This window comes from Bacillus sp. FJAT-42315 (assembly GCF_002797375.1).
Lineage (GTDB): Bacteria > Bacillota > Bacilli > Bacillales > Domibacillaceae > Bacillus_CE.
The window spans coordinates 1,256,503-1,314,173 of record NZ_KZ454941.1 but is presented as its reverse complement, the minus strand read 5'-3'; the positions used below and the strand labels follow the sequence as shown (position 1 = coordinate 1,314,173).

Here is a 57,671-nt window from a genome sequence, read left to right as displayed (position 1 = left end):
GCACCTGATCGCCAAGCGTGTTAGAAATCACTGTTTCTAGTAACGGATAATGTGTACATCCTAATATGACTGTATCAATGGACGTATGCTTTAAAGGCTTTAATGTTTCAGCCACTATTTTTTTCGCCATTGCACTTTTATGCTCACCACTTTCCACGAGTGGCACAAATTTAGGGCAGGCAATGGAGGTGACTTCAACATGGTCGTTAATCGCCTTCAATGCATGTTCATACGCACCACTTTTGACTGTTCCAATCGTCCCGAGCACAGCAATCTGATCATTTTTCGTGTGCTTAATAGCCGACCTTGCTCCAGGACGTATGACGCCAACGACCGGAATATCGAGCTCCTCTTGTATTTCCTCTAGCACAACTGCTGTGGCTGTATTACAGGCAATGACGAGCATTTTAATATCTTTTTCCAGTAAAAAACGGGTCATTTCCCATGTGAAAGCTTTCACTTCCTCAGCCGGCCGTGGACCGTACGGACAGCGAGCCGTATCTCCAGTATAATAAATGGTTTCATTCGGGAGCTGGCGCATCATTTCTTTCACTACGGTCAACCCACCGACGCCCGAATCCATGACTCCAATTGGTCTATTCAACACATTCGCCTCATTCTTCCTTCATTTCTTGATGCATTTTTTGTAAGTTTCGTTTAAGCGATTCCACTTCTTCCTTCGTGAAATCCATTAATATTTGTTTTACATACAGCTGACGCTTCGCAATCACTTCATTAATAATTCGCGACCCTTCACTCAACAGATGGATGCGAACAATTCGTCGATCATGCACATCTCTTACACGCTCAACTAGCTTTGTTTTCTCCATGCGATCAATCAAATCAGTTGTCGTGCTACAAGCTAAGTACATTTTCGTTGATAGATCACCAATCGTCATATCCCCTTCCTCAAACAGCCATTGTAACGCAATAAACTGCGGGGGCGTAATATGGTAATCACTCAAAATTTCGCGACCTTTTTGCTTAATGATCACATTTATATAGCGTAATTCCTTTTCAATTTCCGCAACAAATTCAGATGAACAGTCTAGCTCTTCTGTCATTCCTTTTGCACTCCTCAATCTCTTTTGCATTTAACGTATATTCCTATATTTTCTCTTTTTTTTTGAAAAAATGCAAGAGTTGCCCGACTTCTCTTATAAAGTGAAGCTTCAATCAGCTCCCGCTAATGAAGGATAAACGAAAAAAAGATGGCGTCAACGTTCAACGCCATCTTTCTTCTTAAAGCTTCAGTTCACCCATGCGCAATAATTCAATAATTGCCTGTGAACGGCCTTTAACGCCTAGCTTTTGAATGGAATTAGAGATATGGTTTCTAACAGTTTTTTCGCTAATAAATAATTCTTCCGCGATTTCTTTCGTTGTTTTATCCTGAACTAGTAACGTAAACACTTCTTTTTCTCTTTTCGTTAAAAGTGGTTTTCGAACAAAGCGGTGCTCCCTCACTTGACATTTACCCTCCTCGCCTCCGCCAGCTTCTCAACACAGATAGTACGGCCGTTACGGTATCATATGTTAAAAGGTGAAGATTTGACATTTAAGAGTAAAAATATTTTAATAGGAGCCTACTTTGAAATTTGTGTAAGCTTTTCTTTCATATCTTCTGTTAATAGCGATGGTTTGTGCGTTTCTTTAGAAATTTGAACGACTCTTCCTCTCCCAACAAAACAGATATTTCCGTTCTGATTGACCCCTTTATAATGAAGATCGGCGGAAGATTGACCGATCGTCGCCGCTTTCACGAAAATTTTCAGCTTTTCTCCAAAGAAGACTTGCTGAATGAAATCACATTGTAAGTCTGCAACGACGATGATCGTACGGCTATCTTCTTTCACCCAGTCCTCCATTAATCCGATTTCCTTGAAAAATTCAATGCGCGCTTCTTCAAAATAAACGAATGGAACCGTGTTGTTTAAATGACCAAACATATCGGTTTCCGAAAAGCGAACGCTTACAGGATGAAAAAAGCGAAAATCATGTTCCCATTGACTCCAGTCCTCGATATATGCAATCTTTTTCATTTCCCATCTCCCCCTTTGTTTGTAAAAAAAAGCTGCCTCCTACGAAACAGTATCTAGTATCTAGATCATGTACATTCGTAGGAGGCAAGCTTTTGAAAAAACATTCTTATTACATATTAATCTACTTGATGATCGCTTCCGAAGAAGTTGCGGAATGCTTGAACTGTTGCGTCGCGGTTCAACGCAGCAATGGATGTTGTCAAAGGAATTCCCTTCGGACAAGATTGCACACAGTTTTGAGAGTTCCCGCAGTTTGCAAGACCACCATCTCCCATAATCGCTTGCAAACGTTCATCTTTATTCATTGCACCTGTTGGATGTGCGTTAAATAAGCGAACTTGCGATAACGGTTGAGGACCGATAAAGTTTGATTTGCTATTTACGTTCGGACAAGCTTCTAAACAAACACCACAAGTCATACATTTAGATAATTCGTAAGCCCATTGACGTTTTCTTTCCGGCATACGCGGACCAGCGCCAAGGTCGTACGTTCCATCGATCGGAATCCATGCTTTTACCTTTTTCAAAGAGTCAAACATGCGACTACGATCAACTTGTAAGTCACGGACAACTGGGAATGTACTCATTGGAGCTAAGCGAATTGGCTGCTCTAATTGATCGACTAGTGCTGTACATGATTGTCTCGGCTTGCCGTTAACGACCATGGAACATGCACCACACACTTCTTCAAGACAGTTCATATCCCAAGCAATCGGCGTTGATTGTTGACCTTTTGCATTGACTGGATTTCGACGAATTTCCATTAACGCCGAAATAACGTTCATATTCGGGCGATATGGAATTTCGAACTCTTCATCGTACGGAGCAGAATCCACCGCGTCTTGACGAGTAATGATAAAACGAACGGACTTGTTCTCACTCATCTTTATTTCTCCTCCTTCTTCTTAGTGTAGTCGCGCTTACGAGGAGGGATTAATGAAATATCCACATCTTCGTAATGGAATGCAGGTGCTTCATTATCACCTTTAAATGTTGCCATTGTTGTTTTCAAGAAGTCTTCATCATTACGATCCGGGAAGTCAGGCTTGTAATGCGCTCCACGGCTTTCGTCACGATTTAAAGCACCAATTGTGATGACGCGAGCAAGGTGAAGCATGTTTTTCAACTGACGAGTGAAAGCAGCTCCTTGATTGCTCCATTTCGCTGTATCGTTAATGTTGATGTTTTTCCAACGTTCCATTAACTCAACAATCTTATCATCTGTTTGCTTCAGCTTGTCGTTGTGACGAACAACCGTTACGTTCGCTGTCATCCACTCACCAAGCTCTTTATGAAGGATATAAGCGTTTTCTTTTCCATCAAGAGACATGATTTCGTTCCATTTCGCTTCTTCTTGCTTCGCATAGCGATCGAAAATAGAAGAAGAAATAGCGTCAGATGTTTTCTCAAGACCATTAATGTATTTAACAGCATTCGGTCCAGCTACCATACCGCCATAAATAGCAGAAAGTAGAGAGTTGGCACCTAAGCGGTTCGCACCATGCTGTGAATAATCACATTCACCGGCCGCAAATAAACCAGGAATATTTGTTTGTTGCTCATAATCCACCCATAATCCACCCATAGAGTAGTGAACGGCTGGGAAAATTTTCATTGGCACTTTACGTGGATCGTCACCCATGAATTTCTCATAGATTTCAATGATTCCACCAAGTTTGATGTCTAGTTCATGTGGATCTTTATGAGATAGATCCAAATACACCATGTTTTCACCGTTGATACCTAATTTTTGATTCACACACACATCAAAAATTTCACGTGTCGCAATATCACGCGGTACAAGGTTTCCGTAAGCCGGATATTTTTCTTCAAGGAAGTACCAAGGCTTACCGTCTTTGTATGTCCAAACACGTCCACCTTCTCCACGAGCAGACTCACTCATTAGACGAAGCTTATCATCCCCCGGAATTGCTGTCGGGTGAATTTGGATAAATTCTCCATTCGCATAGTTAACACCTTGTTGATAAACGATAGAAGCGGCAGAACCTGTGTTAATAACCGAGTTCGTTGATTTTCCGAAAATGATACCAGGGCCACCTGTCGCCATAATAACGGCATCACCAGGGAACGTTTGAATGCTCATATCCGTTAAGTTTTGTCCAACGATTCCACGACAAATTCCTTCATCGTCAACGACTGCACCAAGGAATTCCCATCCTTCGTACTTCGTCACAAGACCAGCTACTTCATGACGACGAACTTGCTCATCCAATGCATATAAAAGCTGTTGACCAGTTGTCGCACCCGCAAACGCTGTACGGTGATGTTGTGTACCTCCGAAACGGCGGAAATCAAGAAGTCCTTCCGGCGTACGGTTGAACATAACTCCCATACGATCCAATAAGTGAATGATTCCTGGAGCTGCTTTTGTCATTGCTTCTACCGGTGGTTGGTTAGCAAGAAAGTCTCCTCCATAGATCGTATCATCAAAGTGAACATAAGGTGAATCTCCTTCACCTTTCGTATTAACAGCACCGTTAATACCGCCTTGCGCACAAACAGAGTGAGAACGCTTTACTGGAACTAATGAGAATAGATCGACTTGCGTTCCTTCTTCTGCTGCTTTAATTGTAGCCATTAAACCGGCTAATCCGCCGCCGACTACGATAACTTTTCCTTTACCCATTGAGACTCACTCCCTTTTCTCCAAATTCCGAACTAAGTATCTTTAAATAGATCATAATCTAAATTAAACGAAAGCTAAAATTGCACGAATACCTACAACAGAAAGCGCAACAAATACACCCATTGTAACGTAAGTCATAATTTGCTGAGAGCGTGGAGAAATTGTGATTCCCCAACTTACACAAAATGACCATAAACCATTAGCAAAATGGAATATAGTAGACACAACTCCAACTATGTAGAAACCAAGCATAAATGGATTAGATAAAATACTTTCCATCATTTGATAATTCACATCAGCGCCTAATGCCGCTTGAATTCTTGTCTCCCATACATGCCACGCAACAAACACAAGTGTCACTACACCTGATACACGTTGTAGGAAGAACATTTGATTTCGGAAGAATGAATATCTACCCGCATTGTTCTTTGCTGTAAAGGCAATGTACAAGCCATAAATAGCATGGAATAATAACGGTAGAAAAATGATGAATACTTCCAAGAAATAGCGAAACGGTAACTGCTCCATGAAGTGAGCCGCATTGTTAAACGCTTCCTCACCCTTCGTTGCAAAATGGTTGATTACTAAGTGTTGTACTAAAAACAGTCCTACAGGAATAACACCAAGTAATGAATGCAACCTGCGATAAAAAAACTCTCGATTGTCAGCCACGATTTACCCCCCTTAATTTTGAAGCGTCCGGCAAAATATTTCTACTATTCTGCATAGCCTCCTATTATAACAATTATGTGACAACACCATTTTACTCCCAACGTCACAGAGCGTCAAGAATGCGTATACATCTTTTTATATTCTGAAAAAACTACAAGTTATGAAACATGCTTTTTTCCTCTTTTTTTCACTATTGTAGCATTATGTCGAAAGAACAATTGGAAAGATGAACGTTCCACCTTTTTTCTAGCGATCAAGTTGTATATAATGAATAGCAGAAAGTGGGGATTAAAATTGACAAACCAAACTGATAAACAAGAAACAGACGCTCTTTCCGTCCCTGTCTTCGGTTATGAAATTATTAGAGACGTTTTGCTTACAGATGTATTAGGGAAAGAAACAGCAGACATCCTTTACTGGGCTGGAAAATCGATTGCTCGCAAGTTTCCTTGTGCTACCTTTGATGACCTCGCCTCTTTTTTCATCGAAGCGGGCTGGGGCGAGCTTACACTACTAAAAGAATCAAAAAACGCAAAAATATTCGTTTTGAGCGGTCCCTTTATTGATCGAAGGTTTTCTGTTCAAACCGAACCTTCCTTCACATTAGAAAGTGGATTTTTAGCTGAACAAATTAGCTTACAAGCACAAACGATCGCCGAGTCAATATGTGAAGTTCAAAAGCGCGCTCAAACAGTTCAAGTGACCGTGAAGTGGGAGTAGATAGAGAGTATTACATCGGACTGCTATACATATTTCTTCGTTTTTCACGCTATAAGATAGGCAGCGGGGCATTGCTCCCCGCTGCCCATAATAACTGTCATCTATTTTAATTTTTCAATTATTACTTCTGCTGTCCGCTCCGGAATGCCAATCGCTACAATCTCTTCCTTCGTAGCTGTCTTCAATTTTTTTACAGAACCAAAGGCTTTCAATAGCATTTTCTTTCTTTTTGGTCCAACACCATCAATGTCATCTAAAATCGATTGAAAAGCACTCTTCCCACGTAGCTCACGATGAAACGTAATTGCAAAACGGTGCACTTCATCTTGAATCCGCTGCAATAAATAAAATTCCTGACTATTATGTTGAAGCGGGACGACTTCAAGCGGGTCACCATATAACAACTGAGAAGTACGATGCTTATCATCTTTCGCAAGCCCAGCGACTGGAACATCTAGGTTCAATTCATGTACTAGAACCTCTCTTGCCGCTTCAACCTGCCCTTTTCCTCCATCAATCACCACTAAATCTGGTAATGGGAGACCTTCTTTTAACACCCGAGTGTAACGACGACGAATCACTTCACGCATGGATCCGTAATCATCTGGTCCTTCCACCGTTTTAATCTTAAATTTACGATATTCCTTCTTCATCGGTTTCCCATCGATAAAGACGATCATCGCGGAAACTGGATCTGTCCCTTGAATATTAGAATTATCGAAAGCCTCAATGCGAAGAGGAAGGTGAATATTCATCGCTTCACCGAGTCGTTCCACCGCTTTAATCGTTCGCTCCTCGTCTCGTTCAATTAAAGCAAATTTTTCTTGCAACGCAACGGCTGCATTTTTCTCTGCTAACTTGACGAGCTCTTTCTTTTGACCTTTTTGCGGCTTCAACATCTTCACTTCAATCAATTGTTCTGCTAAAGTCGCATCGATTTCCTCTGGCAACAATATTTCCTTCGGCTTAAAGTGGTTCGGCTGGTCATAAAATTGGTTTAGATACGTTAAAAACTCTTCTTCCGGCTCATCGTAAAACGGAAATAAAGAGACGTCACGTTCAATTAGCTTTCCTTGACGGACAAAAAAGACTTGCACACACATCCAGCCTTTATCAACCGCATAGCCGAACACATCACGATCCATTAAATCGGTCGTGTTGATCTTTTGTTTTTCCATTAATGCATCGATATGGGAGATTTGATCTCGATATTCCTTCGCTCGCTCAAACTCCAGCTTTTCCGCTGCTTCGTGCATTTTTGCTGTTAATTGCTCTTTCACTTGCTGATGCCCGCCCTGTAGAAATCGACTTATTTCCTGGGTAATATGTCGATAGTCTTCCTCCGTCACTTCTTTCACACAAGGAGCTAAGCATTGCCCCATATGATAATAAAGGCAAACTCGATCAGGCAAGTTCGTACACTTTCTTAAAGGATACAATCGGTCTAATAATTTTTTCGTCTCATTAGCTGCCTGTGCATTCGGGTAAGGGCCGAAATATTTCCCTTTATCCTTTTGTACTTTTCGAGTGATGAGTAGTCGTGGATGACGTTCAGCCGTTACTTTAATGAATGGATAGCTTTTGTCATCCTTTAACATAATATTATATTTTGGATCATGCTTTTTAATTAAGTTCAGTTCTAAAATTAATGCTTCTAAATTAGAAGAAGTCATAATGTACTCAAAGTCTTCAATTTCATTGACGAGACGCTGCGTTTTGCCATCATGAGAGCCGGTAAAATAAGAGCGCACACGATTTTTCAACACCTTTGCCTTCCCGACATAAATGACCGTTCCATACCGGTCCTTCATTAAATAACAGCCCGGCTGATCCGGAAGCAACGCTAATTTATGTTTAATAATATCATTCATTTTTTCCACCTCCAGATGGCGTCCACTCATAAAGAATCACTTGATCATACACAGGATCAAACAAATGATTTGATGTAAATTCAGCTTTTTTCGTCAGTTGATTCGTTAATGATTGGCCGGTTTGCTGTTCAAAGCCATGCACAACTTTATCTGTCAAATAAATGTGGCGATTTCTTTGTAATGAAGCATCTGCGATAAAGTGATCGTAGCTAAACAGCCGCTTATGAGGAAAAGAAACTTGGCGATATTCAAATACCCTCGTTTCCTCCCAAGTATACACAATAAATGGTTCCTGTACTTCTTCTAAATAATTCGTAGCTTGAATGACAGCTAACGAATCGTTTGCCTGCTCTTTCAACAACGGTATCGCGATCGTCACTTCAACAACAATAGTGATCGCAACAGCAACCGTGAACCATCTTTTCCAGCTTACTTTCGTTAAAAGTAAGAGTGGCAATAATGAGATTAAGGGCAAACTATGCCGCGGTTTATCGATATTTTGAGCAAAGAGCACCCAAAGAAAATAAGAAAGGAATACGGCAAACCAACTGAACCAAACGATATCACTTTTCTCTTTATTTTTATTGAAGAAAGCAGCTAGCAATGTCCCTCCTAAGACGAGTGTTAACGCAAAATGTTCAACAAAAGTACCACTCCATAACATATTGTAGAACAGTAAATAATGGATTCTTTCAAACAAAGAAGCATCGCTCGCAATCGCTGTGCCTCCCCATTCAGTAAAATGACCATCGGTAAACCCTAAAGCAATATCAATAAATGTTTTCAAGCTACCAACATTACTAATTAATGCGCTCACCCAAGCTAAATTGGCCGCGATCAATAGAACAAGCTGAAAAACAATCCCACGTCCATCGTTTGTTTTTTTCCAATACCATATCCAGTATACAATAATAGCCACAAAGGCAGCCACATAGGAGAGGCGAACCCCAAATAATATCGCTAATAATAGCATGGGCCAAACGCCAGCCTCTCTCGTTCCTCGTTCAAACGCACGCATCAGTGACCAAAGAAACCAGAAAAAGATAGACAGTGCCATCGGTTCAGAAATTGGTTGTTGCATCATAATAAGAGAAAACGGCAAGCAATGAATGACAATAGCTGTCAAAAAAGCTGGCACAGTCGGCAAGGAATGCTTCGCTAACTTAAAAAGCGGATAAAGGCTCGTCAAATAGATCGCTTTATTCCACATCGATATCGCAAACTCAGCATCTTTCACGACCGCATTCACCACTGTAGCCGCTAGTATAAAAAAGGGGTAACCTGGAAAATGAGGTTGCATCGTTAATAAGTCAAAACGAATGACACCAAGGGCAAAATCCACTTGATCCCACGTAGAAGGAATAACAGTTGGCAAGGCAAAGATATATCCCCATAATGCTAACAGTGCAATGATCATGATCTTTACATAAAGAGTACGCATACAAAGCTCCTTTGAAATGAAAGTAGTAGCCTAAACGACAATAAAGACCCGCCTAAAGGCGAGTCTTGCAGAGGGAGATCAACATTATACAGCTTTTCTTTTCTTGAATGACGGTTTACTGATTTTTCCTTGACTAATAAGTCGCATCATAACCAGAACGATAGCAAAGTATCCCCAGTAACCAAGCACTTGCTCAAGCGATGGATTATGACTGTAACCGAACATGGCCGCCATAAACAATCCGACTTGACCACTAATCAGTGTTTCATTTCCCGTATCGCGAAGATAGTGCATTTCATCTTGATAATGCTCTGGCATAATATGAATAATATTGTACACTTCCGCCGGCTTTCCTTCCGCTGTCGTGTAAAGAGAACCCATCTTTCCAAGGTCTTGCAACACGCCAATCCCTTGAACGAGCAAACCTGCGGCAATGAACATAATCAGAATTCCTGTCACATTGAAGAATGTTTTCAGTGAAAACTTCATCGTACCGGAGAAGAACATATAGCCGAGCACGAGAGCCATTAATAAACCAGCTAACGCACCTGAACTTTGAAATACTTTTGTAATATCTCCGCCACTGATCGCTGCGAAGAAAAAGACCGTTTCTACTCCTTCACGAACGACGATTAAGTAGGAGTGAATAATTAAAGCGGACACACTGCCTGCTGTCACCGCTGCACCAATTTTTTTCTGCATATCGCCGTTAACATCTTTAGATTCCTTCTTCATCCAAATGACCATATGCGTTAATAAAAAGACCGAAGCGAATAAAATTCCTACTTTTAAATAAACTTCTGAACCGAAGCTGGCAAACCCCGTGAACACGACTTGGAACACGAGAGCAATTAAAAAGCTGGAAACAATCGCTAAAAATACGCCGACATAAATCCATTTTTTATATTGGTTAGCATCTAACCGCGTTAAATAAGAAAGAATTAAACCAACGATTAAGATCGCTTCTAACGCTTCACGTAGCGTAATTAAAAATGCTTGAAAATCCATGTTGTACTCCCCCTGCGCCTTTTCCTATTGCTTCTTTTGTTTCCGTTTATTCACAACAATCATCACGATTAATAAAACAACGAGGCCGATAGATAGCCAGAACCAAAAGCTCGATGTCCCGCCCTCTTGCATTTGATCAAGAAAGTCTAAGTTGTCTTTCGTTAAGTGACTTTTATCTTGTTCTTCCGACACAATTGGAAAAATCGGCTGGATGGTATCAATAATAAATTGCGTTTGTTTCGTAAATGTCTCTGGATCATTTTGTTGATCACCGATTCCGAACAATCCCGGATTCCCTAATGCTTTCAAAGAATCATCAAATGCTTTATAAATGCTATCAACTGTTGTCTGATCTGTTTGCTCAACCATTTCTGGTTCTAAAACCGCAAACGTTCCACGCGCTTTCGCCAACAGCAATTTCGCTTGACCGTAATCATCAAATTGCTCTTGTGCGAAATGAAGGCGCCGTTCAATATTTAAGCGCATCGCTGCTTGCCAGCTACGGCGCATCAATTCTTTATCTTTACTCTCAATGGCCTTTTCTATATCTGGTACCGTTTTCTTAAAATATAAACTAAAATCCTTCTCATACGTTTGATAAACTTCTTTTACTTTTCCCCAGTCATCATGATCGAGATGAACAGTTAACTCTTTATACGCTTCCGCCATTTTCTCTTCATTTGGATCACCATAAGAATAGGCAGCTGTATTTAGAGGAAAAGCAAAAGAATTAAGTATAAATATAAATATAAAACTTAAAAAAAGAGAACTTTTTTTCATTTCCGTGCCTCCCATCTATTTGATGATAATGATTATCAATTTTATTGTCAATATTTTTTTGTCACAAATATTTAGTTTTTTGTAGCTATATACTTTTTTGTTCGCTCGACTTTTTGTACTGGGCGGCTCATTTCTTTATAAATGGCTGGTAACACATTCATCATATACGATTTAAATTTAATAAATGACTGCCCAGTGGTACGCACTTGATACTCAATTGGTACTTCTTTCATTCGAAACCCTTTGCGAACAATATTCAATGTGACCACTTGCGCATAGTTATAATCATGAATAATTTCTGCTTCTGCCATCACATCATTAGAAAATGCCCGCATCCCCGATTGACCGTCATAAATCCACTGACGTAGCAAGATCGATTGCAACAAAGTAAAACAATAGTTTCCTAAACGGCGATGAATTCTCATTCCATCAATTGTTCCTTTAAATCGAGAGCCCATCGTATAATCTGCTTCTCCACGTAAGATCGGCTCAATCAGCTCTGGAATTTGTCTAGCAGGATATTCACCATCCGCATCAATCATCACACCAATATCCGCTTGCAAACGAAGGCATTCTTGCAAACCACGACGAACAGCGGCACCTAGTCCGCTGTTTTTCTCCATATGCACAATATGATCGGCTCCTGCTGCTTGAGCGACTTCAACCGTCCGATCGGTTGACCCATCATTAATCACCAACACCTCTACAACAATCGAAGGATCAAATTGCCGCGGCACCTCTTGAATGACAGCGGCAATCGCTTCTTCTTCGTTGTAAGCAGGCAAAAATACAACAATTTTCTTTTTAGTCAATGGATTCATTCCTCTTTTCTACAAATGCTTCTTCTAGTACTGGTCCGCGGGCATGGTCTGGTAGCGGAGCACCAAGTATATACGCAAGAGTAGACGCCATTGACACAAGACTGCGTTTTTCTTGCACTTTCTCCCCTTGCTTAATATTTGGCCCATGCATAAAGAATGGCACAAATCGTTCTCCTTCATCTAAATGTCCGTGTCCACCGATGCCGTCTGCTTGACCGTGATCGGCACAAATCATCAAGGTTGTATTGTCCATCTTCCCTTCCGCTTGTAACCACTCAACAAAATCCTTCACCAATGCATCGGCTTCTTCGATTTTCTCAATGTACTCATCATAAAACACGCCGCGACTATGTCCGGTTTGGTCGGTCGCAATCATTTGAACGATAAATAAATCTGGATCTTGCTCCTTCATGATTTTTTTCGCTCGCTTCATAATGTTCGGATCGGCCTCATCATTTTTCATGACAGCTGTGACCGTTTCGACATCATCCCCCATCGAATCAACTAAATGAGCAATACCGAGCAGGCGTCCTTTTTTGCCAACCTTTCTAAGCGAATCAAAAATACTTTCGGTTTTGATGCCAAGTTTGTACACCATATTCGACTGAATGCCATGTTCAAATGGATAAGTGCCAGTAAACATTGAAGAAAAACAAACGACCGTTCGAGCGGGATAGACCGTTTCCATATTCGTATATTCTGTCCCGTTCTCCTTCAAAAAATCAAGGTAAGGGGTGTTTGCTTCATAAAAACGCTCTTTACGCATGCCATCAATGACAATCACAACGACTCGATCGGTTTGATGATCAGGAGCCACTTCTGGCATCGTTGCATATTGTTCATACGGCTTTGGCTTCCAATCAAATAAATAACGGTGAAGAATGAAAGTAAATAGAAATACTCCGGCATAAAACCAGCCAATACTGTTCCAATCGATCGCTACACCTGCGACACTTTGTTCGAAAAACTGCTGCCAAAGCATCAGTAACAGCAAAAATTTCGGTAGTTGCTCCTGAGCATTCCCGCTTGTCGAATCACTGTTTTTCAGTACAAGCTTCCAAAAACGAGTGAAGTTCCAAAGCGTGATGCCGATCCGTAAATGATAATAAATCGTCCCCCAAAAGAAGACCGTAAAGAAAAAATATAAACCTAACGCTAGCGCCAATAGCGAAAAATCAACCGTTCCTCCAATTAGCAAAAAAGCAACGAACGGCATCCATAAATAATTTCTTAAAAAGAGTGGAAAATCATAAATAAAATAAAGAACAAAAAGCGGTAATACGAGCAAAAAACCCAAACCTAACGCTTTCAAATGTTCCACTTGTCCTAAGTCAAAAAAATGATAAATCAGCATCGTACCAATGACAAAGATAGGCGTAAACGGCTTGCCTTCGTTCAGTAAATTCCAGCAGCGGGCCGCAAACTTTTCAAATTTTGATGCACTTTTCATCGGTGAATGTCTCCTTTCTTTTTCATATGCAACACATTTTTAAACGAGAGCGGATGAATGAACGAAACGACAGCCCCCGCTCCAAAGGAAAAAATAAATTTAAGTCCATGTGTAATCAGTGCCACTGTCATACCAAACTCGATCGTGTCACCAATCGTGCGAAAAGCGAGTGACATGACCGTTTCATAGTTCGCAATCCCACCAGGTGTGATCTGAAAGGTTTGACCAACGACTGTGATGCTATTAATCCATATCGCTTCAAAAGAATGAACTGGATGAGCAAGAGCCAAGGCCACCGTCCAAACAAGTGCTGCTTCCATGACCCAACTAAGCAAAACTAGGACAAATATAGGGAGCGTCGATGCTCGCCAAAAGGTCTCTTTAAAAAAATTCCATTGACGGCGAAATAGTTCTTTTTTCCAACGAATGACCGCAACGATGAATAATCCTCCTATGAAAGTGAAGGCGATCACGAGCACTAGCGAAAACTCCGTCGGAAAGGGCTGCCAATAAAGACCAACATAGGCGATTCCGATGAGAATGAAAAAATCAAACCCTCTCATGACCGCAACCGACTGTAACGCTAGAAAATAATCCTGGTCTTCACGCTCTTTACATACGTAAGCCCGAAATAGCTCTCCTGCTTTCACAGGGAGCAAATGATTCACAAATAAACTATATAAAATCCCGATCAATGCCGTTGAAAAGCGAATTCGCCCACGAAGATACCATGTCCATGCCATAGCTTTGATCACAAATGATATGCCGTAGATGCCTAAACCACCAATTAGCAACCACGGATGCTGCCTTACTGTTTGTAAAGAAGACGTCAGCATCGATAAGTCGATGTATTGATACAATAGCCAGAAAAACAAAGCTAAGATCAGGAGAGAAATCCCCCTTTTCATTCCTTTATAAATACACTTTATTTTCATACGCCCACTCAATTGTTCGTTTCATTCCTTCTTCGATCGAAGTAACTGGCTGAAATCCTAGCTCCTCTTTCGCTTTCGAAATATCTGCCCATGTCGAAAACACATCTCCGACTCGATGATCGCCATAATGGATGTTCATTTGTGGAAACTCTTTTTTTAGTAGCTCTAACAGCCGATCCATACTAGTCGGAGATCCCGCACCAATGTTCCAAACGGCATAGTTTTGTGGGTCGTTTAAGCTTAATAGAATGCCATTGACGACATCATCAACATACGTATAATCACGGCCACTTCCTTTGCCATAAATCTCGATCGGCTCACCGTTCATCGCTCGTTTAATAAACTTCGCCACCGCCATATCTGGACGTCCCCAAGGTCCATATACAGTAAAAAAGCGCAGGACAGATACGGAATAAGAGTAAAGATGAGCGTATACATGACAAAATGATTCCGCACTCCATTTCGACGCGGCATACGGAGAGATCACCCGGCCACTAGCCATCTCTTCCTTTAATGGAACACTCGGCTGCTCCCCGTATACGGAAGAGGAAGAAGCGAAAACTACCTTCTTTACTCCTGCTTTCCCGGCTGCTTCAAGCACATTAATCGTTATTTTAATATCATAATCGACATATAATAACGGCTCCTTTAATGAATAAGATACACCCGGTAAAGCCGCCAAATGAATGACCACATCTGGACGTATTTGATCGATCAGCTCCACCGTTGTCTCTCGATCCAGTAAATTATGCTCATAAAAATAAACTGACCCCACTTGATTAACGATCTCTATATGCTTTTTCTTCCGCTCAGGTGAATAATACGGATGGAAATGATCAATGATATGCACTTCTTGTCCCTCTTTGAGTAACTGAGTTGCTGTGTGCATTCCAATAAACCCTGCCCCACCTGTGATTACAATTTTCATCTTTTCTCACTCTTTTCTATTTCAACGTCACACGTCATTGTATCACAGCTTAAAAGAAAACGAGAAAAGCCGCTTTTTTTAAAAAACGGCTTTCTACTTCAATGTCTTATTTAATCTGACTAAGTCCAGACATAACTTCTTCACTCAATGGCTTTGCTTCATCTGTTTTTCCATTAGAAACAGCTTCAAACCATTTTTCTGCTGCTGTATGAAGTTTAGCTGACTGTTCTTCACCTAATTGTTTCTTTAATTGAAGGTTGATCATATTCATGAACATATTGCCTTCTAACGCTTCAATTTTCGCATCTAGTGCTTTGTTCGCAGCTAACGCTTCCGGTACTTTTTCATGATAATTTGTTACTTTGCCAATGATCGCCGTATTAAACAGACTGTTTACTTCTGCTGCTTTAATTGTTTTTGGATCCGTATCAAGCGAGAACAATTCATTTAGTTTGTTCGCAGCTTCTTCATTTCCACCAGATAACGATTCTTTAATTGCTTGCAGGAATCCGTATCCTTCTGCTTGCATAATCTTTAACTCGTCTTCTTTTCCTTCAGCCACAGCTGCTTCGATTTTTTCCGCATATCCATTTGCTGCTAAGTAGTACACTTTATACACCGATTTATCTGTCAATTGCACATACACTTGGAAATCATCTGCATTTCCAGCCGTTAACGCTTCCTCTTGTACTTTCAAGCCATTGCGAATATTTTCAGCAATGCTATCTTTTCCTGTAAGCTCATAATATGAATCGCGTTTTTCAGCTGTTGGAATAAATACGTTTTCAGCTAATTGCTTCATTTCATCAAACATCGCTTTCGCTTCATCAGCTTTATTTTCCGTTAAAGCAGCACTCGCATCTTTTTGTAGACGTTTTTGCTTTTGATAGAAATAAGACTGTGTTAATTTATCCACTAGTTGCATAGAAACAATCGGCTCAAGCTCACCTGTTTTACCCGCTTCAATCGCCGCTTCAATTCCTTGCGCGTATTCTCCATTTATTTCATTAATTGCAGCTTGCAACTGCTCTGTGTAAGCTTTTTCCACATTGGTCCAATCTACTTCGCCGCCTTCTTTTAACTTATCTTTTTCAGCGGAAAATACTTGGTGTGCCTCCATTTGTGCCTTTACAGCTCCTGTTGTTTCAACTGGCGCTTGTTCTTGATCTTTCGCTTCCTCAGCAGGTTTCGTTTCTTCTTGTTTTTTCTCTTCTTTCGGTGCTTCTTCTGTGGATCCACAACCAGCTAGAACTGTCCCCGCTACTAAAAATGAAGCAAATACCGCTTGTAACTCTCTCTTTTTCATCCTTATTCCTCCATGTTCATCCCATCAATTAATTGATAACGTCTTTCAATATAAGCACATTATAGAGAGAATGATTCTCATAGTCAATATAAAAAAGCAATTTATCGTTGGATAAATTGCTTAAAAGCTTCGACATGTTCTCTTGGATATCGTTTTGGCTTTTGTACAAGCCATAAGTCTCTTACTAAATCTAGTTCTTCGATCGTCACTTCACAAAGGCGACCTTCGTTCAACTCTTTCGCTACCGTTAAGCGCGATAAAATACTGACACCTAGCCCCGCTTCCACCGCTCCTTTAATCGCCTGAGTACTGCCAATTTCCATTTGACTAGTGATTTTAGCCAACATCCCGATTGATTGGAGGGCATGCTCAACAATCAGCCTTGTACCAGATAGAGCTTCTCGCCAAATCATTGGTTCGTCTGCTAGCTCGCCTACCGAAATTCGTTTTTTTGCTCCCCACGGATGATCCGGCGCACAAATAAGCACGAGCAGATCGTCCGCAAATTTTTCAACTAAAAATCCGTCTTGCTCAACGAGGCCTTCCACTAAAGCTAAGTCGATTTTATCATCAGCCAAAGCCTCTAAAACGCTTGGTGTATTCGCCACATGTAATGAAAACTGGACGTCAGACATTTGCTTTTTGAACGTACCAAGCAAGCCTGGAAGCAAATATTCACCAATAGTGTATGAAGCACCCACATGAATAAAGGCTTGATTTCCCTTGATTACTTGCTTGACCGCCTCTTTCGACCGATTAAAGTCCTCGACAATCGCTTTAGCAAACGGGTATAGCTTCTCGCCCGCAGCCGTAAGCTTCAATCCGCCTTCTGTGCGATCAAACAATAAAGCGGCATATTCATCCTCTAGCTGGCGCATTTGTTTTGTCACTGCTGGTTGAGAAATATAACTAAGCTTCGCTGCTCGAGTCATATTTCCTTCTTTCACTACAAGACAAAACAATCGTAGGCTTTCAATATTCACCTAATCCCTCCGATCATTAAGAGAAAAAGAGCATCTGTGCCCCTACAACCATAAGCAAAAGGGCTAACATCCGTAAAATGATAGCGCCAGACACTTTGCTCGATAAGCGCACACCAATTTGCGCACCAATGATGACTCCCACTCCTCCCCAAAGTAAAGCTGTCCAATCAATATTACCATAAACCATTTGCAACACTGCACCTACTGCTGAATATAAACAAAGGGAAAAAATCGAAGTTGCTGCTGCTTCATGTGGGGAATAATGAAAGAGATAAATAAGAATCGGTACGAGCAGAAAACCGCCGCCAATCCCTAAAAAAGAGGAAACAATCCCAAGGAAAAAACCTAAAATAATGATTGTCAGCGGATTGTTTTTCATAAAGAAACCTCCTCATTTTGACTAGCATGGCCTTTTCTCGTCTCACGAATATTTTGATAAAGAAGAAATCCTCCTAATACCATTAACGTACTTCCAAACACATCGTTAAATATGTCAGGTGATACGCTAGACGTAAATTTAGCTCCGATAAAAATACCTGGTAACGCTCCTGCCGCTAAAATGAAGCCAAATCGATAGTGAATATGCCCTTGTTTTTTATAACCAATCACCCCTGATATGGCATTTAAACAGACTACCGCTAAACCTGTCCCCGCAGCGGTGGCCGGCGACAAGTGGAACAAAAGCAACAACGCCGGGACAAAAATGAAACCTCCTCCTGCTCCGATCATTACACCATAAGCACCTGACACTATACCGATGAATAACAATCCCATTCCCATCACTTCTACTCCTCTCTTCACTTCACTTCGTTACTTTAACGATAACACGATTTTCCAATAAAAAAATTTTCATATAAGAATACCGTATAACTAGAAGTTATTAAGGGTGTTCAGAAAAAAACGCCCTCTGTCTATGACAGAAGGCGTTTATGTACGTGATTAAGCATGTTTATTAATTAATTCAGCTAATGCTTCTTTCGGTTGGAAACCAATCACTTTATCAACCGGTTGACCATCTTTGAAAAGAATAAGAGTTGGGATGCTCATTACACCAAACTTTCCAGCTGTTTCTTGGTTGTCATCTACATCGATTTTGACAACTTTTGCTTTGCCGTTTAATTCAGCATCTAGCTCTTCAAGTACTGGAGCGATCATTTTACAAGGTCCGCACCAAGGAGCCCAAAAGTCCACGAGTACAAGACCGCTTTCTGTTTCAGTTGAGAATGATTGATCAGTTGCATTTACAATTGCCATTAAAATTACCTCCTAAAATAACGATATACTACCGATAGTATATCACCGATTATCATACGATGCGACTTTTTTGCTTCAAAACTACTTTGCCCAGCGAATTTGATTATATACATAAAAAGCTACTAGCCTATATTAGACTAGCAGCTTTCTGATCATATTAAGACATAGCGACTTTTAATTTTTTAAATTCTTCTGTTAACATTGGTACGACATCGAAAAGGTCTCCAACGATACCATAGTCCGCTACGCTAAAGATACTTGCTTCTGGATCTTTATTGATTGCTACAATTACCTTTGAGTTAGACATTCCGGCTAAATGCTGGATCGCTCCAGAGATTCCACAAGCGATGTACAAGTCAGGTGTAACGACTTTACCTGTTTGACCAATCTGTAAAGAATAATCGCAGTAATCCGCATCACACGCACCACGAGAAGCACCAACTGCTCCACCAAGTACGTCAGCGAGCTCTTTTAATGGCTCAAAGCCCTCTTCGCTTTTCACGCCGCGTCCGCCAGCAATGATTACTTTCGCTTCTGATAAATCGACACCTTCGCTCGTTTTACGAACGACTTCTTGAATAATCGTACGAATATCTTTAATCGTTGCTGAAACCGATGATACATCACCTGAACGAGACTCATCTTTTTCAAGCGGTGTAATATTATTTGGACGAACTGTCGCAAGTACGATTCCTTCGCTCACTGCTTTCTTTTCAAATGCTTTTCCGGAATAAATCGGGCGTGTAAAGACAACTTCTCCGCCTTCTTCTTCCACAGCTGTCGTATCAGAAATCAAGCCTGCTTCTAGCTTCGCCGCGATTTTCGGTGATAAATCTTTCCCTAATGCTGTATGACCAAAGACGATTCCCTCTGGACTTTCTTGATCCACAACAGCTAACAACGCTTGTGAAAAACCGTCAGATGTGTATTGAGCTAGCTTTTCATCCTCTACTGTTACAACGCGGTCCGCACCGTAATGAATCATTTGCTCAGCGTATGAGCTTACAGAATCACCAAGCAATACCCCAACAACTTCTCCGCCTTCTGCTACTTTCTTTCCAGCTGCAATCGCTTCAAAAGATACATTTCTTAACGCTCCGTCACGAACTTCACCTAATACTAATACTTTTTTCCCCATGTTTGTCCCCTCCTGTCAGTTAAATTACTTTCGCTTCTTTATGCAATGCGTTCACAAGTTCCGCTACTTGATCGCTTAAATCGCCTTCTAGTACACGCCCTGCTTCTTTTGTCGGTGGTAAGAAAATATCGATTGTTTTTGTTTTTGCTTCGACATCGTCTTCCTCCAGATCTAAATCATCAAGTTCTAATTCTTCTAAAGGTTTTTTCTTCGCTTTCATAATCCCTGGTAAAGATGGGTAGCGTGGTTCGTTTAATCCTTGTTGTGCCGTCACTAATAATGGCAGCGTTGTTTGGATTTTTTCAGAATCCCCTTCGACATCACGAACGATATTGACTGTTTCACCGTCAATTTCAATGTTTGTAATCGTTGTTACGTAAGGGATGTCTAATAGTTCCGCTACACGAGGACCCACTTGACCACTACCGCCGTCGATCGCTACGTTACCAGCGATGATTAAATCTGCTTCTTTATCTTTTAAATACTCAGCCAAAATTTTCGCTGTCGTAAATTGGTCTCCATCTTCCACATCGTCCTCGATATTAATAAGGACCGCTTTATCAGCCCCCATCGCAAGCGCTGTACGAAGTTGCTTCTCACTTTCTTCTGACCCGACAGAAACGACCGTTACTTCGCCGCCTTTATCGTCGCGGATTTGAATTGCTTCTTCAACGGCATACTCATCGTATGGGTTGATGATAAATTCCGCTCCGTCTTCTTGAATGGCACCGTTAGCCACGGAAATTTTTTCTTCTGTATCAAATGTTCTCTTTAACAATACGTAGATGTTCATATTTTCCCCTCCTGCATTCTTAACTTTCTATCGTTTTGAAAGATTGTGAAAATTTTTCACAAAAAAATTATTTACCTGTAAATTCAGGCTGGCGTTTTTCGATAAATGCTTGAATACCTTCTTTCGCATCTTCAGAAACGAACACCACCCCAAAGGAATCAGCTTCCTTTTGCACGCCTTTATAGTATTCAGCGTGTTTTGAATAGTTTAGTAGCTCAATAGCCGCTTTGATACTAACCGGGCTTTTTTGAGCAATTTTCGCTGCCATTTCTCTTGCTTTTGGTAATAGATCTTCCTCGTCATAAGCGTGGTTGGCAAGGCCCCATTGAACCGCTTCTTTTCCTGAAATCGGTTCACTTGTCAACAACATTTCTGCCGCTTTCGCCATGCCTACATATCGTGGTAGACGTTGCGATCCAGCAAATCCTGGTACAAGACCAAGGGCTAATTCAGGTAACCCAAGCTTCGCCTTTTCCGTTACTAGTCGGATATGACAGCTCATTGCTAGCTCTAAGCCACCGCCAAGTGCCGCCCCATGAATCGCGGCAATCACCGGTTTGGAAAAGGTTTCAATTCTTTCGAATACACGTTGCCCTCTTGCAGCGAGCTGGGCAAATTCTTCTCCTGTCTCGATGGAGGTAAACTCCTTAATATCGGCTCCAGCTGAGAAAAATCTACCTTCTCCCTTCATAAGAAGAACACGAATCTCTTGATCATTCTCCAACTCATCCAACACATGATCGATTTCCTCAATCAATGCACCAGATAAAGCATTAGCCGGTGGACGTTGAATCGTAATCTCAGCCACTCGACCTTCTTTTTGCAAAGATATGTACTCCATTTTCTCACCATCCCTTTATTCGATTCGTTAACGGGCAGAAAATCCATTCAACAACATGTCTCCCACTTCTCTTGCAAGTGCTTTGAGATCATATTTTTGATCATTCACCACCCAAGTGGTAACGGTTTCATCCATCGTGCCGAAAATCATTTGCCGAGCGAGTAAAATATTTAGCGACTCCCTAAACTCACCCGTTTGTACGCCTTCTTTTAAAATGTCATCCATTAACAACAAATAGTCTTTAATGACGGCATTAATTTGCAAGCGCAACTCCTTGATCGACTGTCGAACTTCGAGTTGAGTGACGACGGCTAAATGAGGATCTTCCGACAACATTTTAAAATGGTTTTCTACCAACACTAATAACTTCTCCGCCGCTGTCGATTTTCCTGCTACAGCTTCTTTAATTTTTACGACAAAATCCCCCATTTTTTCACGGAACAGAGAAATTAATATATCATCTTTATTTTTAAAGTATAAATAAATGGTTCCATCCGCTACGCCTGCCTGTTTCGCAATTTTAGACACTTGCGCTTGATGATAACCGTTTTCTGCAATGACAACGACCGCTGCATCAATGATTTGATGGTATTTTGGTTTGTTTTTTTTCACAAGCTGCCCCTCCTAACCGCCAAATGAATGACTATTCATTCATGATTCTATATTATCTTTTTTTTCTGACATAGTCAAGAGGGTCGCTTGCTTACATTAACTTGTTTTTTCTAGTTTCTTTTTTTCTTCGTCTATGAGGGCACGGCGCAAAATTTTTCCGACAGCTGTTTTTGGCAGTTCTTTTCGAAATTCGTAAATTTTCGGCACTTTATAAGGAGCAAGATGATCGCGAGCAAAAGCCTTCATCTCTTCTTCTGTTACTTCGTATCCTTCTTTTAGCACAATATACGCTTTCACCGTTTCGCCACGATATGGATCTGGTACGCCCGCAACAACGGTTTCTTGAATCGCTTCATGCTCGTACAACACTTCTTCCACTTCACGCGGGTAAATATTATATCCGCCGGCAATAATCATATCCTTCTTGCGATCCACGATATAAAAATAGCCTTTCTCATCCATATATCCAATATCCCCCGTTAAAAACCAACCATCTTTAAATGCCATTTCCGTGTCTTCTGGACGATTCCAATAACCTTTCATAATTTGCGGCCCTTTTACTACAATTTCACCCACCTCACGAGGAGGTAAAAATTCTCCCGTTTGCATCGAAAGGATGGCAGCATCTGTATCTGGCCAAGGAACACCTATACTTCCTTTGATCCGCTCGCCGTCCCAAAGGAAATTAGCATGAACGACAGGAGACGTTTCGGACAATCCATATCCTTCGACCAATTTACCACCTGTAATTTTTTCAAATTTCTGCTGTACCTCAACTGGTAACGGAGCCGAGCCGCTCAAACATCCATGGATGGAGGAGAGATTATATTTCGGCAAATCTGGATCATTCAAGAGCGCAATATAAATCGTTGGCGCCCCTGGAAAAAGGGTCGGTTTTTGTTTATCAATCGTTTTCAGCGTCATTTTCGGATCAAATTTAGGCAGCAGCACCATTTTATAGCCTTGCATAATCGATAAGATCATCACCGTTGTCATACCATATACGTGAAAGAAAGGGAGCACGCCAAGGATGACTTCTTCGCCATGCTTGCATTTGTACAACCAAGCATCGCACATCGTTGTATTGGAGATTAAGTTTTTATGAGTGAGCATGACTCCTTTTGGAAATCCTGTCGTCCCACCTGTATATTGAAGCAAAGCAATATCTTCTTCAAAATCGAGCGAAATCTCTATTTCTTCTGCTTTCTCATGGGCCATGATTTTTTTAAATTCATGGTTGATTCCCCATTCTTCGATGTGAACGACGAGACCAGTTTGTTTCTTCTGAATGTAAGGGTAAATGATGTTTTTCGGAAAAGGCAAGTAATCTTTGACAGCGGTTACAATTAAATGTTCAAGATTGGTATTTGCCCATACGCTGCGGACGCGTGGATAGAGAATATCAAGGGTGATGATTACTTTCGAGCCGGAGTCCTTCATTTGGTATTCGATTTCTCTTTCTGTATACAACGGATTCGTTTGAACAACAATTCCCCCGGCATACAATACACCGAAATAGCTAATTACGGCTTGTGGACCATTTGGCAACATAATTGCTACTCGGTCTCCTTTTTCTACGCCTAGCTTTTGTAAATAGCGAGCTAGTTTTAAAGCCGATTCATACACTTCTGTAAATGTCAGCTCTTTCCCTAAAAAATGAATCGCTATTTTATTAGGATAATTTTTCGCAGCCTTTGTTAAGTACTGCTGAACAGGTTGCTCCTTGTACGTCAAAGTTGCTGGTATTTCCTTTGGATATTGCGAAAGCCACCTCTTGTCTGTCATCTCTATCCCTCCCTATTAATTTAGAATATTAAAAATATTCTATTTAATTATAATGTACTTTGATCATCGATGCCAATTATTCTTTTTTTACATTTTATCCTAAAAACTACAAAAGCTCGACTTTTCCCCCCTCATTCAACGAGTCGGATAAGCCAAGCTTTTGTACCATTCATTTCTTGTTATTAAGCTGTTTTTCTTCCTCTGCGCATGACATTTTTTCGATCACGTCTCACCGCTTTATAGATGGAAGGAATGACAATAAGGGTTAATAGAGTGGATGTCGTCAGTCCACCAATGACGGTAATTGCTAGCCCTTTTGAAATCAGTGCTGCTGATACGGATTCTGTGTCGCTAGATAACGCAAGTGGGATAAGCGCACAAATCGTGGCAACAGCGGTCATCACAATCGGACGAAGACGGACTTTTCCTGCTTCTACTAAAGCTTCTGTCACATCCATGCCGTTCTTACGATTCGTTTCGACACGATCGAGTAAAACGACCGCATTAGTCACTACGACACCAATTAACATGAGTAACCCGATCATGGAACTTAATGACAACGGCTGGCCTGTTAATAACAACAAACCAAATGAGCCGATCGGAACAAAGAGAATGGATGTTAAAATCACAATCGGTGTGACGATCCCTTGGAACGTCGCACATAACACGATAAACACTAAGCCGATGGCCATCAGCATCGCTGTGATCATTTTAGAAAACTCTTGATTGATTTCCTCGTTTGCTCCCCCTGTTTTTAATGTCACACCATCTTCAAAAGAGAGCTCTTTCATTTCTTTTTCAATCTTTTGAGTGACTTCTAAAACATTTTGGCCTTTGACAGTCGCTGTTACTTTAGCAAGCGCTTGACCGTCTTCATGTTTAATCTCTACCGGTGTTTTTACTTCTTTCAGCTCGGCTACGTCTTTTAACGCTTTTTCACCGTTCATCGTTACCACTTTTAAGTTTAACAAGTCCTCTTTACTAGCTACTTTTTTGTCATACTCAAGTGTGAGACGATACGTTTCATCCTTTAATTCATAGTCCATTAATTGGACCGGAACTAAACGTTCTTGAATGGCAGCCATCAGCTGAGTTCCATCGACGTTGGCTTTACGCCCTTCATCGTTGATTTCCACTTCCCATTTTGTACGGGCGCCAGTCATTTCATTTTTAATGTTCTTCAACTGATCATTTTCTTTTAAGCGGTCTTCTACTAGTTTAGAAGCTTTCTCTAGTGCAGCAAAATTATCGCCATACAATTCTACATTGACTACGTTACCCGCTGGTCCAGACCCCATCGTAGCTGAATAGTCTTCCACCGTTATTTCGGCGGTTGTCACTTCATTTTCTAAATCTTTCTTCAATGGTTTAAGTAATGCATCAGCCTTATAACCTTCTTTTAACTTTACAATAAAAATAGCCTGATTTTCAGTACTTTGCATCGACATTGGATCAATAGATTGCCCCACTTGGACACTACTGTAATCCACTTCTTTACGACTTTCTAAATAGCTCTCTACCTTTTCAGAAGCTGTGTTTGTGTCATCAATTTCCGATGAGGCTGGGAGCTTCATGCCAACTTTTAAAGATGTTCCGCTTTCAGATGGCATTAAAGAAAAGCCCATCATTGGGACAAGTGCAAAGGAACCGACTAATAGTAATAGTGAAGCAATGATCACGAGCCATTTTCGTCTCAAAGCACCACGCAACGTTTTTTCATAGAAACGAATCGTTTTACCTTCTTCTTCTTTCTTTGGCTTCACCTTTAAAAATATGCTTGAAAGCATCGGAATTAACATGATCGCAACAAAGAATGAAGCGAGAATAGAGAAAACAACGGCTAAAGAAAACGGACGGAATTGTTCACCTGTAAAGCCTGTAACGAACACAATCGGTAAAAAGACGATACAAGTGACAAGCGTAGACGAAGCAATCGCCTTCATCACTTCTTGTGTAGCTTTACGAGCGATTTCTTTTTTCGGAAGTTGCCCCCCTTGCTCTTTCAGCCAGCGGTCAATATTTTCAATGACAACGATACTATCGTCGACGATGCGTCCGATCGCTACCGCTAAACCACCTAGAGTCATGACGTTCAAGCTGTAACCCATTTTTTCAAAAATAAAGATCGTCACAAAGATTGAAACCGGCAAGGAAATGATTGAAATAATCGTTGCTCGGAAACTTCTTAAAAATAGGGCAATAACGATGACTGTAAATAATGCACCAAATAATCCTTCTTTAACGAGTTTAGAAATAGATGTCTCAATTTCGTTTCCGAAATTCATAATGGAAAACACTTCGTAGTTTTCTTGTTTTTGGTATTGGTTAAGCAGTTTGTCAACAGCCTTCGTTATTTCGACGGTATTTCCACCCTTTTCTTTCGTTACATTGATCACAAAAGCCTTGTCACCATTATAACGAGATAGATCTCCGCCTTCTTTCTTCATCTCGATTTCAGCGATCTCTCCAAGTTCCACAGGTGCTGCTGGTGTTCCGAGTGTAGCAAGAGGAGTGATTTTCGTCTTCTTCAGCTCTTCCACCGTACGAATTTGTCGGTTTAAGCTGATAGGAATCGTGTTGCCCTCACTCTCAATCGCTCCTATTGATACATCTTTATTTCTCATATCTAACGCTTCTCTTATAGCTTGTAGCGTTAAACCATTGTCTCGCGCTTTCTTCTCATCCACTTGAATGAACCATTGATTTTCCGATTCACCGCTCACATCAATGCTGGCGATTCCTTCCGTCTTCTTCATTTCGGGAATCAATGTATCGTTGAGAAATATTTGCAACTCATCCGGCTGATCAGATGTTAAAGCAAATTGCATAATCGTGTTCATCATACTGTCTGTCGTTAAAATATTATGCTCTGTATATTCCGGTAGCGATAGTCCATTAATAATTGATTCTAGCTTAGCAGATGATTTATCCAAGTCGGTACCATATGGATATTCGATTTGGAAGGTAATCATTTGACTGGATGTGGTACTTATCACGCTTTTTGCATCGGCATTGGCGTTCAACTGTTCTTCAAACGGCTTCGTGATCCGCTCTTCATTTACTTCCGCCGATGTACCATTTTGGGTCGTCACTTGAACAAATAAAGCTGGGTAAGTGACATCCGGCATAATTTCTTTCGAGATCGTACTCGAGGAAAATATTCCTCCCCCTAAAATTAATAAACATAGTAAAAAAACAGCAATTCCATTTTTTAGACTCCATTTTGTCAACCTAATCATTTGACATGGGCCTCCTCTTCATTTATTGAGCTCACTGTAAAGATAACAGACGAATATGAACTCAATATGAACAATTATTGGAATTATGTAAAATTTTACCCCCTCGTTATCTTTTTTGTTTGAGCGGCAAGCTAACGACGAAGCAACTTCCCTTACCGACCTCACTGTATACATGAACCTCCCCTTGATGCATCGCCACAATCCGCTGCACAATAGATAAGCCAATGCCATTGCTCGCCTTTTCTGTTCTAGACGTATCTGCTCGATAAAACCGCTCAAAAATATGCCGTTGGTCTTCATCGGCTATTCCAGGTCCCGTGTCCTCTATCCCAACTTGCACCCGCTCCCCTTTTCGTCGCAACCATATTCGAATCGTTCCGCCTTGATGATTATATTTAATACTATTTTGCAATAAATTCATCCACACTTGATAAAGCAGATCACGGTCTGCTTCAATTGTTGCTTTTGGCAATTTAATCTCAAGCTCCAACGCTTTTTCCAACCATTGAGGCTCCATTTTCAAAACTAAGCCACGTATTTGTTCATCTAGAGCATAGGAAACCGGATGAAAAGGATGTTGATCAGATTCTAACGAGGCAAGGCTAAGTAGATTGTTGCATAATCTTGATAATCGTTCGCTTTCCTGTTCAATCACTTCACTGAATTCAATTCGATCAATTTCTGATAATCCATCTCGCTTCAATGCTTTAGAAAATCCTCGAATAGAGGTAAGCGGCGTTTGAATTTCATGGGAAACGTCAGAAATAAAGTTGCGGCGCATTTCTTCAAGACGGCTTAAATCTTTCGCCATGGAGTCTATGCTTCTAGCGAGCGTTCCGATTTCATCTTTTCGCTTCGAGTGCAGCTGCACATCAAATTGTCCTTTAGCAAGCTTCTTCGTGGCATTCGTCATTTTCGTCAGCGGCTGAACAATGTAGCGGGAAACAACTAAAATTAACAGTGCTCCAAGAAAAATAGCAACGAACAAGCCAATGTTTAATATTCGATAAAAATCGGTCGTCATTCCTTTATCATCAATATAGACAAATACCGCATATCGCTCTCCTTCAATATCGAAAGGAAGCCCCATCGTCATATAGCCAAAAATATTTTTTTCGCTTTTATACGTCTTCCCCTCTTGAACAGATTGAACCAGATCATTGGAAATCTTTTCTTGATTCCCTTCTTCACTACCAAACACTTGAACATTCCCTGCTTCATCATATAATTGAATGCGTAAATACAGCGATTCTAGCAGTTGACTATATTCCCGCTTTAATAACTGCTTATCAGGAGCCATTTTGTAAATCTGTATAAAGCTTTCTCCTTGCTCTAGCAGCATTTTATCTTGCTCTTTACTATATTTTTCATCCATAAAAAAATTTACTGTGACGACTCCCGCCACCAGGCTAATAATAAAAATTAAAATATAAATAAGCGTAATTCTCGTATATAGTGTTTTCATGACACCACTTCTAAACGGTATCCGAGTCCACGAACTGTTACAATTTTAAAATGTTCATCCATTTGCCTCGTTCGCTCACGAATTCGCTTGATGTGAACGTCAACAGTTCGCTCATCTCCTTCATAATCCATCCCCCAAATTTGCTCGATTAGTTGAGCGCGAGTGAAAATTTTTCCTGGGTAGCTAGCTAAACGAAATAATAACTCAAACTCCTTTTGTGGGAGCACAATCGATTGATCGTTCATTGAAACGCTCAACGCTAATTTATCGAGTAATACACTCCCAAGCTGAAGATGATGAGACCAGCTAATCCGATATCTTCTTAATAAAGCTTTCACTCGCATCACAAGCTCCATCGGATCAAACGGTTTCACGATATAATCATCCGCTCCATTTTGAAAGCCATTTAATTTATCGATTCGTTCTCCTTTGGCAGTGACCATTAAAATCGGTAACTGCGAAAAAGTACGCACTTCCTTACAAACCTCGATCCCATCTATTTTCGGCATCATAATATCTAACACGAGTAATTCCGGCTGAAGCTCAAATAGTTTATGAAGCGCTTCTTGCCCATCGTAAGCTTGAATGACTTCAAACCCTTCAGGCTCTAAGTAAATTTTCAACAACCGTTGAATATTAGGATCATCCTCGGCCACTAAAATCTGCACCATGAGTCTATTCCTCCTACTGTTTTCTTCCATCATACCGCAACAATATGAACTATACATGAACAAATTTCCAATGTTGGAAATGAAAAAACCGCTGTCTTACCATATAGATGATAAGACAGCGGATTCCATTTCCACTCTTCATTTAGTTGACACATAACTTTTCTGCTTTTTCATTAATCGTACAAGCCAGCTAGTAGCAGCAATCATCAATAGGCTAGACGTATATATCGCACTCGGAACAGTCATCATATCGGTTAACACTCCACCAAGCAGAGGACCAATAATCATCGCGAACGCAAACAGCATATTAAAAAAAGCATACGCCGTTCCGTATTCATCCCCATCGCCGCCATTGTCATCGACTACCTCTCCTAATGCCGAAAGAGTCGGAGAAAGAGTAAAGCCAGCTGCTCCTCCAATAGCAATACCAGCAAATACAAGTGCCCACATCGAGGTGCTGATCACAAGAAACGGCAACGATAATGCCATCAAAAATAGACCGATTATCATAATTTTATAGGAATTATATTTGCTAGAGAGCGAACCTGAAATTGGTGAGCATACACTATAGGCAATCGTCATCACACCAAATAACAAGCCAATCGCTTGAGCATCCATGCTCAAATTGTTAGCGGCATATATCGGTAATACAGGCTCTAGCATCGTGATCATTCCTTCACCAATCAAAATGACAGCCGTAATCCATCTCACTTCTCTCACTTTCAACAAGGAAAGAATGCTACTTTGTGATTGAGATGGCGTACGCTTTGGTTCTTTTAGTAAAAATAAAGTCACAAGAAAAATGATCAAATTACACACAATCGTTACAATGAAAGGCAATTGGTAACCACCTAGATTAAACAGCCAACCTCCAACAGGCGCGCCGAGCAATGTCCCCGCCGATACAGCTGATAAAGCAAAACCCATAATTGGTCCTCTGCTTTTCCCCGGAAATAAATCAGCCAGCAAGGCAAAACCAGCCGTCCACGAGGCACCAGCCGCCACACCTTGAATAAAACGAGCAATGATTAACACCCACATATGCTCTGCAACAATAAATAACAGCGTGGAAATAATGAGTGCAAAAATTCCTACTAGCATCGGGATTTTTCGACCAATCTTATCCGATAGTCGCCCTAAAAAAGGGGTGGCGATTAATAATCCGACCGCATATGTACTAAATAAGACTCCCATCATCGTCGAAGTCGGTTGATACGTTTTATCAATATAAGGGGTGATCGGCACAAGCAAGCTATACATGATCATATCGGTAAAAAGTACGGCAATTACAACGAAAAGCCCTGTCTTTTGCAGGTTTGTCCATTCTTTTTTCATTTGAGCCCTCTCCCATTTATCTAGCGATTCATGAAAAAAACTCCCTGTGCATAAGGAAGTTTTTTAATTAAATTAAGCAAGAAAAAATAAATAAATAATGCCGATGGCGAAAAAGCCGCCGCCCACCACGAGTAACACTTTTGCTAAAGTTTCCATCGCTTCACTGCTCCTTTATCATAATAAAGCTGCGCCAATGACATAGGATAGACCGATAGAGATGACCATAGAGATAAACCCAACTGCCCGATTGTCTTTTTCAATCTCCTCATCAATTTTAAAGTGCGGGGTTAAAAACTCAAATATAAAGTAACCGATAAGCAGAAGTGAGAAACCACATACACCCCATCCTACCATCGCAAGCAAAGAATCATTATGCAAAATGGAATGGCGAAAAATATTCGCAATCCCGAATATTTTTCCGCCTGTGGCCATCGCTACAGCCATATTTCCTTTTTTAATTTCTTCCCAATTACGATACTTTGTCACAAGCTCAAACACAGCTAAAAATAAAATTACACAGACAATAACGACACTGATATATCCGGCAAGCTGAACGAAATTATTTTCCCAGAATCGGTTCATCCTCGTAATGTCCCTCCATTATGCATTACTTGAGCTCAACAACGGTTACGCCGCTACCGCCCTCTCCTGCTTCACCAAAACGAGTACGCTTCACAGAGCGGTGATTCTTCAAATATTCTTGTACGCCTTTTCTTAAAGCGCCGGTCCCTTTCCCGTGAATAATGGACACGCGAGAATAGCCTGCAAGCAAAGCATCATCAATATACTTCTCTACCTTTAACAAAGCATCCTCATAACGTTCTCCTCGAAGATCCAGTTCAAGGCTCACATGAAAATCCTTTCCGCGAAGAGTCGCCATCGGCTTCGGCTCGGCTTTTTTCTCAGATTTGATCCATTCTAAGTCCGATTCCTCCACCTTCATTTTCATAATGCCCATTTGGACGTGCCATTCCTTGTCCCCACTCTTTTCAATGAGATGACCTTTTTGACCGAAACTTAATACTTTCACTTCATCTCCTGGTTTGAACGTGCGCTCTGTAGACACCGATTTTTTCTTCTTCGGCTTCGCGGTCTCTGGAATCGCTTCTTCAAGACGGCGCTTCGCTTCAATTAATTCATGCTCTTTAATGCCCGCGCGCTGTTCTAGCTGCATTTTGCGTAAATCTTTCATCACGGCTTCCGCTTCCGCTTTTGCTTGTTCGATGATCGTCGCCGCTTTTTCACGCGCTTTTTCTGCTAATTCTTCTTCATGCGCATAGAAATCTTGCATTTGCTTTTGCATATCTTGATGAAGTTTTTCTGCCGTCTTTAAATAATCACGTGCTTCCTTCTCTTGTTCTTCTGCCTTCTTGCGGCTTTGTTCGAGTGAAGCAATCATTCGGTCGACTTCATTTGTATCTGCGCCAATTAAACTCCGAGCCTGATCAATAATGTCGAGGTTTAGCCCAAGACGCTTCGAGATTTCAAAAGCATTGCTTCGTCCTGGCACTCCAATTAAGAGTCGATACGTCGGACTTAACGTCTCTACATCAAATTCCACGCTCGCATTAATGACTCCTTCTCGATTATAGCCATAAGCCTTTAATTCAGGATAGTGCGTCGTAGCAATCACTCGCGCCCCACGGTGATGGACTTCATCCAAAATCGAAATCGCTAGAGCCGCTCCCTCTTGTGGGTCCGTTCCTGCTCCTAACTCATCAAACAGAACTAAACTTTCATGATCGACTTCTTGTAAAATGTCGACGATGTTCACCATATGAGATGAAAACGTACTTAAGCTTTGTTCAATGGACTGCTCATCGCCAATATCAGCAAATATAGATTGGAAGACAGCTGTTTCGGAACCATCAAGTGCCGGGATGGGTAGTCCTGCTTGCGCCATTAACGTCGTTAGTCCGACTGTTTTTAACGTCACCGTTTTTCCGCCTGTATTCGGTCCAGTGATAACAATCGTGTTGAATTCTTTTCCAAGCTCAATATCACTCGGTACGGCTTCATCAATCGGCAAGAGCGGATGTCTCGCTTTATGTAAGCGAATGTAGCCATCAGGGTTAACATTCGGCTTCGATCCTTTAATCGTCTTTCCATACTTTGCTTTCGTAAACATAAAGTCTAACTCGCCGAGCAAACCTGTTAAATGATAAAGCTCAGACCCGTGCAGTTCGACTTCTGCCGTCAACTCGGTAAAAATCCGTTCGATTTCTAGCGCTTCTTTCAACTTCAACTCCCGGACTTGATTGTTCATTTCCACAACTGATTCCGGCTCAATAAACAACGTCTGGCCGGAAGAGGACTGATCATGAACAATACCACCGTAATGTCCACGATATTCCTGTTTCACCGGAAGCACGTAGCGATCGTTTCGAATCGTAATAATCGCATCTGACAGCATCGTTTGTGCATTTTTCCCTCGGATTAAGCTTTCTAACTTACTACGAACGCGACTTTCATTCGCTCGCAATTGCTGGCGAATATGTCTTAACGTGTCACTCGCAGAGTCTAATACACCGCCATGCTCATCGACCGTATGTTTAATTCGATGCTCAAGTGGAGTTAATACCGGAATCCTTTCTTCTTTTTCTGAAAGGATCGGCAACTGCTCTCCTTCTTCCATCAATCCAATAATGAAATTTTTCATCATTCGACCTGCATAGATCGTGCTGGCGATTTGGACAAACTCCATTCCATTGAGCATGCCGCCAATTTGTGAGCGTTTCACATGCGGACGGATGTTGTAAATACCGCCAAGAGGCGCATGCCCTTTCATCCGCAAAACTTGAGCGGCTTCATCTGTTTCTTCTTGTAAACGAACGACCTCTTCATAAACAAGTGCCGGCATTAACGCCTCCGCTTGCTCTCTTCCTAACGAGGACGCTGCGTGTTCCGCCAATTGCTGCTTAATTTTGTCAAACTCAAGAGTCGCTAATACTTTTTTATTCACGGAAAAAATTTCCTCCCACTTATCTATTTAAAAAAGCTAAGAAATCGGCTGTACTGTACGTGTTGATGACCGTTTCCGGACGAAGCCAGCCTTTACGGCCAGCCTTCACACCGACCTCCATAAAGTTAAGATGCTCAATCGCATGAGCGTCGGTATTAATCATCACTTTCACACCTGCTTCTTGCGCCTGGCGAAGATGCTCAGCGCATAAATCGAGCCGATGCGGGTTCGCATTCAATTCCAGAGCGGTGTTCGTTTCCTTTGCTAATTGAATAAGCATCTCCATATCGACAGCATAGCCATCTCGACGACCGATAATTCTGCCTGTCGGGTGCGCAATCAGATCGACATGCGGATTACTTAACGCCGTTTTTAAACGGTCCATAATGATGTTGCGTGGCTGAGAGAAGCTAGAATGAATCGACGCGATCACAAAATCAAGCTCGCTTAATAGCTCATCTTCATAATCTAACGTTCCATCTGGCAAAATGTCCATTTCAATACCTGATAAAATTTCAATATCATCATATTTGGCATTTAATCGACGAATTTCTTCGTTTTGCTTTAATAGCCGTTCAATCGATAGCCCGTTGGCGACCTTTAAATAACGAGAATGATCGGTGATCGCCATATATTCGTATCCTTTAGCTCGACACGCTTCAACCATTTCTTCAATCGAATTGGCTCCATCTGACCATGTCGTGTGCATATGAAGATCGCCTTTCATTTGTTTCTCATCTAATAGGCTTCCTTCTTCTATGAATCGTTCCACTTCGGTGCCATCTTCTCGAATTTCAGGCGGAATCCACGGCAAGCCAAAGTGATGGTAGAAATCTTCTTCAGATTGAAATGTTTTTATTTCACCTGTTTCATTATTTTCTACCCCATACTCACTTATCTTCTCCCCGCGCTCTTTCGCTAGCTGACGCATGCGGACATTATGGTCTTTTGAGCCGGTGAAATGATGAAGAGTAGAAGCAAACTCCGCTTCTGTCACAATCCGAAAATCAACAGAAACATCCCATTCTCCATCGAGGACGACGGATACTTTCGTCTCTCCACCGGCAATAATTTCTTTAATATTCGGCAGTTCTAATAGTTGCTCCTTCACAGTCGCCGCTTCTTTTGTCGCGATGATAAAATCTAAATCCTTAATCGTTTCTCGTAAACGACGTAAGCTGCCCGCTCGTGAAAATTTCTCTATCTCCCGCATCGACGAGAGCTCTGCTTCAACCGACTCTGCCACCGTTAACATATAAGAAATCGGCAGTCGCTCTGGTCGCTGTCCAACGTTTTCAATCGCAACTAAAATTTTCTCCTCTGTTTTTGCCCCAAACCCAGCCAGGCCGCGCACACTCTGATTTTCACACGCCGCCTTTAATTCATCGCCATTCGTAATTTCAAGTTCTTTATAGAGCTTGGCAATTTTTTTGCCGCCAAGTCCCGGGAGCTGCAATAATGGAATTAAACCAGCTGGCACCTCTTCTTGAAGCTCTACCAAAACGGTCGATTGACCTGTTTCGCGATATTCTTCAATTACCGCCGCTGTCCCTTTTCCAATTCCGGCAAGCTTTGTTACATCGTCGATTTCGGTTAAGCTTCTTTCATCATTTTCTAAAGCTGCAGCTGCCTTACGAAACGCTGATATTTTAAACGGATTGTCTCCCTTTAACTCCATATATATCGCAATTTTTTCTAACAAACGAATGATGTCTTTTTTATTGATCATAATTGGTCACCATGCTTTCCAAATGACTATCTTCCTTATATACTAGCAGAAAAGCTAGATAAAATAAAAACTTCTCTACTAAAAAGAGAAGTTGTTCACATAGCTCATTGGATCGAATGTTCTTAACGCTTCTGATAAATAAGGCGTGTCATGAAGAATATAAGTAGCAATAGTGGACTGTGCCACCATCTGTTGAATGTCATTTCCTGCAAACAAAGCCCCTACATAAAGTAAAACGAATAAAACAAGGTACACTTCTGCAAATCCGAGAAGTCCTCCACCGATTTTATTGATCTCCTTTATAAGAGGGATTTTCGCCAGCATATTGACGAAAGACGCCAGAATCGATAAAGCGACTTTCACAAGAAAAAATAAGAGGATAAAAGCAATTGTGCCATAATAAAAGGCTTCAAAATCACCCGTAATATATTGGAATATAGGTGTATCCTCAATCGGTGGCATCGGAATCCATTGAAGCATCGGTGCCACTTGTTTACGCATTGAAATCGCCACAATGACAGCAATAATCGAGCCCACCATATGAAACACTTGCAAGATAAAGCCTCGCTTTAACCCTATGGCAATCCCTGCTAATAAAAATATGAATAAAATAATATCAATCATAGAGGTCAATCCTTTAATTTTTTTAGTTCTTCTTTTAATTGTTCCACTTCTTCTTGAAGCTTCAAATATTCATGAACGGTATTAACAGCGGTTAATACAGCGATTTTATTTAAGTCTAGCATTGGATTCTTTACGCTGATCTCACGCATTTTTTCGTCCACCATATTGGCCACTTCACGAATATGGCTTTTCGATTCTGTCCCGACAATAGTATAATGATGTCCGTGTATTTCTACGGTAATCCGAGTTTTTTCTCTATCTTGCAATTTGAATGGCCTCCATTCTAAAGAATCCTAACTGTTATCATACCACGAGTAGTATTGTGTGAAAAGTCGAAACTATAAAGGAGGATCTTCATTGAACCATACTGTATTAAAAGTTACTAATCGTACGCTTGAAGAGATGAAGAAGCATTACGCAAGCGATGCTACTGGAAAATTACCAACAGGTGCTGTATTCGCTGCCAAAACGAGCAATTGTTCGATCACTGGCTATCGCTCGGGCAAAGTATTGTTCCAAGGAAAAGGAGCTGGCACAGAAGCAGCTCGCTGGAGTGGAGAAACAGCAGCTCCTACCAAAAAGAAAAAAACCGTTGCAAGCACCTTGCCAGCCAACTTTCACTCATTGTCCGTAATCGGCAGTGATGAAGTCGGAACAGGTGATTACTTCGGCCCAATGACAGTCGTTGCAGCATTTGTGAAACAAGAACAAATCGCTACGCTCCAAGCGATCGGTGTTCAAGACTCAAAAAACTTAACCGATGCACAAATTATCAATCTAGCGAAGCAAATCGTCAAAATGATTCCGTACAGCTTGCTCATTTTACACAATGAAAAATACAACGAACTGCAAATGCAAGGAATGTCGCAAGGAAAAATTAAAGCATTGCTTCACAATCAAGCATTAATCAAGCTCCACGAAAAAATCTTGCCTGATCGTCCTGAAGCGGTATTAATTGACCAGTTTGCTGAAAAAACAACATATTACCGCTATTTAAAAGAACAGAAACGAATTTTTCAAGAAAACGTCTACTTCAGTACAAAAGGAGAAAGTGTCCATCTCGCTGTTGCCGCCGCCTCGATCATTGCTCGCTACGCGTTTGTCAAAGAAATGGACAAATTGAGCAAGGAAGCAGGCTTCACCATTCCTAAAGGAGCGGGCAGCCAAGTCGATGTTGCCGCCGCCCGCTTAATCCACGAAAAAGGCGAAGATGCCCTCCTTCACTTTACAAAACGGCATTTTGCCAATACGGAAAAAGCAAAGAAACTTGTCAATAGAAGATAATACGGTAATGGCTGGCTCATTAACAGGGTCAGCTTATTTATAGAAGAAGAGGGTGTCCAAAAAAGTCGAAGAAACCGCTCGTAAAGTCAAAGAAGCCTCCAGAAAATCAGTGGAACCTGACTTTCTGGACAGCTCCTCAAATTTATTCCATATTAACAGGCTACGAAAAAAATAATCATTGAATTTCAATTTATATTTTAAATCGCCGTACGAGCGTATTTAACTTCTCTGCAAGGCTTGCCAACGAATCAGCATTTCTGGAAATTTCCTGCATAGAGATAGTGGATTGTTCAGAAGAAGCAGCTGTTTCTTCGACTCCTGCCGCTGTTTCTTCTGAAATGGAAACAATGCTAGTGAGCGCTCCTTCCATCTCTTCTGTTTCTTGGACAATTTCAGACAAGTCGTTTGTGACGGTTTGAATTTTATATACAACATCTTCAATAGAAGACGTAATGGTATCAAACGCTTCACCTGTTTGTTTAATTTGAATCGTTCCTTCGTCTACTAGCTCAAAACTTTTCTCAAGAGAGCCAACAACCAAAGCAGTTTCACTTTGAATCGTTGTCACAATATCGGTAATTTCCGTCACAGAACTTCCCACTTGTTCAGATAACTTTCGAACTTCCCCTGCCACGACTGCAAAGCCTTTACCGTGCTCACCAGCCCTAGCTGCTTCGATCGTTGCATTTAAAGCTAACATATTGGTTTGTTCAGAGATTGCTGAAATCACTTGTACTAATTGAGAAATACCTTTTGTATGTTCATACAGACTTTGGACTTTTGTTACAGCCTCTTTTACATTTTCATCAATGATATTCATTTTCTTCATGGAGTCCATCATTGATTGGTTCCCTTGCTTTGATAAGACTAAAACATTCTCCGACACATCTGATACTTTTATACTATTACCATTCGCGTCTTGAATATTGGTCATCAACTTATTCATGGAGTCCGCTAATTTTGTCGTCGTATAAGCTTGTGACTCTGTAGCTTTAGCTAACTCTTCCATCGTAGAGGCTATTTGCAGACTACCTTCTCCTACCTCTTGTGACGACTGTGTCAATTCCTCACTTTGACTAGCCACTATATCCGATACTTCTTGGATTTCCATCGTCATCGTCCGAATTTGCTTGTTCATTTCATTGATTGAATGAACTAATTCCCCGATTTCATCTTTCGTAGTTGCTTTTAAATCTTCCTGTGTCAAATCGCCACCCGAAACGTCTTTCATTCTAGTCACAACTCGAATAATTGGCTTTGTTAACGAGTTAGCAATGTAAACAGCAATAAATATCCCAAAAATGACGACAGCAGCTACAATCATTTTAACCATAAAAGCCGTCTTATCTCCAGACTGAACCACTCTTTCTCCTTGCAGGTTAATATCTCCTTCTCTTTTCTCAGCCATTTGATTAAACTCTTGCATGATCTCTTTGCCAAGCGGAGCAACCTTGTTATTTAAATTTTTCAGCGCTGCTTCTTTGTTTCCTTGATCATAAGGGGCGAAAACCTCTTCGGCGAGCAAATTTCGCCATTGTATACTTTTCTCTACTAATTCTTTCGCAGTTGCTGAATGATTTATGGCAAGCAGTTCTTCTTGAAGCTGCTTACTTTCTTCTGTGTAACGATCAAATTCATCTCGGAAGCTTTGATCGTCTAAAAGAAGATAACCGCGAGCAGCTGAAATTCGTTGGGATATATTGAACCGTAATTTTTCATCTAACATTAGCAACGGAAGATCTTTTTTGATTATTTCTTTAGAGTCCTTGTTAATAGAAGATAAAGACATAATGTTAAAAACACCCATAATGAGCGTCAATCCGATAATAACGAAAAACGCACTTAAAATCTTAGCCTTCAAACTTTTCATTGTTTTTTCCACCTTTCAACCCACATCTATCGACCAGCCTTAAACCTTTATTCTATCAAATAACCTATAAAGTTGTTAAGATTTTCAAGACGAATGTTTGGAAAAATGGAGATAAATATTCTCTCAATGCAAAAAAGAAGATACCCTTATTAGAGTATCTTCTAAATAAAGCAACTAAATTAGCTGCGTAATTCAGCACCAACTTTTTCTTTTAATGCTTCAAGAACGCCGTTGTGGACTTTGACTACTTCTTCGTCTGTGAGTGTTTTCGCTGGGTTTACGTATGTTAATGTGAAAGCAACGGATTTTTTACCTGGCTCCATATGCTCGCCTTCGTATAGATCAAATACGTGAACTCCTTTCAGCAAGTCACCGCCCGCTTCCTCGATGACTGCTTGCAGTGCTCCTGCTTCTGTTTGGCGATCGACAACGAGTGCGATATCACGAGTAATCGATGGGAAACGTGGAATCGGCTCGTAAGCAACCGCTTCTTTTTCCGCTCCAAGAAGGGCATTCAACTTTAATTCAAACACGTACGTTTCTTTTACATCGAGATCTTTCGCTTGCTGCGGATGCACTTGGCCGACAAATCCGATGAATTGGCCATCTAATTCAACGGCTGCTGTACGTCCTGGATGCATGCCTTCGATCTCTGCTTTTTTATAGGCGATGCGTTTCTCTAAGCCTAAACGAGCGAATAAGCCTTCAAGTACACCTTTAGCTACGAAGAAATCGACTGCTTTCTTTTCTCCTTGCCAAGCGTTTTCTTCCCATAGTCCAGTAATTGCACCAGCTACATGCTCACGTTCAACAGGTAATTCACCCTCGGCTTCTTTTAAGAACACAGAACCTACTTCATAAAGAGCTAATGAGTCGATTTGACGTGCGTTGTTATAAGCAACAACTTCAAGCAATTGCGGAACAAGGCTTAAGCGTAAGAACGCACGCTCTTCACTCATTGGCATTGCTAAAGCAACCGGCTGACGAGTTTCTAACGCGTATTGAGTTGATTTCTTCTCACTCGTTAAAGAATAAGTGATCGCTTGGTTTAAGCCTGCCCCTTCTAAATAACGGCGAACGACGCGACGCTTTAATTGATAATCAGTTAATCGACCTGGCTTTGATTCACCTGTTGGAAGCGTCGTTGGCAAATGATCGTAACCGTACATACGCGCCACTTCTTCGACTAAGTCTTCCGGGATCGTGATGTCACCGCGACGGGTTGGAACGGTCACGATGAATTCATTATTGTCTGTCTGTACTTCGAACTGCAAACGACGGAAAATATCTTCCACTTCGGCTACTTGTAAATCCGTACCGAGGACACGATTCAATTTTTCTAGCGTAACGGAAACGACTTTCGGCTCTGCAGACATTTCTCCTGTTACAACACGACCAGAAAGGACTTCTCCACCCGCTAGCTCGACCATTAATTGAGCCGCGCGATCAGCAGCTGCTTGCACGCGATTCGGGTCCACGCCTTTTTCAAAACGAGCACTTGCTTCTGAACGAAGACCGTGATCTTTGGATGCTTGACGAACACGTTGACCGTCAAAATAAGCCGATTCAATTAGAATCGTTGTCGTATCTGCTTGCACTTCAGAGTTCGCTCCGCCCATTACACCAGCAATTGCGACTGGTTCTTGGCCGTTTGTAATCACTAAATGCTCAGCCGATAATGTACGTTCTGCCTCATCCAATGTAATAATTTTTTCGCCTTCTTGAGCGCGGCGAACAACGATTTCTTTTGAGCCTAAACGATCATAATCAAATGCATGAAGCGGTTGACCGTACTCTAATAAAATATAATTCGTAATGTCAACAACATTGTTATGTGGACGAATGCCCGCTGCCATTAAGCGAGTTTGCAACCAAAGTGGAGACGGAGCAATTTTGACATTTTTAACGACACGAGCGATATAAATTGGGTTATCTTCCTTTGCTTCAATGCGAATGTCGATATGCCCTTCTGCTTTTTCGCTTACTTCTTGCACGTCTGTCACAGGAAGCTTGACGTTTGTGCCAAGAATAGCTGCTACTTCATAAGCAACACCTAGCATGCTTAAGCAGTCAGAACGGTTTGGCGTTAACCCAAGCTCTAACACTTCATCATGTAAGTTCAACTGCTCAAGAGCGTCTTCTCCTGGTGTCACTTCATTCGGGAACACGAAAATTCCTTCTGAAAATTCTTTTGCTACTAGCTTGCTTTCAATGCCAAGTTCTTGCAGCGAGCAAATCATTCCATGAGAAGCTTCACCGCGAAGCTTTGCTTTTTTAATTTTGAAATTGCCAGGAAGGACAGCGCCTACTTTTGCAACAACGACCTTTTGACCTTTATCAACGTTAGCTGCACCACAAATAATTTGAACCGGCTCTTCCTCACCGACATCGACTAAACATTTATTTAATTTATCAGCATTCGGATGCTGTTCACGCTCAAGCACATGACCGACAACGACATTTTTAATGCCTTCGCCTAAGTGCTCGACTCCTTCTACTTCAATTCCGCTACGAGTAATTTTCTCTGCTAATTCTTTTGCGGGCATTCCGCCAAGATCGACGTACTCGCTCAGCCATTTATATGAAACGAACATTGTTATTTTCCCTCCTAATTATTCATGTACCGAAAATTGTTTTAAAAAGCGTAAATCATCTGTATAGAATAGACGAATATCATCAATGCCATATTTCAGCATCGCAATTCGTTCTGCTCCCATACCGAATGCAAAGCCTGTATATTTCTTCGAGTCGTAACCAGCCATTTCAAGCACGTTCGGATGTACCATTCCTGCTCCTAACACTTCAATCCAGCCCGTCTGCTTACAAATATTACAGCCTTTTCCACCACACATACAGCTGACATCTACTTCTACTGATGGCTCAGTGAATGGGAAGAAGCTTGGACGCAAACGAATTTCGCGATCTTCACCGAACATTTTTTTCACAAAAGCTTGAAGCGTTCCTTTTAGATCGCCCATGCTAATGTTTTCGTCAACGACAAGACCTTCAATTTGCATAAATTGATGAGAATGTGTTGCATCGTCATTGTCGCGGCGGAATACTTTTCCTGGACAAATGATCTTCACTGGGCCTTTTTCTGTATTATTCTCCATCGTGCGCGCTTGCACGGGAGATGTGTGCGTACGAAGTAAAATATCTTCTGTGATGTAGAAAGAATCCTGCATATCGCGTGCTGGATGACCTTTCGGAAGGTTCAATGCTTCAAAGTTATAGTAATCCTTTTCCACTTCTGGTCCTTCTGCAACAGCATAGCCCATGCCGATAAATAAATCTTCAATTTCTTCGACTACTCGTGTTAACGGATGGTGATTGCCTGTTTTCACTGGACGACCTGGAAGCGTAATATCGATTGTTTCTTTTGCTAGTTGTTCTTGAATCGCTTGTTGCTCTAAAGTTGTTTGCTTTGCTTCGATCGCTGAAGCAATCGCTCCACGTACTTCATTGGCAAGTGCCCCCATTTTCGGACGCTCTTCCGCCGATAATTTCCCCATGCCTTTCAATACTTCTGTCACAGGTCCTTTTTTTCCTAAATAAGCGACACGAATGTCATTCAGCTGTTTTAAGTCTGCGGCTGTTTCAATTTGAGCCAGCGCTTCTGTTTGTAATTTCTTTAATTGCTGTTCCACAGTGTAACTCCTCCTTTTTTATTGGCAAAAAGCGCTTTCGGGTAGTGAACACAAAAAAGCCCCGTCTCCCGAAAAGGGACGAGGCTTTGGTCGCGGTACCACCCTTATTAACATACACAACATATGTTCACTTCATTGATGTAACGGTTCTTCACCGGGGCATCTTTACGCCTATGGCGGTCCTGATGCCGGCTCAAGAGGTGAACTTCGCTTACCGTTTCATAAAAGTGCTTTCAGTCTTCGGCACTTTCTCCCTGAAAAAAACTAGCGTAAACTACTCTTCTCTATCATTGCCTTTTGCCTTATACAATTTGTTCTTATTATAGTACATTTTCGCTCAAAAGTTCAAACGTTTTTCAATGAATGTTTAAAATGATACAGCAACACACCAGCGGCAACCGCCACATTTAACGATTCACTGCCGCCGTAGATCGGAATGAACACATTGCTTGTCGTCTCTTTCAACAGCGATTCATTAACACCACTGCCTTCATTCCCAACAAGAAGAGCAAAAACATCTTGTACTTCCGCTTCCCGATAATCAGTCGCTTGCTGTAAAGATGTTCCGAATACTGGAATTTGCTGATTTTTTAATTGTTGAATCGCTTCATCAAGTGGCATTTGAATGAGCGGCAAATGAAAATGACTGCCTTGCGCGGCGCGAAGTACTTTCGGATTGTAAGGGTCGGCACAACCTGTACCTAAAACCACACCATCTAGACCTGCAGCATCCGCTGTGCGAATCATCGTCCCGATATTGCCTGGATCTTGCACCGCATCAATAAGTAAATACGTCCGACCGATGAAAGTCTCCGGCAATGGGCGTTTACGACAAACGGCAAACACTCCTTGGTTCGTTTCTGTATCGGCCAGCTCCTTCGTAACCTCCGCTGTCACCAGCGTCATTTCAACCCCATCCATATTCCAATGGGCAGGCAAAGAAATATCTTCTGACACAATGACTTCCACGATTTCTTCTTTATGCTTTAACGCCTCTTCCACTAAATGAAGACCTTCTAGCAAATATAGTCCTGTTTTTTCTCGCTCTTTTTTCGTTAACAGTTTCTTCCACTGCTTCACTTGAACATTTTTCGTTGATTGAATAAATTTCACTGTTTCCGCTCCTTTAATGCGTAAGGGTTTTCGTTTCATTATAGCTTATTTTTTTCGCATATTAAATGACAGCTCAGGAGAAAGTAATAAAGACTATGCGAAAAGGAGCGATTTGGATGAACTTTAATTTACGGCAAGCTGTGTTAAACAATGTTACGGGCAGTTCCCAGCAACAGCTAGAGCAAACGATTGTCGATGCCATTCAACGAAATGAAGAAAAAATGCTTCCCGGTCTTGGTGTGCTATTTGAAGTATTTTGGCAGCACGCTGAAGAACAGGAGAAGCAGCACATGCTACAAACATTAGAAACAGGATTAAAACAATAAGTCTAGAAAGGGCAGTCAGGTTTCTCCTGATCGCCCTTTTTTTGTGTGTAACGATGGGGATAATGTGCGATTGATTCAAGATAACTCACCTATACTCGATGCTTGTTTAAACATAAGATAAAGTAAGGTGTTCTTGATGTATACGATGAATTAAGTAATACCTTTTATGCATTCGAAAAGGGGGGAAATATTATGGCTTATAAATCAAAGAAACGTAAAAAAAGAGGTTCTAACAGCTGTGTTCACAAGATGTGTATCTATAAACCAAAATATGTAACAATCTCTTGTGGAGATGATCATCATCATACAAAAGGAAAAAAATGCGGATGTTCTGACTAACAGCTAGACTTCAAAAAAAGCAAACAAAGATCATCATTTCACTAATAAATATGCGATTGATTCAAGTTATTCATCTATACTCAACGCTTGTTTAAACATAAGATAAAGTAAAGAAGCTTAACAGCCTTCTTTCAAAGGAGGTGAAACCTTATGAGTTCTAAATCACACGGACGCAAAAACGTAACTTTCAACACTTGTATCCACAAACTGAAGATTAAAGAAGTGAAACATTTAACAATCAATTGTAAAGATTGTGGTGGTCACGGAAGACCTTTCACTGCTGACGACCTAGAAGATTATTAAAATAGAGGAAAAGCAGGCAATTTACTTGTCTGCTTTTTCTTTATTAAAGCCCATTTCTTAATCCTTTTACCTATTTTGGTTTTTTGTCCAGTTCATGACTACCTTCATCAGAATATAGTAGTCATGAAGTATAAGACTAAATGAAGGGATCGAAAATGAATGACTATGCCTAAGTTACCAAATGATCTGTACGAAGATCGGGAAAATGCGATTAATTCGTTATTAGCTTCCATTGCTTTAGAGGAACTAGCCCTTGCCCATGTAATCAATGCAGAGGCTGAGAAAATTCAAAGAGTAGTTGGGACATTGAAGCCTTACCCAGAGCATCCTCCTTGCTTAGACGATTTATTAGATGTGAATGAAAGTGTACAAGAAACATTACAAAAAGTGATTATTAAAGAAATCATACTATTATTCAAATTAGAAGCTGTTCTCAAAGTCCCTGACCCTTTGGATTTCTTTGAATCCTGTTGTCACGAAGAATAGAATAACAAGTGTTTTGTTAGCTAAAAGAAAGCCATCTCGTTGCCGGGTCATTTTCTAGAAATGATTGAGATCGTAACAAAGATTGTCTCTTTCTATATAATAGTTGGTTTTCTTGCAATAGCTCATACATTTCTTTCCTTTCTTCTGTTGACAGCGATAAAGAATTGACTATTTCTTTCATTTGAGCCATTTGATTAGATAAAAGCGCTGAATGATTACACCCTTCAATGAAACAAGGACCATCTATTTGTTCAAAATATTTAATCCAGCGCTTATTTTTTTTTAATATCAATCTTTGTAGCTGCGCAATTTCCATATTCGTATAAACAATGAACTCTTTCAATATTTCCTCTTTCCCCACATAGTGACATTCAGCTTCAGCTAATTGAACCAACGCTTCTATTAATACTAAAAAGGATTGGTCTAAAGATTGAACAGAGCGTAAGAAGGATTGTTGGTGCTTTCCATCTGTTAACATGAATGATGTCCTTTTCCTTTACAACATTTAGGACAATGGGGTTTATCAGGTGTACTGGGGAGAAAATCAATCACACTTTCTAATTTTTTAAGCAACAACCACTCTTTCATAACAACTGTTTCGATTAGACTCTGAACAGATTTATTAAATTTGATGATCTCATGATTATTAGGTTTCGTTGGAAAATCCAAACATTCACCTACAAATGCTTGGATTTTTTCCGCTTCTGCATTAAGGATATGTGATAAAGCAATTTCCTCTAGTGCAATCGATTCTAGTAAATCGATGATAACTTCATGCTTATCAGGACGATGGGGTTCTTTAGGGATGGACGGCATGCTCATAACGGTTTCACTCCTTTTTCGGATTCTCTAATTAATGTATTAATCATCCGAAAAATAAGTTCCTTTACTGATCTTCTATTTCATCATAAGCAATCAATACGATAGTTTCTCCCATTTCATGACGCAGTTCTTTCTCTAAAGATTGAATCTTATTTAGTTGATGTTCATTCAGTGAAGCAATTGGATAGTGATCATTATTTGTCATAACAAGTCCCTCCTTTTACGACTTAGTCTTACCTTTTTTCCTAGCGTTATGCTTATGTAATGACTCCATAAGAAACTGGCTACTAGACACTCATCTAGTAGCCAGTTCTGTGTTGTTTTACCAACCGCCATGGCCATGACCAGAATGGTGTGGGTGATGGTGGTGGTGACCATGGTGATGGCCATGATGATAGTGTGGATAATGATGGTGGTAGTGTGGATAGTGGTGCGGATAATAGTATGGATGATGGTGATGATAATACGAATGATGATAGTAAGGCTGTTGCCTTTCATCTACAAAGTCAAAAAACTCTTGTTCACCGAAATATTGATTCCACATAATTACTCTCTCCTTTATATGTTTTACTGTGCTTAATAAAAGCCTCCGTATGGGTATCCGTAGTAAGGAGATCCATAGTAGGGATATCCATAATAAGGAGCATATAATGAACTAGCTAACAAGCCACCGGTAAAGCCACCTAAGAAAGGACCTCCCCAAAATGGACGACCGAACCCGAAGCCAAAAGGCCTTCCAAAACCAAATCCTGGTCTACCGAAGCCAAACCCAAACGGTCTTCCAAAGCCGAATCCTGGTCTACCGAAACCAAATCCTGGTCTACCGATAATTCTTTCATCTTCTTGCACTCCATGAGGCATAGCTGACAAGCCATCATTCATGACAAACACTCTTCCTTTCCATCTTAATTAGCAACTTCGCCTTTCCATTAATATGCTATGCATTGAATCGAAAGAGGGCGATGGCCTTTCTAAAAAATAGGTAATCGCCTAATAAAAAAAAAACGACTCTTCATCATAAAGAGTCGCTCGTTCGCTTTAACTTGAAAGACTGATACATAAAAAATCCCATCGTACTAAACATTACACCTAAAAAGATCGGAAGCTCCCATATACCAAGACCGAAGCTGTTTTCATGTGCGACTTGCACACTTTGATAACTTGCTAATACCATAAAAATAATAATTTCCGTTTTAATCACATTGAGCATCATTCGCGAGTTGCGATATTGGGATTCGACATTTTCTTCCGTTAAACCACTATAATTATGTAAATGTGGCACTCTTTCTAACAAAGTAAGACCAATCCATAAAAGAGAGGCCATAATTGGCAAAAACCAAATCATCCCCTTGCTTCCCCAACCATCTGCTTCTCCAGTAATCCCAAAATGAATGGGTACTTGATTCGGCAAGTCGCCCCATTGAATCAATAGATAGATCACATTCATCATAAGCAGTAGCAAAGACAAGGTAGTAGAGAGCTTTTCAAAAGTTGTTTTAGGAATATTTAATATTGGTTGATTCTCTAGCTTCATAATTCCTCCTTACGGGATAAGCACTCATTACTTCCTCTTCCGTTACCAATTCTTTAATAATCGAATTTCCCATCACACATCTCCTCTATATATTATAAATGAATACCCCAACCCATTTACTACCATTATATCAAAAAATGAAAGCTGATTAACATAGGCACTACATAAAAAAAGCGTGATGAACAATTCACTCGCTCATCACGCTTTTTAAAATAAATTTCAATCGCTTTTCTTAGTCAAACGTAATTTTGTTCACCGTATCGCGGTCTAGGCGCAGGATGACTTCACCTAAAAGCTTGACGGCATTTTCGTAGTCGTCACGGTGAAGCATCGCTGCGTGCGAGTGGATGTAGCGAGTCGCGATGGTAACAGATAAGCTTGGAACTCCACCTGCTGTCACATGGATCGCTCCTGAATCTGTACCGCCACCAGCCATAGCATCGAATTGATACGGAATTTCTAGCTCATCTGCCACATCTGTGACAAAATCACGTAATCCTTTATGAGACACCATGGATGCATCATAAAGAATAATTTGTGGACCTTTGCCCATTTTGCTCATCGCTTCTTTTTCAGAGATGCCTGGCGTGTCCCCAGCAATACCTACATCTACACCGAAAGCGATATCTGGCTTAATCGTTTGAGCCGCTGTTTTCGCTCCACGCAAACCAACTTCTTCCTGTACAGTTCCTACACCGTATACAACATTTTTATGTTGCTTGTCCTTCACATATTTCATAACGTCGATCGCAATCGCACAGCCGATACGATTATCCCATGCTTTCGCTAACAACATTTTTTCATTGTTCATCACAGTGAATTCGAAGTAAGGTACGACCATGTCGCCTGGACGAATGCCCCATTCCATCGCTTCTTCTTTACTTGAAGCACCGATATCAATAAACATGTCTTTAATTTCCACCGGTTTTTTACGAGCTTCTGGCGGTAAAATATGTGGAGGCTTTGAACCAATGATTCCAGTTACATCGCCTTTTCTCGTGACGATTGTCACGCGTTGAGCAAGCATTACTTGGCCCCACCAGCCGCCGACTGTTTGGAAACGAAGGAAACCTTTATCATCGATTTGAGTAATCATGAAGCCGACTTCATCTAAGTGACCCGCTACCATGATTTTCGGTCCATTTTCATCGCCTGCTTTTTTAGCAATTAAGCTTCCCAAGTTGTCTGTTGTGACTTCATCTGAAAGCGGCTCTATGTATTTTTTCATGACAGCACGAACTTCACGCTCGTTACCCGGAATCCCTTTCGCATCTGTCAATTCTTTCAGCATCGTTAATGTTTCATCCATTTTTGGCATGGAAAAGCCTCCTTTATCAAAAAATGTGTATCCATTTAAGTATACGCATGTTTGCTCAAATATTCAAAATTTGCGGTTAGCAATCTTCATTTGACACCTGAAGATCCAAACCCTCCTTCTCCTCTCTCAGAAGTAGACAACTCTTCCACTTGAGTGATCGTTACCGTTGCCACAGGTGCAATCACCATTTGAGCAATCCTTATGTGCTTCTCTACTTTAAAATCTGCCTTTCCATGGTTAATGAGAATGACTTTAATTTCCCCTCTATATCCTTCATCGATCGTGCCTGGGCTATTTAATACCGTCACCGCATGCTTTAACGCTAAGCCGCTTCTCGGTCTCACTTGCGCTTCCGTTCCTTGTGGCAACTCAATGCTAATTCCTGTGCTAATTAATTCCGCTTCTCCTGGCTTGATCACTTTTTCTTCTGCGGAAAACAAATCTAACCCTGCATCTCCTACATTCGCTTGGAATGGTAAAAGAGCCTCATTATGTAGTAATTTGATTTTTAAGTTATAGTTCATTGTAACATTTCTCCTTATTCTTTATGAAAAATACGCAAGCAATCCAAGGTCGATCACTGCTAATATCGGCATCCCATATTTAAAGGAAGCATGCTTCGTTTTATGCCGGTGCGTCTGCATCGCTACCCAACTGCCAACCGCTCCACCAGTGAATGCTAACAACCATAGCGTGAACTCACTCGTCCGCCAAGCTCCGCGTTTCGCCTTCCTCTTATCATTTGCCATAACCGCATAGCTAATGACATTGATGAGAACAAAATAAATGAACAAATTGTATCTCCTCCCAGCATTTATTGTATCAAACATTTCGCTTTTCAGAAATCATTGGGCTTTTGCTAAGTTGATTCACTTTATTACTGACTCGCTCTGGCTTTTTACTGAATCTAACGACTTTTTTATTGAGTCGTAGCTCACTTTTACGAAGTCCCCAACTTTCTACCCAAAATAAAAAATCAGACGCGCCGAAGCGGTCTGATTTTGAACAAAAATTATTTGTTTAATTGAGCTTTTGCAGCGTCTGCTAATTGAGCAAATGCTTTTTCATCGCTAATTGCTAAGTCAGCAAGCATTTTGCGGTTCACTTCGATTTCAGCAAGCTTTAAACCGTGCATTAAACGGCTGTAAGAAAGACCGTTCATGCGAGCTGCTGCGTTGATACGAGTGATCCAAAGCTTACGGAAGTCACGTTTTTTCTGGCGACGATCACGGTAAGCATATTGTAAAGATTTCATTACTTGTTGGTTTGCAACTTTATATAAACGGTGTTTAGCACCGAAAAAACCTTTTGCTAATTTAAGAACTTTTTTACGACGTCTGCGAGTTACTGTTCCGCCTTTTACGCGTGGCATAATATTTCCCTCCTATAATGGTTCCTAGTCTTACTTCAAGTTGTCTAACATGTGACGAATGCGTTTGAAATCGCCTTTAGATACAAGCGTTCCTTTGCGAAGCTTACGTTTTTGTTTCGTAGATTTGTTGGCAAATAAGTGACTTGTGTAGCCATGAGAACGTTTTAATTTACCAGAACCTGTCTTTTTGAAACGCTTAGCTGAGCCGCGGTGGGTTTTCATTTTTGGCATTTGTAATTCCTCCTCAAACTTATTGCTTTTCGTTTTTAGGTGCTAAGATTAAGAACATACTGCGACCATCCATTTTTGGTTTAGTCTCAACAGTAGCTACTTCCTCACAAGCTTTTGAAAAACGCTCAAGAACGCGTTGTCCAATTTCCTTATGAGTAATCGCACGTCCCTTGAAGCGGATTGAAGCTTTCACTTTATCCCCTTTTTCAAGGAATTTGATGGCATTGCGAAGTTTCGTACTAAAATCATGCTCTTCAATCGTCGGGCTAAGACGAACTTCTTTAAGATTAATGATTTTTTGATTTTTACGAGCTTCTTTCTCTTTCTTCTGCTGTTCAAATTTGAACTTCCCGTAGTCCATAATACGAGCTACTGGCGGTTTCGCATTTGGGGCAACAAGCACAAGATCAAGATTAACGCGTGAAGCAATTTCGAGCGCATCGAATTTTGATTTAATTCCTAACTGCTCTCCATTTTGGTCAATGAGACGGACTTCACGGGAACGAATTCCCTCGTTTACAAACATATCTTTGCTAATAATTAGCCACCTCCAAGGTTTATTAGAATACACATATATTCACGAATACACATTAACGTTAACTGTTTAAAGGCAATAAAAAATGCGGGTATATGAGCATACCCGCATTGAAACAGCCGCATAGTGGCCATTAATCATTACATTCAAACCTGCCAACTGCTTGGCGCGTCAATCAGGTGAGAAGCGGGTGCTTCTGCTTGTGTATTCTGTTCACCTTAGTAACTATATCACAACGAATCATGTTCGTCAATTCATTGTCATCAACAAAAATTATATTAACAAAGCTTGAACAAAAGATCAAGGACTTTTTTTAAATTACCCTTTTTTCGCTTCTTTCTTAATCATTTCTAAGAAGTTATCGAAAACGATTGTTTCTGATTTTTGTTCACCATACTTTCGAACGTTAACTGACTTCGTTTCGATTTCTTTATCACCAACAACAAGCATGTACGGTGTTTTTTGAATTTGTGCTTCACGGATTTTGTAGCCGATTTTTTCGTCGCGATCATCAAGCTCTGCGCGAATGCCTGCTGCACGTAAACTTTCTTGTACTTCCTTCGCATAATCAAAATGAACGTCCGCAGACACTGGAATCACTTGAACTTGAGTCGGCGCTAACCATGTTGGGAATGCACCTTTGTATTCTTCAATTAAGAAGGCAACGAAACGTTCCATTGTCGATACGACTCCACGGTGAATAACAACCGGACGATGCTGCTTTCCATCTTCGCCGATATATGTTAATTCAAAACGCTCTGGCAATAAGAAGTCTAGCTGAGCTGTTGATAAAGTTTCTTCTTTACCTAACGCTGTTTTCACCATTACGTCTAACTTGGGACCGTAGAATGCCGCTTCACCTTCTGCTTCATAATAATCAAGGCCCAGTTCATCCATCGCTTCTTTCAGCATGCTTTGTGCTTTTTCCCACATTTCATCATCATCGAAATATTTCTCTGTATCAGCAGGATCACGGTAAGACAAACGGAAAGAGTAATCGTTCAAGTCGAAATCTTTATACACTTCAAGAATTAATTGAACAACACGTTTGAATTCTTCTTTAATTTGATCTGGACGAACGAAAATATGAGCATCATTCAATGTCATTCCACGGACACGTTGAAGTCCTGAAAGCGCTCCTGACATTTCATAACGATGCATTGTACCTAGTTCAGCGATGCGGATCGGCAATTGACGGTAAGAGTGAATGCCATTTTTATAAATCATCATATGATGCGGGCAGTTCATCGGACGAAGCACTAGCTGCTCATTGTCCATTTCCATCATCGGGAACATGTTTTCTTGATAGTGTTCCCAGTGACCGCTCGTTTTATATAACTCCACACTTCCCATTACTGGTGTATAAACGTGATTGTAGCCAAGGCTTTCTTCTTTATCAACGATGTAACGCTCAACAATACGGCGAATCGTTGCGCCTTTTGGTAACCACATCGGCAAACCTTGACCGACTTTCATCGAATTCATAAATAAGTTTAACTCTTTACCGATTTTACGGTGGTCACGCTCTTTCGCTTCTTCAAGCATTTGCAAATGTTTCTTCAAGTCTTCTTTTGTGAAGAATGCTGTACCGTAAATACGTTGTAGCATTTTATTATTGCTATCTCCACGCCAGTACGCACCTGCAATGCTTAATAGCTTAAATTCTTTAATTTTGTTAGTGGACGGAACATGAACGCCACGGCAAAGATCGGTAAAATCACCTTGCTCATACATTGTCACTGTTTCCTCTTCAGGAATCGCACCGATCAGTTCAATTTTATATTCATCGCCAATTTCTTGGTAAAACTTCAGCGCTTCATTGCGACTTACTTCTTTACGAACAACTTCAATGTTTTCGCCGATGATTTTCTTCATTTCTTTTTCGATTTTCGGTAGGTCTTCTGTTGAGATCGATTCATCTAAATCGATATCGTAATAAAATCCACCTTCGATAACTGGACCAACACCTAATTTCACCTTTTCTGCGCCATAGACACGTTTAACCGCTTGAGCCATTAAATGCGCTGTGCTGTGACGCAAAATTTCTAACGCATCTTCATGGTCTGGTGTCACGATTTCTAAACTTCCATCTTCTTCAATCGGTGTGCGTAAATCGAATAATCGGCCATTCACTTTACCAGCTAATGCTTTCTTCTTTAACCCAGGGCTAATCGATTGGGCAATTTCTTCTGTCGTTGTTCCTTTAGAAAACTCCTTGATGGACCCATCAGGGAATGTAATTTTCATCATGTCAGACATTACTTCCAGCTCCTTCTTTTTCATAAAAAATAAAAAAACCCCACCCCTTCAATTTAATGAAGGGACGAGGTTTTAATCGCGATTCCACCCTACTTTTCCAACAAAAAATGTTGAAATCTCCAGTTCAGATAACGGCTGCTGCCGGCGGTCCATTACTAGCAAAGCTTGCGTTCACGGCCGTGGTTCAGAGGTGGTAAGTGTTTTTTTCGTGTTAGGAAAGTTTCAGCCTAGCTCTCCCTCTCTGAAAACCGTAAAAAAAGACTCGTGTCCTCGTCATAACCTGTCGATATTTATCATGTATGTACGTTATTATAGAACTTCCTTACATGAAAATCAATAGGGCTTGTTCATTATTTCCGACGATTCTGACCCTTCATTTCCACTGGCACCGTTAAATATCGAATCCGCTCCATCACTCGCTTCGCTTTCAACTCTTCCTTTTCTCCACGCTGCGAGTACGTTAAATGGTGCTCTAATTCAGAGTAGCTAAAGTTCGACGTAAAGAAAGTAGGCAACCCTTCTAGCATCCGAAATTGCAAAATCGTCCCAAGAATATCGTCACGCATCCAGCTGGACATAGATTCCGCTCCGATATCGTCAAGCATTAGCACTGGTGCTTTTTTCACAACCTCAAGCTTACTATTCATCGATTGATCGTTAAAAGACTGCTTCATTTCCCGAATAAATTCTGGGAAATAGACGATAAGTGAGGAAACATTTATTTCCGCCAAATCATTGGCAATTGCTCCGAGTAAGTATGACTTACCAACGCCAAACGAACCGTGAATATAAAGACCTTTCGTATGCTGATCTTTCTTATACGCTTCTGTAAATTTTTGCGCCGTTTCAATTGCCTGCCACCGATCTGGATCTTGAAGATCTAAATTTGTAAACGTCGCATGTAAAATATCTTTGGGCACGTAGATGCTATCGATTAATTTCTCATTTTTGCGTTTTTCGTCGTCACGAATTTTACTCCGACAGCGATGGTAATCAATATCAATAGCTCCCTGGCGCCACACGAGCTTCGGTTCAAAGCCTTTCACGACATTGATACAGCCATCAAGGTTTGGGCATTTATCACAGGAAAAGCTTTGCGATTTATATTCATACAATTTCATTAAGTTTTTATTGATCACATTTGATGAAATCTCTTGCTCATGCTCTTTAATAAATTGTTGAATCGATGGATCATTTAAAATTTCTTTTCGCATGTTTTCATAACGTGTTTGAAAATCAGGAGAACTCGTCAATCGTTTCATCGTTTCATCTATTTTCTTCATCTTGTTTCACCTGCCTTTTTAATCGATTATTTTTGATCCTCTCTTCTAATTCACGCCTTTTCGCTGCAATAGCAGCTGACTCTTTCTCGGCAGGCTTCTCTGTTTCTTCCGTTTCATGAAACCATTCAGGTAGCTTTTCCGTACGAATGGCCGCTTTTTTGCTTGGCTGCTTTTTATTTTGCGCCCAGTCTAAATATTGACGATGCTCACTTTTCGCCAAATCCATCGCATCTTTCACTGTTTTCACTTTTTTCCTCGCCCAGTGAGAGGCGATTTTCTCCACGTAGCTTTTCGTCATTTTCATATCGGTCTTCAAAAGTACATATTGAATGAGGACATTGACGACACCTGCTGGCAGCTTATGCTGGAACATCACACCTTCAATGACCTTTAAATCAGATTTCGATGGCAAACTTCCCGAAATATCAATGAGTATTTGCCTTGGAGATGTTGTTTCTAAATAATGCATCAATTGTTCTTCTTGCGTCGTCGGCTCATGCTCCACTGTTCGTAACGGAACTGGTTGTACGAGGTAAATAAGTTCAGGAAGTTCACTATTCTTCTCTAGCTGATACCAATCGCGCGCTGATTTCCGCAGCACTTCTAGGTCAATCTCATCCTTTTCATCCATCGAGGATAAAAGTAAATTTTTCATCTCCAGTGGTTCAATACCATAAAGAACAGATAATTTCGCAATCGTTTCCTTTACAGAGGGCGTCAATATGACTTTCGATAGCATCGCCCCTTTTAAGGCACTTTCAAGAAGACTGAAATCAAAGGTGTCCTCAGAAAGCGAAACCCCTTTACCTTCTGCCTTAGAAATAAATTGTTGGCTTTGAGAAATTTGACTGACCTCAATTGCCTCTTCGTTTATCATTGTTTGTCCAGCAGAAAACACTTCTTGAAAGTCTCTCGTAACATCATGATATTCTGTTTTTGGGACGAACTGATCAACAAAGAATTCCTTTAACCGTTGAAAATGCGAACGACCAATTTTCCGGTAAAGAAATACATTCAGCATGCCATCATGAAAAAACTGCTCCGCTGTTAGCGGCGGCTGCAATTCATAAATAAATTCGCGAATGTCGTCTCTTTTTTTGGCGTATGTTTTTAATAAACCAAGCGCTTCTAGCTTGAGACGTTCTTTATATATCTCTTCCAGACTCATATCCATCAAGTTCATTAAATAATAATGATTGGACACGCGCGCAACGAGACGGTTCTTTTCTACTTCCGCCCATAATGTCATATACAAACTAAAGCATTTCGCACCGATTAATGGCTGGTACAGAAATGTTAATATTTTACGATCCGCTTCATGGAGTACCCCGCTTAAGCAAGACTTGTACTCATCGACGGGTTGAATTTCATTCCAGTGTAGGGTCATCGTTATCTAACCTTTCGATGAAAAAAGCTAGAGCACTGTCTGCCTCCAGCCTGTTATTTCACTTTTTTAATTAATTCTTTCAACTCATCCAAAAAGACGTTAATATCTTTAAATTGACGATATACAGAGGCAAAACGAACGTAAGCGACTTCATCTACTTCCGCTAAACGGTCCATCACCATCTCGCCAATCTTATCTGAATCGATCTCTGAATACCCTTGGCTACGAATTTCCTTCTCTACATCAAGAGAGATCTTTTCTAACTGCTCAAGCGGTACCGGGCGTTTTTCACATGCTTTCACTAATCCACGTAGCATTTTATCCCGGTTAAATTCTTCTCGCATACCTTCCTTCTTCACGACAATCAGCGGTAAATCCTCTACCTTTTCAAACGTTGTGAATCGGTACGCACAAGATTCACATTCCCGCCGCCGCCGAATCGACCGACTATCATCTATCGGTCTAGAATCAATTACACGTGTGCCATTGTACTGACAAGCCGGACATCTCATCGTATCAACTCCGATTTATTTTATCTTATATTTATCCTATCATATAAAAAAGAAGCAGAATGCACAAGAAAAGAAGGGTTATTTCAATAGGAAAAGGTGTATGCTTATGTCGCATACACCTTGTTTTTGTTAGCTTATAGTTGCTTTTTCTTTCGCTTGTACAGGGCCCATTCCACGAGGCAATTCAATCGTTTCGCGCGTTTCTGCCTCTAAAGCCTCCGCAATGTAATTAGCAGCGATATTTGGATCTAAATCTCCGCATGTATATACGTCAATGCTTGCGTATCCATGCTCAGGGAAGCTATGAATCGTTAAATGAGATTCGGAAATAATGACTACTCCACTAACTCCTTGTGGGGCAAATTTATGAAAAGCTACCTCGCGAATTTCTGCACCTGATTTTAATGCAGCATCCACAAAAATTTGCTCAATTTTCTCCATATCATTTAATTTTTCTAAGTTACATCCCCATAGTTCTGAAATTACATGACGACCCATTGTTTCCATGATCGTTTCCCCCTTTTACAATGATTTTTTTCACCATAGGCTTTTGTAAAAGTGATAACTACCACGGGGGAAAGTTAGTCCGAAGAGGTCCTAACCCTTTAAGTAGCTATTTTGTTTCACGAAAATTAGTATACTTTGATCTGTTCAAATTTGCAACAGCCATTTTGAAAGTTTTTTTATTATTATGCAAGGGGGATGCGGACGAAAGATTCGAACGGCCGCTTTTATAGTATAGCCGCTAACTGACGATTTACCCCTCATTAACGGGCTGTAAGACCCCCACCTCAACATGGCAGAAGAAGTGCAGATCTGTAGGTGGGGGATCAACAGCCCGTAAATGCCCGATTGGTTCAACTAACAATCAGTGGAGGATGAAGAAAACCTCCACTGATTGAAGTTTCACTTTATCATTTTCAAGCACAACAAAGTAGGCTTGAGTAAATATCTCAAGCCTACTTAAATTTTGATGGAATTAAGCCGTTACTTCAGCT

Annotated in this window: 60 protein-coding genes and 3 other annotated features (1 of these 63 running past the window's edge); of the genes, 6 read left to right on the top strand and 54 right to left on the bottom strand. The window is 40.8% G+C overall.

Annotated features, from left to right (window positions below; translation table 11 throughout):
* The 7 genes from racE to CEF22_RS06190 form a co-directional block, all read right to left on the bottom strand.
* Window positions 1–604, bottom strand: partial view of a glutamate racemase gene (gene racE, locus CEF22_RS06220; RefSeq protein ID WP_100403928.1) — the 5' portion only. Its footprint begins 194 nt before the window's first position; 604 of the gene's 798 nt are visible here — the first part of the coding sequence; the start codon lies at window positions 602–604; its stop codon lies beyond the left edge, outside the window.
* A 10-nt stretch (window positions 605–614) separates the two neighbouring features.
* Window positions 615–1,064: a MarR family winged helix-turn-helix transcriptional regulator gene (locus tag CEF22_RS06215; protein WP_095477603.1), complete on the bottom strand. Its 450-nt coding sequence runs from the start codon at window positions 1,062–1,064 to the stop codon at window positions 615–617.
* Window positions 1,065–1,242: 178 nt separating this feature from the next.
* Window positions 1,243–1,467 carry a helix-turn-helix domain-containing protein gene (locus tag CEF22_RS06210; protein ID WP_094835889.1) on the bottom strand — a complete coding sequence of 75 codons (225 nt, stop codon included), beginning with the start codon at window positions 1,465–1,467 and terminating at the stop codon, window positions 1,243–1,245.
* 119 nt (window positions 1,468–1,586) lie between these two features.
* Entirely contained in the window at window positions 1,587–2,042 is a 456-nt protein-coding gene (locus CEF22_RS06205; protein WP_100402172.1) for an acyl-CoA thioesterase, read from the bottom strand.
* 116 nt (window positions 2,043–2,158) lie between these two features.
* A complete protein-coding gene (gene sdhB, locus CEF22_RS06200; RefSeq protein WP_100402171.1) occupies window positions 2,159–2,926 on the bottom strand; it encodes a succinate dehydrogenase iron-sulfur subunit in 768 nt (255 codons plus the stop codon).
* Between the two features lie 2 nt (window positions 2,927–2,928).
* A complete protein-coding gene (gene sdhA / locus CEF22_RS06195) occupies window positions 2,929–4,689 on the bottom strand; it encodes a succinate dehydrogenase flavoprotein subunit (protein WP_100402170.1) in 1,761 nt (586 codons plus the stop codon).
* A gap of 63 nt (window positions 4,690–4,752) precedes the next feature.
* Complete coding sequence (locus CEF22_RS06190; RefSeq protein WP_100402169.1) at window positions 4,753–5,361, bottom strand: succinate dehydrogenase cytochrome b558 subunit; 609 nt, start codon at window positions 5,359–5,361, stop codon at window positions 4,753–4,755.
* A gap of 294 nt (window positions 5,362–5,655) precedes the next feature.
* Between CEF22_RS06190 and CEF22_RS06185 the strand changes: the two genes are divergently transcribed.
* Window positions 5,656–6,081, top strand: coding sequence for a YslB family protein (locus CEF22_RS06185; RefSeq protein ID WP_232726073.1), 426 nt, complete (start codon window positions 5,656–5,658; stop codon window positions 6,079–6,081).
* A 101-nt stretch (window positions 6,082–6,182) separates the two neighbouring features.
* Here the strand turns inward: CEF22_RS06185 and uvrC are convergent, their stop codons facing one another.
* From uvrC to zapA, 27 genes are all read right to left on the bottom strand, one after another.
* Window positions 6,183–7,952, bottom strand: coding sequence for an excinuclease ABC subunit UvrC (gene uvrC, locus CEF22_RS06180; protein WP_100402167.1), 1,770 nt, complete (start codon window positions 7,950–7,952; stop codon window positions 6,183–6,185).
* On the bottom strand, window positions 7,945–9,393 hold the full coding sequence (locus tag CEF22_RS06175; protein WP_100402166.1) for a glycosyltransferase family 39 protein: 1,449 nt from the start codon (window positions 9,391–9,393) through the stop codon (window positions 7,945–7,947). Before CEF22_RS06175 ends, uvrC begins: the two co-directional genes overlap by 8 nt.
* 84 nt (window positions 9,394–9,477) lie before the next feature.
* Entirely contained in the window at window positions 9,478–10,401 is a 924-nt protein-coding gene (locus CEF22_RS06170; RefSeq protein WP_100402165.1) for an FTR1 family iron permease, read from the bottom strand.
* A 24-nt stretch (window positions 10,402–10,425) separates the two neighbouring features.
* Window positions 10,426–11,181, bottom strand: coding sequence for a hypothetical protein (locus tag CEF22_RS06165; RefSeq protein WP_100402164.1), 756 nt, complete (start codon window positions 11,179–11,181; stop codon window positions 10,426–10,428).
* Between the two features lie 71 nt (window positions 11,182–11,252).
* Entirely contained in the window at window positions 11,253–11,993 is a 741-nt protein-coding gene (locus tag CEF22_RS06160; RefSeq protein WP_100402163.1) for a glycosyltransferase family 2 protein, read from the bottom strand.
* Window positions 11,986–13,452 (bottom strand): alkaline phosphatase family protein, encoded by a 1,467-nt coding sequence (locus CEF22_RS06155; protein WP_100402162.1) that lies wholly within the window; start codon window positions 13,450–13,452, stop codon window positions 11,986–11,988. Before CEF22_RS06155 ends, CEF22_RS06160 begins: the two co-directional genes overlap by 8 nt.
* Window positions 13,449–14,387, bottom strand: coding sequence for a lysylphosphatidylglycerol synthase transmembrane domain-containing protein (locus CEF22_RS06150; protein ID WP_100402161.1), 939 nt, complete (start codon window positions 14,385–14,387; stop codon window positions 13,449–13,451). Before CEF22_RS06150 ends, CEF22_RS06155 begins: the two co-directional genes overlap by 4 nt.
* Window positions 14,365–15,315: an NAD-dependent epimerase/dehydratase family protein gene (locus tag CEF22_RS06145; RefSeq protein ID WP_100402160.1), complete on the bottom strand. Its 951-nt coding sequence runs from the start codon at window positions 15,313–15,315 to the stop codon at window positions 14,365–14,367. Before CEF22_RS06145 ends, CEF22_RS06150 begins: the two co-directional genes overlap by 23 nt.
* Window positions 15,316–15,421: 106 nt before the next feature.
* A complete protein-coding gene (locus tag CEF22_RS06140) occupies window positions 15,422–16,621 on the bottom strand; it encodes a hypothetical protein (protein ID WP_100402159.1) in 1,200 nt (399 codons plus the stop codon).
* Window positions 16,622–16,722: 101 nt separating this feature from the next.
* Window positions 16,723–17,604, bottom strand: a complete 882-nt coding sequence (locus CEF22_RS06135) for a LysR family transcriptional regulator (RefSeq protein ID WP_100402158.1) — start codon at window positions 17,602–17,604, stop codon at window positions 16,723–16,725.
* Window positions 17,605–17,620: 16 nt separating this feature from the next.
* Entirely contained in the window at window positions 17,621–17,983 is a 363-nt protein-coding gene (locus tag CEF22_RS18920) for a sulfite exporter TauE/SafE family protein (RefSeq protein WP_269799372.1), read from the bottom strand.
* Window positions 17,980–18,384 (bottom strand): sulfite exporter TauE/SafE family protein, encoded by a 405-nt coding sequence (locus CEF22_RS18915; protein WP_269799371.1) that lies wholly within the window; start codon window positions 18,382–18,384, stop codon window positions 17,980–17,982. The genes CEF22_RS18920 and CEF22_RS18915 overlap by 4 nt, the downstream gene beginning before the upstream one ends.
* A gap of 159 nt (window positions 18,385–18,543) precedes the next feature.
* Window positions 18,544–18,858, bottom strand: coding sequence for a thioredoxin (gene trxA, locus CEF22_RS06125; protein ID WP_094835377.1), 315 nt, complete (start codon window positions 18,856–18,858; stop codon window positions 18,544–18,546).
* A gap of 157 nt (window positions 18,859–19,015) precedes the next feature.
* A complete protein-coding gene (locus CEF22_RS06120) occupies window positions 19,016–19,996 on the bottom strand; it encodes an electron transfer flavoprotein subunit alpha/FixB family protein (protein WP_100402157.1) in 981 nt (326 codons plus the stop codon).
* A gap of 19 nt (window positions 19,997–20,015) precedes the next feature.
* Window positions 20,016–20,789: an electron transfer flavoprotein subunit beta/FixA family protein gene (locus CEF22_RS06115; protein ID WP_095477568.1), complete on the bottom strand. Its 774-nt coding sequence runs from the start codon at window positions 20,787–20,789 to the stop codon at window positions 20,016–20,018.
* Between the two features lie 67 nt (window positions 20,790–20,856).
* Complete coding sequence (locus tag CEF22_RS06110; RefSeq protein WP_095477566.1) at window positions 20,857–21,630, bottom strand: enoyl-CoA hydratase; 774 nt, start codon at window positions 21,628–21,630, stop codon at window positions 20,857–20,859.
* Window positions 21,631–21,657: 27 nt separating this feature from the next.
* A complete protein-coding gene (locus CEF22_RS06105) occupies window positions 21,658–22,242 on the bottom strand; it encodes a TetR/AcrR family transcriptional regulator (RefSeq protein ID WP_095477564.1) in 585 nt (194 codons plus the stop codon).
* Between the two features lie 96 nt (window positions 22,243–22,338).
* On the bottom strand, window positions 22,339–24,027 hold the full coding sequence (locus CEF22_RS06100; protein WP_100402156.1) for a long-chain-fatty-acid--CoA ligase: 1,689 nt from the start codon (window positions 24,025–24,027) through the stop codon (window positions 22,339–22,341).
* Between the two features lie 182 nt (window positions 24,028–24,209).
* Window positions 24,210–27,266 carry an efflux RND transporter permease subunit gene (locus CEF22_RS06095; protein WP_100402155.1) on the bottom strand — a complete coding sequence of 1,019 codons (3,057 nt, stop codon included), beginning with the start codon at window positions 27,264–27,266 and terminating at the stop codon, window positions 24,210–24,212.
* 106 nt (window positions 27,267–27,372) lie between these two features.
* A complete protein-coding gene (locus CEF22_RS06090; protein WP_100402154.1) occupies window positions 27,373–28,731 on the bottom strand; it encodes a sensor histidine kinase in 1,359 nt (452 codons plus the stop codon).
* Window positions 28,728–29,402: a response regulator transcription factor gene (locus tag CEF22_RS06085; RefSeq protein ID WP_095477557.1), complete on the bottom strand. Its 675-nt coding sequence runs from the start codon at window positions 29,400–29,402 to the stop codon at window positions 28,728–28,730. Before CEF22_RS06085 ends, CEF22_RS06090 begins: the two co-directional genes overlap by 4 nt.
* 138 nt (window positions 29,403–29,540) lie before the next feature.
* Complete coding sequence (locus CEF22_RS06080) at window positions 29,541–30,737, bottom strand: MFS transporter (RefSeq protein WP_100402153.1); 1,197 nt, start codon at window positions 30,735–30,737, stop codon at window positions 29,541–29,543.
* A 174-nt stretch (window positions 30,738–30,911) separates the two neighbouring features.
* Window positions 30,912–31,319: a DUF350 domain-containing protein gene (locus CEF22_RS06075; protein ID WP_100402152.1), complete on the bottom strand. Its 408-nt coding sequence runs from the start codon at window positions 31,317–31,319 to the stop codon at window positions 30,912–30,914.
* A gap of 25 nt (window positions 31,320–31,344) precedes the next feature.
* Entirely contained in the window at window positions 31,345–33,699 is a 2,355-nt protein-coding gene (locus CEF22_RS06070) for an endonuclease MutS2 (protein ID WP_100402151.1), read from the bottom strand.
* Between the two features lie 19 nt (window positions 33,700–33,718).
* Complete coding sequence (polX, locus tag CEF22_RS06065; protein ID WP_198508030.1) at window positions 33,719–35,428, bottom strand: DNA polymerase/3'-5' exonuclease PolX; 1,710 nt, start codon at window positions 35,426–35,428, stop codon at window positions 33,719–33,721.
* A gap of 78 nt (window positions 35,429–35,506) precedes the next feature.
* The gene (locus tag CEF22_RS06060; RefSeq protein ID WP_100402149.1) at window positions 35,507–36,052 is read right to left on the bottom strand and encodes a CvpA family protein; all 546 of its coding nucleotides are present in this window, start codon (window positions 36,050–36,052) and stop codon (window positions 35,507–35,509) included.
* A 5-nt stretch (window positions 36,053–36,057) separates the two neighbouring features.
* Window positions 36,058–36,318: a cell division protein ZapA gene (zapA, locus tag CEF22_RS06055; RefSeq protein ID WP_095477545.1), complete on the bottom strand. Its 261-nt coding sequence runs from the start codon at window positions 36,316–36,318 to the stop codon at window positions 36,058–36,060.
* A gap of 91 nt (window positions 36,319–36,409) precedes the next feature.
* Here zapA and rnhC point away from each other — a divergent pair, with 91 nt between their 5' ends.
* Window positions 36,410–37,336, top strand: coding sequence for a ribonuclease HIII (gene rnhC, locus CEF22_RS06050; RefSeq protein ID WP_100402148.1), 927 nt, complete (start codon window positions 36,410–36,412; stop codon window positions 37,334–37,336).
* Between the two features lie 190 nt (window positions 37,337–37,526).
* Here rnhC and CEF22_RS06045 read toward each other — a convergent pair whose 3' ends face one another.
* The 4 genes from CEF22_RS06045 to CEF22_RS06030 all read right to left on the bottom strand — a co-directional run bounded on the left by CEF22_RS06045 (window position 37,527) and on the right by CEF22_RS06030 (window position 43,966).
* Window positions 37,527–39,206 carry a methyl-accepting chemotaxis protein gene (locus CEF22_RS06045; protein WP_100402147.1) on the bottom strand — a complete coding sequence of 560 codons (1,680 nt, stop codon included), beginning with the start codon at window positions 39,204–39,206 and terminating at the stop codon, window positions 37,527–37,529.
* Window positions 39,207–39,385: 179 nt separating this feature from the next.
* On the bottom strand, window positions 39,386–41,800 hold the full coding sequence (gene pheT / locus CEF22_RS06040) for a phenylalanine--tRNA ligase subunit beta (RefSeq protein WP_100402146.1): 2,415 nt from the start codon (window positions 41,798–41,800) through the stop codon (window positions 39,386–39,388).
* Window positions 41,801–41,818: 18 nt separating this feature from the next.
* The gene (gene pheS / locus CEF22_RS06035; RefSeq protein ID WP_100402145.1) at window positions 41,819–42,853 is read right to left on the bottom strand and encodes a phenylalanine--tRNA ligase subunit alpha; all 1,035 of its coding nucleotides are present in this window, start codon (window positions 42,851–42,853) and stop codon (window positions 41,819–41,821) included.
* Between the two features lie 71 nt (window positions 42,854–42,924).
* Window positions 42,925–43,153: a binding site (T-box leader), on the bottom strand.
* Window positions 43,154–43,198: 45 nt separating this feature from the next.
* Window positions 43,199–43,966, bottom strand: a complete 768-nt coding sequence (locus tag CEF22_RS06030; RefSeq protein WP_100402144.1) for a TrmH family RNA methyltransferase — start codon at window positions 43,964–43,966, stop codon at window positions 43,199–43,201.
* A gap of 116 nt (window positions 43,967–44,082) precedes the next feature.
* On the opposite strand from CEF22_RS06030, the gene sspI reads away from it, so the two are divergent.
* From sspI to CEF22_RS06020, 3 genes are all read left to right on the top strand, one after another.
* Window positions 44,083–44,292, top strand: a complete 210-nt coding sequence (gene sspI, locus CEF22_RS06025; RefSeq protein WP_094835357.1) for a small acid-soluble spore protein SspI — start codon at window positions 44,083–44,085, stop codon at window positions 44,290–44,292.
* Between the two features lie 489 nt (window positions 44,293–44,781).
* On the top strand, window positions 44,782–44,934 hold the full coding sequence (locus CEF22_RS18470) for a hypothetical protein (protein ID WP_157843180.1): 153 nt from the start codon (window positions 44,782–44,784) through the stop codon (window positions 44,932–44,934).
* 159 nt (window positions 44,935–45,093) lie between these two features.
* Window positions 45,094–45,420 carry an alpha-helical endospore appendage domain-containing protein gene (locus CEF22_RS06020; RefSeq protein WP_100402143.1) on the top strand — a complete coding sequence of 109 codons (327 nt, stop codon included), beginning with the start codon at window positions 45,094–45,096 and terminating at the stop codon, window positions 45,418–45,420.
* Window positions 45,421–45,436: 16 nt separating this feature from the next.
* Here CEF22_RS06020 and CEF22_RS06015 read toward each other — a convergent pair whose 3' ends face one another.
* The 3 genes from CEF22_RS06015 to CEF22_RS18655 form a co-directional block, all read right to left on the bottom strand.
* Window positions 45,437–45,898, bottom strand: a complete 462-nt coding sequence (locus tag CEF22_RS06015; protein WP_100402142.1) for a hypothetical protein — start codon at window positions 45,896–45,898, stop codon at window positions 45,437–45,439.
* Entirely contained in the window at window positions 45,892–46,242 is a 351-nt protein-coding gene (locus CEF22_RS06010) for an alpha-helical endospore appendage domain-containing protein (RefSeq protein WP_198508029.1), read from the bottom strand. Before CEF22_RS06010 ends, CEF22_RS06015 begins: the two co-directional genes overlap by 7 nt.
* A 64-nt stretch (window positions 46,243–46,306) precedes the next feature.
* On the bottom strand, window positions 46,307–46,447 hold the full coding sequence (locus CEF22_RS18655) for a hypothetical protein (protein WP_198508028.1): 141 nt from the start codon (window positions 46,445–46,447) through the stop codon (window positions 46,307–46,309).
* A gap of 149 nt (window positions 46,448–46,596) precedes the next feature.
* Between CEF22_RS18655 and CEF22_RS18465 the strand changes: the two genes are divergently transcribed.
* Window positions 46,597–46,788, top strand: coding sequence for a hypothetical protein (locus CEF22_RS18465; RefSeq protein ID WP_157843179.1), 192 nt, complete (start codon window positions 46,597–46,599; stop codon window positions 46,786–46,788).
* A gap of 30 nt (window positions 46,789–46,818) precedes the next feature.
* On the opposite strand, the gene CEF22_RS06000 is transcribed toward CEF22_RS18465, so the two are convergent.
* The 13 genes from CEF22_RS06000 to speD all read right to left on the bottom strand — a co-directional run bounded on the left by CEF22_RS06000 (window position 46,819) and on the right by speD (window position 57,180).
* Window positions 46,819–47,124, bottom strand: a complete 306-nt coding sequence (locus tag CEF22_RS06000) for a hypothetical protein (RefSeq protein WP_100402140.1) — start codon at window positions 47,122–47,124, stop codon at window positions 46,819–46,821.
* Between the two features lie 133 nt (window positions 47,125–47,257).
* Window positions 47,258–47,776, bottom strand: coding sequence for an SdpI family protein (locus tag CEF22_RS05995; protein ID WP_100402139.1), 519 nt, complete (start codon window positions 47,774–47,776; stop codon window positions 47,258–47,260).
* Between the two features lie 232 nt (window positions 47,777–48,008).
* Window positions 48,009–49,094, bottom strand: coding sequence for a M42 family metallopeptidase (locus CEF22_RS05990; protein WP_094834382.1), 1,086 nt, complete (start codon window positions 49,092–49,094; stop codon window positions 48,009–48,011).
* An 86-nt stretch (window positions 49,095–49,180) separates the two neighbouring features.
* Window positions 49,181–49,618, bottom strand: coding sequence for a dUTP diphosphatase (dut, locus tag CEF22_RS05985; protein ID WP_100402138.1), 438 nt, complete (start codon window positions 49,616–49,618; stop codon window positions 49,181–49,183).
* A gap of 21 nt (window positions 49,619–49,639) precedes the next feature.
* Window positions 49,640–49,888, bottom strand: coding sequence for a DUF1294 domain-containing protein (locus tag CEF22_RS05980; RefSeq protein WP_442857357.1), 249 nt, complete (start codon window positions 49,886–49,888; stop codon window positions 49,640–49,642).
* A 218-nt stretch (window positions 49,889–50,106) separates the two neighbouring features.
* Window positions 50,107–50,466 (bottom strand): 50S ribosomal protein L20, encoded by a 360-nt coding sequence (rplT, locus tag CEF22_RS05975; RefSeq protein ID WP_095477526.1) that lies wholly within the window; start codon window positions 50,464–50,466, stop codon window positions 50,107–50,109.
* A 30-nt stretch (window positions 50,467–50,496) separates the two neighbouring features.
* Window positions 50,497–50,697, bottom strand: a complete 201-nt coding sequence (gene rpmI, locus CEF22_RS05970; RefSeq protein ID WP_041097707.1) for a 50S ribosomal protein L35 — start codon at window positions 50,695–50,697, stop codon at window positions 50,497–50,499.
* 19 nt (window positions 50,698–50,716) lie between these two features.
* On the bottom strand, window positions 50,717–51,238 hold the full coding sequence (infC, locus tag CEF22_RS05965) for a translation initiation factor IF-3 (protein ID WP_198508097.1): 522 nt from the start codon (window positions 51,236–51,238) through the stop codon (window positions 50,717–50,719).
* A gap of 67 nt (window positions 51,239–51,305) precedes the next feature.
* Window positions 51,306–51,440: a sequence feature (ribosomal protein L20 leader region), on the bottom strand.
* Window positions 51,441–51,550: 110 nt separating this feature from the next.
* A complete protein-coding gene (thrS, locus tag CEF22_RS05960; RefSeq protein ID WP_100402136.1) occupies window positions 51,551–53,491 on the bottom strand; it encodes a threonine--tRNA ligase in 1,941 nt (646 codons plus the stop codon).
* 57 nt (window positions 53,492–53,548) lie between these two features.
* Window positions 53,549–53,777, bottom strand: a binding site (T-box leader).
* 64 nt (window positions 53,778–53,841) lie between these two features.
* The gene (gene dnaI, locus CEF22_RS05955; protein WP_100402135.1) at window positions 53,842–54,774 is read right to left on the bottom strand and encodes a primosomal protein DnaI; all 933 of its coding nucleotides are present in this window, start codon (window positions 54,772–54,774) and stop codon (window positions 53,842–53,844) included.
* Entirely contained in the window at window positions 54,758–56,161 is a 1,404-nt protein-coding gene (locus tag CEF22_RS05950; protein ID WP_100402134.1) for a replication initiation and membrane attachment family protein, read from the bottom strand. The genes dnaI and CEF22_RS05950 overlap by 17 nt, the downstream gene beginning before the upstream one ends.
* A 53-nt stretch (window positions 56,162–56,214) precedes the next feature.
* Complete coding sequence (gene nrdR / locus CEF22_RS05945; protein ID WP_095477516.1) at window positions 56,215–56,673, bottom strand: transcriptional regulator NrdR; 459 nt, start codon at window positions 56,671–56,673, stop codon at window positions 56,215–56,217.
* A gap of 129 nt (window positions 56,674–56,802) precedes the next feature.
* Entirely contained in the window at window positions 56,803–57,180 is a 378-nt protein-coding gene (gene speD, locus CEF22_RS05940) for an adenosylmethionine decarboxylase (RefSeq protein ID WP_094834373.1), read from the bottom strand.
* Between the last annotated feature and the right edge of the window lie 491 nt (window positions 57,181–57,671).

Excerpts from the sequence above, each read along its gene's own strand:
- CEF22_RS05950 (WP_100402134.1), bottom strand. The coding sequence starts at position 56,161 with ATGACCCTACACTGGAATGAAATTCAACCCGTCGATGAGTACAAGTCT.
- CEF22_RS06115 (WP_095477568.1), bottom strand. The coding sequence starts at position 20,789 with ATGAACATCTACGTATTGTTAAAGAGAACATTTGATACAGAAGAAAAA.
- CEF22_RS06000 (WP_100402140.1), bottom strand. The coding sequence starts at position 47,124 with ATGAATGATGGCTTGTCAGCTATGCCTCATGGAGTGCAAGAAGATGAA.
- CEF22_RS05995 (WP_100402139.1), bottom strand. The coding sequence starts at position 47,776 with ATGAAGCTAGAGAATCAACCAATATTAAATATTCCTAAAACAACTTTT.
- nrdR (WP_095477516.1), bottom strand. The coding sequence starts at position 56,673 with ATGAGATGTCCGGCTTGTCAGTACAATGGCACACGTGTAATTGATTCT.
- CEF22_RS06080 (WP_100402153.1), bottom strand. The coding sequence starts at position 30,737 with ATGAAAAAAGAATGGACAAACCTGCAAAAGACAGGGCTTTTCGTTGTA.
- CEF22_RS06150 (WP_100402161.1), bottom strand. The coding sequence starts at position 14,387 with ATGAAAATAAAGTGTATTTATAAAGGAATGAAAAGGGGGATTTCTCTC.
- uvrC (WP_100402167.1), bottom strand. The coding sequence starts at position 7,952 with ATGAATGATATTATTAAACATAAATTAGCGTTGCTTCCGGATCAGCCG.
- CEF22_RS06205 (WP_100402172.1), bottom strand. The coding sequence starts at position 2,042 with ATGAAAAAGATTGCATATATCGAGGACTGGAGTCAATGGGAACATGAT.
- CEF22_RS06010 (WP_198508029.1), bottom strand. The coding sequence starts at position 46,242 with ATGAGCATGCCGTCCATCCCTAAAGAACCCCATCGTCCTGATAAGCAT.
- CEF22_RS06075 (WP_100402152.1), bottom strand. The coding sequence starts at position 31,319 with ATGAACCGATTCTGGGAAAATAATTTCGTTCAGCTTGCCGGATATATC.
- sdhB (WP_100402171.1), bottom strand. The coding sequence starts at position 2,926 with ATGAGTGAGAACAAGTCCGTTCGTTTTATCATTACTCGTCAAGACGCG.
- CEF22_RS06060 (WP_100402149.1), bottom strand. The coding sequence starts at position 36,052 with ATGATTGATATTATTTTATTCATATTTTTATTAGCAGGGATTGCCATA.
- CEF22_RS18470 (WP_157843180.1), top strand. The coding sequence starts at position 44,782 with ATGAGTTCTAAATCACACGGACGCAAAAACGTAACTTTCAACACTTGT.
- CEF22_RS06020 (WP_100402143.1), top strand. The coding sequence starts at position 45,094 with ATGACTATGCCTAAGTTACCAAATGATCTGTACGAAGATCGGGAAAAT.
- CEF22_RS06120 (WP_100402157.1), bottom strand. The coding sequence starts at position 19,996 with ATGGGGAAAAAAGTATTAGTATTAGGTGAAGTTCGTGACGGAGCGTTA.
- sdhA (WP_100402170.1), bottom strand. The coding sequence starts at position 4,689 with ATGGGTAAAGGAAAAGTTATCGTAGTCGGCGGCGGATTAGCCGGTTTA.
- CEF22_RS06085 (WP_095477557.1), bottom strand. The coding sequence starts at position 29,402 with ATGGTGCAGATTTTAGTGGCCGAGGATGATCCTAATATTCAACGGTTG.
- pheT (WP_100402146.1), bottom strand. The coding sequence starts at position 41,800 with ATGTTCGTTTCATATAAATGGCTGAGCGAGTACGTCGATCTTGGCGGA.
- CEF22_RS18655 (WP_198508028.1), bottom strand. The coding sequence starts at position 46,447 with ATGACAAATAATGATCACTATCCAATTGCTTCACTGAATGAACATCAA.
- CEF22_RS06015 (WP_100402142.1), bottom strand. The coding sequence starts at position 45,898 with ATGTTAACAGATGGAAAGCACCAACAATCCTTCTTACGCTCTGTTCAA.
- CEF22_RS06045 (WP_100402147.1), bottom strand. The coding sequence starts at position 39,206 with ATGAAAAGTTTGAAGGCTAAGATTTTAAGTGCGTTTTTCGTTATTATC.
- CEF22_RS06140 (WP_100402159.1), bottom strand. The coding sequence starts at position 16,621 with ATGAAAAAGAGAGAGTTACAAGCGGTATTTGCTTCATTTTTAGTAGCG.
- rplT (WP_095477526.1), bottom strand. The coding sequence starts at position 50,466 with ATGCCACGCGTAAAAGGCGGAACAGTAACTCGCAGACGTCGTAAAAAA.
- speD (WP_094834373.1), bottom strand. The coding sequence starts at position 57,180 with ATGGAAACAATGGGTCGTCATGTAATTTCAGAACTATGGGGATGTAAC.
- CEF22_RS06095 (WP_100402155.1), bottom strand. The coding sequence starts at position 27,266 with ATGATTAGGTTGACAAAATGGAGTCTAAAAAATGGAATTGCTGTTTTT.
- rpmI (WP_041097707.1), bottom strand. The coding sequence starts at position 50,697 with ATGCCAAAAATGAAAACCCACCGCGGCTCAGCTAAGCGTTTCAAAAAG.
- CEF22_RS06090 (WP_100402154.1), bottom strand. The coding sequence starts at position 28,731 with ATGAAAACACTATATACGAGAATTACGCTTATTTATATTTTAATTTTT.
- CEF22_RS06145 (WP_100402160.1), bottom strand. The coding sequence starts at position 15,315 with ATGAAAATTGTAATCACAGGTGGGGCAGGGTTTATTGGAATGCACACA.
- dnaI (WP_100402135.1), bottom strand. The coding sequence starts at position 54,774 with ATGAAGAAAATAGATGAAACGATGAAACGATTGACGAGTTCTCCTGAT.
- CEF22_RS05990 (WP_094834382.1), bottom strand. The coding sequence starts at position 49,094 with ATGCCAAAAATGGATGAAACATTAACGATGCTGAAAGAATTGACAGAT.
- thrS (WP_100402136.1), bottom strand. The coding sequence starts at position 53,491 with ATGTCTGACATGATGAAAATTACATTCCCTGATGGGTCCATCAAGGAG.
- CEF22_RS06215 (WP_095477603.1), bottom strand. The coding sequence starts at position 1,064 with ATGACAGAAGAGCTAGACTGTTCATCTGAATTTGTTGCGGAAATTGAA.
- trxA (WP_094835377.1), bottom strand. The coding sequence starts at position 18,858 with ATGGCAATTGTAAATGCAACTGATCAATCATTCTCAACTGAAACAGAA.
- CEF22_RS06170 (WP_100402165.1), bottom strand. The coding sequence starts at position 10,401 with ATGGATTTTCAAGCATTTTTAATTACGCTACGTGAAGCGTTAGAAGCG.
- sspI (WP_094835357.1), top strand. The coding sequence starts at position 44,083 with ATGAACTTTAATTTACGGCAAGCTGTGTTAAACAATGTTACGGGCAGT.
- CEF22_RS18915 (WP_269799371.1), bottom strand. The coding sequence starts at position 18,384 with ATGGGAATGGGATTGTTATTCATCGGTATAGTGTCAGGTGCTTATGGT.
- dut (WP_100402138.1), bottom strand. The coding sequence starts at position 49,618 with ATGAACTATAACTTAAAAATCAAATTACTACATAATGAGGCTCTTTTA.
- CEF22_RS06175 (WP_100402166.1), bottom strand. The coding sequence starts at position 9,393 with ATGCGTACTCTTTATGTAAAGATCATGATCATTGCACTGTTAGCATTA.
- polX (WP_198508030.1), bottom strand. The coding sequence starts at position 35,428 with ATGATCAATAAAAAAGACATCATTCGTTTGTTAGAAAAAATTGCGATA.
- CEF22_RS06100 (WP_100402156.1), bottom strand. The coding sequence starts at position 24,027 with ATGACAGACAAGAGGTGGCTTTCGCAATATCCAAAGGAAATACCAGCA.
- CEF22_RS06165 (WP_100402164.1), bottom strand. The coding sequence starts at position 11,181 with ATGAAAAAAAGTTCTCTTTTTTTAAGTTTTATATTTATATTTATACTT.
- CEF22_RS06155 (WP_100402162.1), bottom strand. The coding sequence starts at position 13,452 with ATGAAAAGTGCATCAAAATTTGAAAAGTTTGCGGCCCGCTGCTGGAAT.
- CEF22_RS06110 (WP_095477566.1), bottom strand. The coding sequence starts at position 21,630 with ATGGAGTACATATCTTTGCAAAAAGAAGGTCGAGTGGCTGAGATTACG.
- CEF22_RS18920 (WP_269799372.1), bottom strand. The coding sequence starts at position 17,983 with ATGAAAAACAATCCGCTGACAATCATTATTTTAGGTTTTTTCCTTGGG.